The organism is Georgenia sp. EYE_87 (genome assembly GCF_023148685.1).
Taxonomy (GTDB): Bacteria; Actinomycetota; Actinomycetes; order Actinomycetales; family Actinomycetaceae; genus Georgenia.
Map to the genome: position 1 here is coordinate 109,449 of NZ_JAHXNL010000007.1, position 56,452 is coordinate 165,900.

General features: G+C 74.7%; 49 protein-coding genes and 2 pseudogenes (2 of these 51 only partly in view). 21 read left to right on the forward strand and 30 right to left on the reverse strand.

The genetic code is table 11. The features are described from left to right. The 5 genes from KZX45_RS11805 to KZX45_RS11825 all read right to left on the reverse strand — a co-directional run. Positions 1-574, reverse strand: the 5' portion of a protein-coding gene (locus KZX45_RS11805) for a response regulator transcription factor (protein ID WP_248257940.1). It extends 281 nt beyond the left edge of the window; 574 of the gene's 855 nt are visible here — the first part of the coding sequence; its start codon is at positions 572-574; its stop codon lies off the left edge, out of view. 63 nt (positions 575-637) lie between these two features. Further along, positions 638-1,276: a copper resistance protein CopC gene (locus KZX45_RS11810; protein WP_248257941.1), complete on the reverse strand. Its 639-nt coding sequence runs from the start codon at positions 1,274-1,276 to the stop codon at positions 638-640. 64 nt (positions 1,277-1,340) lie between these two features. After that, positions 1,341-2,783, reverse strand: coding sequence for a DUF2079 domain-containing protein (locus KZX45_RS11815; RefSeq protein ID WP_248257942.1), 1,443 nt, complete (start codon positions 2,781-2,783; stop codon positions 1,341-1,343). Between the two features lie 130 nt (positions 2,784-2,913). Further along, complete coding sequence (locus KZX45_RS20295; protein WP_308221734.1) at positions 2,914-4,311, reverse strand: DUF4352 domain-containing protein; 1,398 nt, start codon at positions 4,309-4,311, stop codon at positions 2,914-2,916. A 13-nt stretch (positions 4,312-4,324) separates the two neighbouring features. Beyond that, a complete protein-coding gene (locus KZX45_RS11825; protein ID WP_248257943.1) occupies positions 4,325-7,030 on the reverse strand; it encodes a lysylphosphatidylglycerol synthase transmembrane domain-containing protein in 2,706 nt (901 codons plus the stop codon). 162 nt (positions 7,031-7,192) lie between these two features. On the opposite strand from KZX45_RS11825, the gene KZX45_RS11830 reads away from it, so the two are divergent. Further along, a complete protein-coding gene (locus KZX45_RS11830; protein ID WP_248257944.1) occupies positions 7,193-7,783 on the forward strand; it encodes an HdeD family acid-resistance protein in 591 nt (196 codons plus the stop codon). Between the two features lie 179 nt (positions 7,784-7,962). Here the strand turns inward: KZX45_RS11830 and KZX45_RS11835 are convergent, their stop codons facing one another. Further along, entirely contained in the window at positions 7,963-8,730 is a 768-nt protein-coding gene (locus tag KZX45_RS11835) for a CPBP family intramembrane glutamic endopeptidase (RefSeq protein WP_248258039.1), read from the reverse strand. Between the two features lie 196 nt (positions 8,731-8,926). On the opposite strand from KZX45_RS11835, the gene KZX45_RS11840 reads away from it, so the two are divergent. After that, positions 8,927-9,601 (forward strand): HAD family phosphatase, encoded by a 675-nt coding sequence (locus tag KZX45_RS11840; RefSeq protein ID WP_248257945.1) that lies wholly within the window; start codon positions 8,927-8,929, stop codon positions 9,599-9,601. A gap of 72 nt (positions 9,602-9,673) precedes the next feature. Here the strand turns inward: KZX45_RS11840 and KZX45_RS11845 are convergent, their stop codons facing one another. The 4 genes from KZX45_RS11845 to KZX45_RS11860 all read right to left on the reverse strand — a co-directional run bounded on the left by KZX45_RS11845 (position 9,674) and on the right by KZX45_RS11860 (position 15,086). After that, positions 9,674-12,526, reverse strand: coding sequence for a heavy metal translocating P-type ATPase (locus KZX45_RS11845; RefSeq protein WP_374112588.1), 2,853 nt, complete (start codon positions 12,524-12,526; stop codon positions 9,674-9,676). Positions 12,527-12,622: 96 nt separating this feature from the next. Continuing rightward, complete coding sequence (locus tag KZX45_RS11850) at positions 12,623-12,871, reverse strand: heavy-metal-associated domain-containing protein (RefSeq protein ID WP_248257946.1); 249 nt, start codon at positions 12,869-12,871, stop codon at positions 12,623-12,625. A gap of 21 nt (positions 12,872-12,892) precedes the next feature. Then, positions 12,893-13,174, reverse strand: coding sequence for a metal-sensitive transcriptional regulator (locus KZX45_RS11855; RefSeq protein WP_248257947.1), 282 nt, complete (start codon positions 13,172-13,174; stop codon positions 12,893-12,895). Positions 13,175-13,556: 382 nt separating this feature from the next. Continuing rightward, the gene (locus KZX45_RS11860; RefSeq protein WP_248257948.1) at positions 13,557-15,086 is read right to left on the reverse strand and encodes a hypothetical protein; all 1,530 of its coding nucleotides are present in this window, start codon (positions 15,084-15,086) and stop codon (positions 13,557-13,559) included. An 83-nt stretch (positions 15,087-15,169) separates the two neighbouring features. Between KZX45_RS11860 and KZX45_RS11865 the strand changes: the two genes are divergently transcribed. Then, the gene (locus KZX45_RS11865; RefSeq protein ID WP_248257949.1) at positions 15,170-16,105 is read left to right on the forward strand and encodes a Ppx/GppA phosphatase family protein; all 936 of its coding nucleotides are present in this window, start codon (positions 15,170-15,172) and stop codon (positions 16,103-16,105) included. 165 nt (positions 16,106-16,270) lie between these two features. On the opposite strand, the gene KZX45_RS11870 is transcribed toward KZX45_RS11865, so the two are convergent. The 4 genes from KZX45_RS11870 to KZX45_RS11885 all read right to left on the reverse strand — a co-directional run bounded on the left by KZX45_RS11870 (position 16,271) and on the right by KZX45_RS11885 (position 20,650). Beyond that, positions 16,271-17,872: a Na+/H+ antiporter NhaC family protein gene (locus tag KZX45_RS11870; protein WP_248257950.1), complete on the reverse strand. Its 1,602-nt coding sequence runs from the start codon at positions 17,870-17,872 to the stop codon at positions 16,271-16,273. 178 nt (positions 17,873-18,050) lie between these two features. Then, on the reverse strand, positions 18,051-19,352 hold the full coding sequence (locus KZX45_RS11875; RefSeq protein WP_248257951.1) for an RNA polymerase sigma factor: 1,302 nt from the start codon (positions 19,350-19,352) through the stop codon (positions 18,051-18,053). Further along, positions 19,352-19,723, reverse strand: a complete 372-nt coding sequence (locus tag KZX45_RS11880) for a YciI family protein (protein WP_248257952.1) — start codon at positions 19,721-19,723, stop codon at positions 19,352-19,354. The genes KZX45_RS11875 and KZX45_RS11880 overlap by 1 nt, the downstream gene beginning before the upstream one ends. Before the next feature lie 222 nt (positions 19,724-19,945). Further along, complete coding sequence (locus KZX45_RS11885) at positions 19,946-20,650, reverse strand: DedA family protein (protein WP_374112589.1); 705 nt, start codon at positions 20,648-20,650, stop codon at positions 19,946-19,948. A 386-nt stretch (positions 20,651-21,036) separates the two neighbouring features. On the opposite strand from KZX45_RS11885, the pseudogene KZX45_RS20490 reads away from it, so the two are divergent. After that, positions 21,037-21,910, forward strand: a pseudogene (locus KZX45_RS20490) (aminoglycoside phosphotransferase family protein). A gap of 110 nt (positions 21,911-22,020) precedes the next feature. On the opposite strand, the gene purB reads toward KZX45_RS20490, so the two are convergent. Next, positions 22,021-23,457, reverse strand: a complete 1,437-nt coding sequence (gene purB, locus KZX45_RS11895) for an adenylosuccinate lyase (RefSeq protein ID WP_248257953.1) — start codon at positions 23,455-23,457, stop codon at positions 22,021-22,023. A 194-nt stretch (positions 23,458-23,651) separates the two neighbouring features. Here purB and KZX45_RS11900 point away from each other — a divergent pair, with 194 nt between their 5' ends. Next, the gene (locus KZX45_RS11900) at positions 23,652-24,245 is read left to right on the forward strand and encodes a histidine phosphatase family protein (RefSeq protein ID WP_248257954.1); all 594 of its coding nucleotides are present in this window, start codon (positions 23,652-23,654) and stop codon (positions 24,243-24,245) included. Between the two features lie 72 nt (positions 24,246-24,317). Here the strand turns inward: KZX45_RS11900 and KZX45_RS11905 are convergent, their stop codons facing one another. Continuing rightward, a complete protein-coding gene (locus KZX45_RS11905) occupies positions 24,318-26,159 on the reverse strand; it encodes an HNH endonuclease signature motif containing protein (RefSeq protein ID WP_248257955.1) in 1,842 nt (613 codons plus the stop codon). Between the two features lie 275 nt (positions 26,160-26,434). Here KZX45_RS11905 and KZX45_RS11910 point away from each other — a divergent pair, with 275 nt between their 5' ends. The 4 genes and pseudogenes from KZX45_RS11910 to ligD all read left to right on the forward strand — a co-directional run bounded on the left by KZX45_RS11910 (position 26,435) and on the right by ligD (position 28,734). After that, complete coding sequence (locus tag KZX45_RS11910; RefSeq protein WP_248257956.1) at positions 26,435-26,785, forward strand: PadR family transcriptional regulator; 351 nt, start codon at positions 26,435-26,437, stop codon at positions 26,783-26,785. Further along, positions 26,782-26,976: pseudogene (locus KZX45_RS20495) on the forward strand (hypothetical protein); the annotation flags it as partial. The gene KZX45_RS11910 and the pseudogene KZX45_RS20495, both read left to right, overlap by 4 nt. Before the next feature lie 166 nt (positions 26,977-27,142). Further along, positions 27,143-27,634 (forward strand): hypothetical protein, encoded by a 492-nt coding sequence (locus KZX45_RS11915; protein ID WP_248257957.1) that lies wholly within the window; start codon positions 27,143-27,145, stop codon positions 27,632-27,634. A gap of 137 nt (positions 27,635-27,771) precedes the next feature. Next, positions 27,772-28,734, forward strand: coding sequence for a non-homologous end-joining DNA ligase (ligD, locus tag KZX45_RS11920; RefSeq protein WP_248257958.1), 963 nt, complete (start codon positions 27,772-27,774; stop codon positions 28,732-28,734). A 204-nt stretch (positions 28,735-28,938) separates the two neighbouring features. Here the strand turns inward: ligD and hemL are convergent, their stop codons facing one another. The 6 genes from hemL to hemE all read right to left on the reverse strand — a co-directional run bounded on the left by hemL (position 28,939) and on the right by hemE (position 36,316). Then, positions 28,939-30,291 carry a glutamate-1-semialdehyde 2,1-aminomutase gene (gene hemL / locus KZX45_RS11925; protein ID WP_248257959.1) on the reverse strand — a complete coding sequence of 451 codons (1,353 nt, stop codon included), beginning with the start codon at positions 30,289-30,291 and terminating at the stop codon, positions 28,939-28,941. 315 nt (positions 30,292-30,606) lie between these two features. Then, positions 30,607-31,719, reverse strand: a complete 1,113-nt coding sequence (gene hemB, locus KZX45_RS11930) for a porphobilinogen synthase (RefSeq protein ID WP_248257960.1) — start codon at positions 31,717-31,719, stop codon at positions 30,607-30,609. Then, positions 31,716-32,501, reverse strand: coding sequence for a uroporphyrinogen-III synthase (locus KZX45_RS11935; RefSeq protein WP_248257961.1), 786 nt, complete (start codon positions 32,499-32,501; stop codon positions 31,716-31,718). The genes hemB and KZX45_RS11935 overlap by 4 nt, the downstream gene beginning before the upstream one ends. Next, positions 32,498-33,577, reverse strand: a complete 1,080-nt coding sequence (gene hemC / locus KZX45_RS11940) for a hydroxymethylbilane synthase (RefSeq protein WP_248257962.1) — start codon at positions 33,575-33,577, stop codon at positions 32,498-32,500. The genes KZX45_RS11935 and hemC overlap by 4 nt, the downstream gene beginning before the upstream one ends. 301 nt (positions 33,578-33,878) lie before the next feature. Beyond that, positions 33,879-35,300, reverse strand: a complete 1,422-nt coding sequence (locus KZX45_RS11945; protein ID WP_308221736.1) for an FAD-dependent oxidoreductase — start codon at positions 35,298-35,300, stop codon at positions 33,879-33,881. Continuing rightward, positions 35,297-36,316, reverse strand: coding sequence for a uroporphyrinogen decarboxylase (gene hemE, locus KZX45_RS11950; protein ID WP_248258043.1), 1,020 nt, complete (start codon positions 36,314-36,316; stop codon positions 35,297-35,299). Before hemE ends, KZX45_RS11945 begins: the two co-directional genes overlap by 4 nt. A gap of 99 nt (positions 36,317-36,415) precedes the next feature. On the opposite strand from hemE, the gene KZX45_RS11955 reads away from it, so the two are divergent. The 3 genes from KZX45_RS11955 (at position 36,416) to hemQ (ending at position 39,853) form a co-directional block, all read left to right on the forward strand. Next, on the forward strand, positions 36,416-37,855 hold the full coding sequence (locus KZX45_RS11955) for a glutamyl-tRNA reductase (RefSeq protein WP_248257963.1): 1,440 nt from the start codon (positions 36,416-36,418) through the stop codon (positions 37,853-37,855). Beyond that, positions 37,852-38,973: a ferrochelatase gene (locus KZX45_RS11960; RefSeq protein WP_248257964.1), complete on the forward strand. Its 1,122-nt coding sequence runs from the start codon at positions 37,852-37,854 to the stop codon at positions 38,971-38,973. Before KZX45_RS11955 ends, KZX45_RS11960 begins: the two co-directional genes overlap by 4 nt. A gap of 160 nt (positions 38,974-39,133) precedes the next feature. Then, positions 39,134-39,853 carry a hydrogen peroxide-dependent heme synthase gene (gene hemQ / locus KZX45_RS11965; protein WP_248257965.1) on the forward strand — a complete coding sequence of 240 codons (720 nt, stop codon included), beginning with the start codon at positions 39,134-39,136 and terminating at the stop codon, positions 39,851-39,853. Positions 39,854-39,899: 46 nt separating this feature from the next. Here hemQ and KZX45_RS11970 read toward each other — a convergent pair whose 3' ends face one another. After that, positions 39,900-40,700 (reverse strand): fructosamine kinase family protein, encoded by an 801-nt coding sequence (locus KZX45_RS11970; RefSeq protein ID WP_248257966.1) that lies wholly within the window; start codon positions 40,698-40,700, stop codon positions 39,900-39,902. 191 nt (positions 40,701-40,891) lie between these two features. On the opposite strand from KZX45_RS11970, the gene KZX45_RS11975 reads away from it, so the two are divergent. Then, positions 40,892-41,173, forward strand: a complete 282-nt coding sequence (locus KZX45_RS11975) for a hypothetical protein (protein WP_248257967.1) — start codon at positions 40,892-40,894, stop codon at positions 41,171-41,173. Next, positions 41,170-42,786: a hypothetical protein gene (locus KZX45_RS11980; RefSeq protein ID WP_248257968.1), complete on the forward strand. Its 1,617-nt coding sequence runs from the start codon at positions 41,170-41,172 to the stop codon at positions 42,784-42,786. Before KZX45_RS11975 ends, KZX45_RS11980 begins: the two co-directional genes overlap by 4 nt. Positions 42,787-42,795: 9 nt before the next feature. On the opposite strand, the gene KZX45_RS11985 is transcribed toward KZX45_RS11980, so the two are convergent. Both KZX45_RS11985 and KZX45_RS11990 read right to left on the reverse strand, forming a co-directional pair. After that, on the reverse strand, positions 42,796-43,521 hold the full coding sequence (locus KZX45_RS11985) for a PIG-L deacetylase family protein (RefSeq protein WP_248257969.1): 726 nt from the start codon (positions 43,519-43,521) through the stop codon (positions 42,796-42,798). A gap of 76 nt (positions 43,522-43,597) precedes the next feature. Next, positions 43,598-43,978, reverse strand: coding sequence for a phage holin family protein (locus tag KZX45_RS11990; RefSeq protein WP_248257970.1), 381 nt, complete (start codon positions 43,976-43,978; stop codon positions 43,598-43,600). A gap of 65 nt (positions 43,979-44,043) precedes the next feature. Here KZX45_RS11990 and KZX45_RS11995 point away from each other — a divergent pair, with 65 nt between their 5' ends. Next, on the forward strand, positions 44,044-44,643 hold the full coding sequence (locus KZX45_RS11995; protein ID WP_248257971.1) for a LysE/ArgO family amino acid transporter: 600 nt from the start codon (positions 44,044-44,046) through the stop codon (positions 44,641-44,643). Positions 44,644-44,816: 173 nt separating this feature from the next. Next, the gene (gene hisC / locus KZX45_RS12000; protein ID WP_248257972.1) at positions 44,817-45,917 is read left to right on the forward strand and encodes a histidinol-phosphate transaminase; all 1,101 of its coding nucleotides are present in this window, start codon (positions 44,817-44,819) and stop codon (positions 45,915-45,917) included. Between the two features lie 98 nt (positions 45,918-46,015). Here hisC and KZX45_RS12005 read toward each other — a convergent pair whose 3' ends face one another. Beyond that, a complete protein-coding gene (locus KZX45_RS12005; RefSeq protein WP_308221737.1) occupies positions 46,016-46,861 on the reverse strand; it encodes a YwiC-like family protein in 846 nt (281 codons plus the stop codon). Positions 46,862-47,302: 441 nt separating this feature from the next. Here KZX45_RS12005 and pdhA point away from each other — a divergent pair, with 441 nt between their 5' ends. Genes pdhA through KZX45_RS12020 form a run of 3 tightly spaced genes read left to right on the forward strand, consistent with a single transcriptional unit; the run spans position 47,303 to position 50,933 of the window. Next, positions 47,303-48,403, forward strand: coding sequence for a pyruvate dehydrogenase (acetyl-transferring) E1 component subunit alpha (gene pdhA / locus KZX45_RS12010; protein ID WP_248258044.1), 1,101 nt, complete (start codon positions 47,303-47,305; stop codon positions 48,401-48,403). Beyond that, positions 48,400-49,398 (forward strand): alpha-ketoacid dehydrogenase subunit beta, encoded by a 999-nt coding sequence (locus KZX45_RS12015; RefSeq protein ID WP_248257974.1) that lies wholly within the window; start codon positions 48,400-48,402, stop codon positions 49,396-49,398. The genes pdhA and KZX45_RS12015 overlap by 4 nt, the downstream gene beginning before the upstream one ends. Before the next feature lie 53 nt (positions 49,399-49,451). Beyond that, positions 49,452-50,933: a dihydrolipoamide acetyltransferase family protein gene (locus KZX45_RS12020; protein WP_248257975.1), complete on the forward strand. Its 1,482-nt coding sequence runs from the start codon at positions 49,452-49,454 to the stop codon at positions 50,931-50,933. Positions 50,934-51,138: 205 nt separating this feature from the next. On the opposite strand, the gene KZX45_RS12025 is transcribed toward KZX45_RS12020, so the two are convergent. Genes KZX45_RS12025 through KZX45_RS12035 form a run of 3 tightly spaced genes read right to left on the reverse strand, consistent with a single transcriptional unit; the run spans position 51,139 to position 53,742 of the window. Beyond that, entirely contained in the window at positions 51,139-52,158 is a 1,020-nt protein-coding gene (locus KZX45_RS12025) for an NAD(P)/FAD-dependent oxidoreductase (RefSeq protein WP_248257976.1), read from the reverse strand. Next, complete coding sequence (locus KZX45_RS12030) at positions 52,155-52,676, reverse strand: isoprenylcysteine carboxyl methyltransferase family protein (RefSeq protein ID WP_248257977.1); 522 nt, start codon at positions 52,674-52,676, stop codon at positions 52,155-52,157. Before KZX45_RS12030 ends, KZX45_RS12025 begins: the two co-directional genes overlap by 4 nt. 1 nt (position 52,677) lies before the next feature. Further along, positions 52,678-53,742 (reverse strand): type III polyketide synthase, encoded by a 1,065-nt coding sequence (locus KZX45_RS12035; RefSeq protein ID WP_248257978.1) that lies wholly within the window; start codon positions 53,740-53,742, stop codon positions 52,678-52,680. An 84-nt stretch (positions 53,743-53,826) separates the two neighbouring features. On the opposite strand from KZX45_RS12035, the gene KZX45_RS12040 reads away from it, so the two are divergent. Beyond that, positions 53,827-54,654 (forward strand): UbiA family prenyltransferase, encoded by an 828-nt coding sequence (locus KZX45_RS12040; RefSeq protein WP_248257979.1) that lies wholly within the window; start codon positions 53,827-53,829, stop codon positions 54,652-54,654. Between the two features lie 254 nt (positions 54,655-54,908). Beyond that, a complete protein-coding gene (locus KZX45_RS12045) occupies positions 54,909-56,045 on the forward strand; it encodes a lanthionine synthetase C family protein (protein WP_248257980.1) in 1,137 nt (378 codons plus the stop codon). An 83-nt stretch (positions 56,046-56,128) separates the two neighbouring features. Here the strand turns inward: KZX45_RS12045 and KZX45_RS12050 are convergent, their stop codons facing one another. Next, positions 56,129-56,452: the 3' portion of a LuxR family transcriptional regulator gene (locus tag KZX45_RS12050; RefSeq protein WP_248257981.1), read on the reverse strand. Its footprint extends 654 nt past the window's final position; only the last 324 of its 978 coding nucleotides appear in the window; its start codon lies beyond the right edge, outside the window; the stop codon is at positions 56,129-56,131.

Here is a 56,452-nt window from a genome sequence, read left to right on the forward strand (position 1 = left end):
TGAGCGCGGGCGCCGTGGTCACCGTGCGGGCCGTCGCCTCGACCCGCGCCAGCAGGGTGATGTGGCGGTCCAGGCCCCCGAGCATCGGCTGGAGCAGCCGGGCCGCCTCGCGCGCCTCGGGGCCGATCGGGTGGTCCGCGACGAGGGCGAACACCTCGCCGGGTCCACCAGGCATGGGTACGGCGAGCTGGTGGACGGTGAGGCCCAGGGCCTCGATCAGCTCGCGGGTGGCGCCCGAGAGCGGGCGGCCGGCGTCGACGGCGTCGGTGAGCGTCACCGGGACGGTCGGCCGGTCGTGGACGAGGTGGGCGACGAGCGGGTGCTCCTCGACCCGGGCGAGGGCCTCGGGCCAGGAACGCAGCGTGCCGGCGACGCCGGGTCGCGCGAGGGCGTCGGGCCCGTATCGGGCGACCGGGGTGCCGGTCGGGCCGGACAGGGTGCGGACGACGAAGAACGCGTCGAACTCCTCCGACAGCGCCCGCACGAGCCGGGCGTGCGCGGAGCGCGCGTCGGGTGCGGCGAGGACGTCCGCGCTGACGTCCATCCAGCGAAGCGCGCGGCTGCTCGCGCCCATCCTGCCTCCCAGGCCCCTTCAGGAGGCTCAGGCTAGCGACGGCCGGTCCGGTTTGGGACGGTTTCAGCCCTGGTCGCGCCACCGGCGGACCGCCAGGGCCACGACGGCGCCGGCCACCCCGGCGGCCACCAGGATCACGAGCCAGGCCGGCACGCCGGAGAGCATCCCGCCCTGGTCGGCGTCCGCTCCCGAGTCCCCGGTCGCCGTCTCGTCCGCGGCGGTCGCGTCGTCGGGAGTCGTGAGCTGGTCCGGCGTCGTCAGCTGGTCCGGCGAGGGTGCGTCCGCCGACGTCGGGGCGGCCGGCTCCGCCGTCGTCGGTCCCGCCGGCTGGGCCACCGAGAAGGCGAGCTCGCCGCCGATCCGGTGGCCGTCGGAGGAGACCACGGACCACGTCACCGCGTACTGCCCGCCGCCGAGCTCGGGGAGCGCGAGGGTAGCGGTGCTGCCGTCGACCTGCGGCGACCCCTCGGCCACGGTCGCGCCGGCGGCGTCGGTGACGACGACGGCCTGGGCGCTGTCGAGCAGCTCGTTGTTGAAGGTCAGGACCAGCTCGTCCGGGGCGGCCTCCAGCTGTGCGCCGTCCGCCGGCTCCGAACTGGTGAGGGCGTCGTGCGCGTGCGCGGGGGTGGCGAGCGCCGCGACGGCCATCAGGAGGGCGAGCAGGGGGAGCAGGAGGGCACGGCGGGCGGCGCGGGTTGACACCGGGCCACCATAGGCCGCGGCGGCGCGCCGCCGGAAAACCGGTGCCGGGCGGCCAGCCGGCTCGCTATCCGGTCCGGTCGGCCACCTGGAACCCGTCGACGTCGACAACCACCTCGTACGACGTCCCCGGGTGGCGGCTCTCGGCGAGCGCCGCGGCGTCGGTGACCAGGTCGGGCCAGGTCCGGCCCTGGGTGTCGAGCACCACATGGTCCGGGGCGGGGTTGCCGTCGTTCCCCACCCAGTACACCTGCGCCCGCGGCACGAGGTAGGCCATGAGGTAGATGTCGGCCTCCACCGTGGTGCCCGGCCCGACCGCCGCCAGCGCGGCGCGCGCGCCCTCAGCCCGGGCCGACGGCCGGTAGGTGGCCGGGTCGGCCAGCCGGGCGATCGGCGTCTGAAGAGTCATGGCGAGCGTCGTCGCCAGGGCCAGGACGACAGCGGCGCCCGCCCACCGCTCGTGGGACACTCCCCGTCGGGCGGGCGTGGCGCCGCGGCCCGGTGCGGCGCTGCGGCCGGGTGCCGGGCCGGTGACGGCGTCCAGCAGCGCGGCGGTCGCCACAGGCATGAGCACCGCCGAGTAGTGCCACTCCCAGCCCCAGTAGTGCTCGACGTTTCCGACGAAGCGCCACGCGAGGGTGGGCACCCACAGCCACACCAGCGGCGAGCGGACGCCGACCACGCCGGCGGCGAGGACGAGGAGCAGGAGCGTCACGTACTTCTCGCCGGGGACGAAGGCGCCCAGGAGCGCGCTCAGCAGCCCGGGCTGCTCCTCGGTGCCCACCCGGTCGTAGTAGTCGTACGTCCCGCGCGGGTTCAGCGCCGGCAGAACGACGACGATCGTCAGCACGAACCACGCCGCGCCCCACACGGCGAGACCGGCCCCGTCCCGCGCGGCGCCGCGCCACCACAGCACCAGCCCGAGCGCCGCGACCGTCAGGCCCAGGTCCTCCTTGACGAGAACCAGCGGCGCCGCCCAGAGCGCGCACGACCACCACCGGCCGCGCAGGAACGCGGCGAGGGACAGCGCGAGCAACGGGACCGCGAGGGCGATCTCGTGGAACTGTGCCGCCACCGCGCCCTGCAGCCCCCAGCTGAACGCGTACGCCACCCCGAGCGCCGTGCCGCGCCACGGGCCCAGCAGCTCGCGAGCCACGGCCGTGAGCGGGACGGCCGAGAGGGCGAGGAGCACCGCCTGGACCATCAGCAGCGTGAGCCCGGACGGGAAGAGCCGGTACACCGGGCCGAGCAGCGCGAGGAGAGGATGGAAGTGGTCTCCGAGGAGGTTGAAGCCTTCCCCCTTGATCGTGACGACCGGGGCCTCGAGGCGGGCGTACGCCTGGGCGAGCTGGGTGAAGATGCCGAGGTCCCAGGACGGCACCTCGAGCAGGCGCCACTGCGTCACGGCGAAGGTGACGTAGACGGCGGCGGCGACGGCGGAGACGAGCCAGGGGACCCACCCGGCGCGGGCGGGGCGCACCGTGGCGGACCGGCCCCGGACGCGCGCCATCCCCACTCCCACCGACCGCCTCCTCCGCCGCCGTATCGCCCCTCAGCGTCCGCGCCACAGTAACCCGAGCCGTCGGCGACGCCCGGGGAACGGCTCCCCGCCACGCTCCGCGTCCCGCGCGTCGGACCGGCTACGGGGTCGGCAGCTGCACCCGGGTGCCGGCACCCTCGTCCGAGGAGTGCACCACGAGCGTGGCGGGCACGGTCCCCGAAGGGACGTCGAAGACGACGACGCCCTCGGCGCTCTCGCCGCCGTCGAGCTCGGCGAACCACAGCCGGTTTCCGTCGACCGCCATCGCCGCAGCGGGGTCGGGTGCGTGCTCGCCGCCGGCGGGGTCGAGCAGCCGCTGGTCGATGTCGACGAAGTAGGCGGGCCCCGGCCGCGTGGCCGTCACGCGCAGGCGCACGACGACGAACTCGCCCTCCGCCGTCGCCGCGGCGGTCGCGCCCGCCAGCTTCTCCAGCCCGGCGGAGACGCCGAGCACCTCGACGTCGAACGGTCCCTCGGACACCGTCGTGCCCACCGCGACCTCGCCCGGCGGCGGCGTCACGACGGTCGGGGAGGGGAGCGGGTCGGGCGTCGGCCCGGGCGTCGCGGGCGCGGTGGGGGAGGCGGTCGGGGCCGGGTCCGCGGCGGGCGGGGCGGGGTCGCGTGCGACCAGCATCGCGACGACGACGCCGACGGCCACGGTGCCGACGACCACCAGCGCCGCGAGCCACGCGCCCGGTCGTTGCTGGGGGGAGGCGGAGCCGTCGCGGCCCGTGCGGCCGGTGGGGTCGTCCGGCTGGGAAGGGCCGTCCCTGCGGCCGGTGGCGTCGTCCGGCTGGGGAGGGCCGTCCCTGCGGTCGATGAGGCCGGCGAGGCGGCCACCGAGGGTGCTGAGGAAGCCGGCGACGGTGCTCGGCGACGTGTCGCGGTCCGCCTCGCTCGTGGCGCCTGCACCGCCCGCGGTACCACCCGGTACTACGGTGATGCGCCCAGGGGGGTCCGCGACCTGCGCGGCGTCCGCTGTGTCCGCGATATCCGACCCTGGGGTGCCCGAGCGCCGCGTCTTCCTCCCGGCGGTCTGCCCCCGAGGGCCGTGCCGACGCCCCGAGCGGCGTCGCCGCCCGGGCCGCCTCAGGTGGGACCGGGTCACGGTTCCCGGCTCGTAGAAGTCCTCGTAGCCGGTGGCCGGTCCGGGCGCCGTCCCGCGCCCGTCCTCTCCGGCTGTTGGCGCGGCTTCGTCGCCTCCGACCGCTCGCGCAGCTCCGGTGCCCATGGCGCCCCAGGCGGCTCCGCCGTCGACACCCCGGCCGGCTCCGCCGTCGGCGAGCCAGGATGCGGCGTCCGGTGCGGAGGGTGGTGGCGCGGGGACCTCGCCGTATGGGTCGGTGACCTGACCGGGCAGCGCCGCCGGGGCGTACGGCTCGGCCGCGGTGGGCTCGGCGTAGGGATCACCGGTGTAGGGGGCGCCGGCGCCAAGGGGCGCCCCGCTGTCGGGCCGTCCGAACTGCCCGGGGAACCAGGGCGGACTGGGCTCGCTCACCCGGCCGCCGGGGTCACAGGGCGTCCCTGTGCTGGAGGAAACGCAGCGCCGCCCAGCCCAGCGGGACGCGGCCCCAGAACGTGAGCACGCGGAAGAGGATCGCCACGGAGACGGCGGTCGCGGCCGGGATGCCGGCCAGCGTGAGGCCGGCGGTCAGCGCCGCCTCGACGGGGCCGATGCCGCCGGGGGAGGGGACGACCGCGCCGATGGAGTTCGACGCGAGGTAGGTGATCGCGAGGTTCGTGAGCGGGAGCGTGTGCCCGAACGCGGCCAGCGACGCCCCGAAGGCGGCGACGTACCCGGCGGTCATGATGAGGTTGCCGGCGATCCCCATGACCAGCCGCCGCGGGTTCGACACCACCCACACCACGCGGGGCCAGACCTGCTGCAGGGTCGGTGCGACCTTCTCCCACACCCAGGCGCGCACCGCCGGGACGATGAGGACGACGCCGATGGTCACCAGCACCATCGCGACGGCGAGGATCACCGACCCCGACGGCGCGCTCAGCGTGCCCGCCGAGCCCGTCAGCAGCGCGACCGCCACGAGCAGCAGCACCGTGGTGATGAACTGCGAGAGCTGGACCAGGCCGACGGTGGCGACGGCGAGCGGCGTGGAGATGCGCGCCTTGTTGAGGAAGCGGAGGTTCAGGGCGGCCGGCCCGATGCCCGCGGGAGCGACCAGCGACACCACCGAGGCGGCCACCTGCACGAGGGTCGTCCGCCACAGGCCGAGGCGCTTGGGGGCGAACGCCGCCAGGCCCATCGCGGACCCGACGTAGGTGAGCAGCCCCATGCCGAAGGCCACGAGTATCCAGACCGGGTTGGCCGCGGCGACGGCCGCCGTCACCTCCTCGATGTTCAGCCAGGACAGCAGCGCCCACACCGCCACCACCGCCACGGTCAGCGTGACGACCGTGCGCACGGAGAACCGGTTGAGCTGCAGCGGCGCGACGTCGGCGCGGGGGATGAGCTCGACCAGCTCCTCGCGCAGGGTGGCGAGGAGGTCCTTGAGGTTCGAGGCGGCGGCGCGCGTGGTGGCGGGCATGGCCACCGGCTGCAGGAGCGGGGCCATCGAGGCGAGCTGGTCGCGGGTGAGGACGCGCGCGGCGGACGCCAGCGCGCGCTCGGTGCCCACCAGGACCGCGAGCATCGCAAGCAGCTGCGCCAGGTCGATGCGGCGGGACAGCTCGGAGGAGACGATCTCGCCGTTCTCCCACGAGATGATCCGTACCTGGCCGGTCCCGTCCACCAGCACCGCCTCGGCGCTGAGGTCACGGTGGGCCAGCCCCTTGGCGTGGGCGGCGCGCAGCTGGGCCCAGATCTGCTCGAGCAGCTCGTCGTCGAGCTCGTCGGGGGAGAGCTCGTCGAGCCGGCGGGCGTGGATGTGCTCGTGGACGATGAGGACCGAGTCGCGGGACTCGGTGATGCCGACGAGCTCGGGCGTGCGGACCCCGGCCGCCCGGGTGGCGAACGCCATGAGCGCCGCCCGGTTGGCCGCCTCGCGCAGCGTCGTGGCGGGGCGCCGGTCGATGCCCCGCAGCCGGACGCTCTCCCACAGCGAGGCCAGCACGCCCACCACGTGCCGGTCGCCGTCGAGCACCGTGACGTCGTGGCGGCGGCCCTCGGTGTCCCAGATCGCGTAGAGCCGGTGCGCCGACTCCACGTCGAGGGTCAGCACCGCCGAGGAGGAGACCTCCTGCAGGACCTGCCCCGGGTCGGTGAGCGGGTCGGGGATGATCGTGTCGCCGGTCGCCCCCTCCTGGTCGACGGCGGCGAGCAGGTCCGCCGGCGTGGTCGGCTCCGGCGGTGCCGGCCGGTGGCGGTGCCGGGCCGCGTCGTCGTCCGCAGTGATCCCCGAGGGTTCGCGAAGCCGTTCGGTGTAGCCGATGGGCGAGGAGGTGGTCACCGTCCAGGCCTGCGCGTGGGTGCCGGTGAGCACCGGGTCCATGCGCACCACCTTCGCCGGGTCCAGCCCGGCCCGCCGCAGGCCGCGCACCAGGTGGACACCGGTGGCGCGCTCGTGCGCGACCCCCGAGGCGTACCGCATGCCCAGCCCGGCCACGCGGCCGAGAAGCACCGCGACCAGTGCGCCGGGCAGCGTCTGGTCGCCCTGCACCACCGAGAGGGCCAGCACGATCCACAGCAGGTTCCACGACCACTTCAGCATGCGGCTGTGGGAGCGGTCGCCCACGGCGGTGAGCACGCCGGCGATGCCCGCGGCGTAGACGTTCAGGCCGATGACGGTGTCGCCCTCGGAGGTGATCGTCAGGCCTCGGGTGAGGGAGGCGGGCGCGACGGTGTCGAGCAGCCAGAGCGCCCCGACGGCGAGCAGGACGGCCGCGGCGCCCGTGGCGAGGGCCTCGAGCGCGGAGCGCCAGCTGCGGCGCACCACCCGGTCCACGAGCACGACGAGCGGGACGAAGAAGGAGACGAGGCCCTCGAGCACGGTGACCGGGATCAGCAGCACCTGGCGCAGCACGTTCGCGACGGCGGACTGGACGTCCTCGGTCACGCCCTGCGTGGTGGCGTGGGCGTAGACGGCCAGCACGAGGACGAACCCGATGCCGAGCAGCGAGGCCACGAGGGCGAGAAGGTCGCCCGGGCGGCGCACGCGCGTCTGCGGGGCGTCGACGAGCAGCACCTCACGCCTCGGGGGCGCGTCCTCCACCGGGGCTGTCGCGGGCATCGTGGCGCCGCCGTCCCCCGGATGCAGGCTCATGGGGGCGAGTCTACGGCGGGCCCCCCGGGCCGACGGCGACCCTTCGACCGCGGTGCGCCGCGGATCTCAGGGCCTCGGGGTGAGGCGGAACCCGCGGTATAGTTGGTTGGGTAAAACCAAGAGCTGAGCGTCGTGCCCAGCCGGCCACCGTCGGGAGGTGCGATGTCCTGGACCGGTCCGCGCTCGCGGCTGCGTGACGAGCTCGCGCGGTACACCGCCCGCACCTGGCGGGTGCCGCTGGGCCGGGGCGTGGTGACGCTGCTGGTGGGCGTGGCGCTCCTGCTCGCCCCGCTGACCTCCCTGGCGGCGGTCGTCACGGTGCTCGGCGTCGGGGTGCTGGCCGACGGGGTCGTCTCGGTCGTGCAGGGAGTCCTGGCGCGCGGCCAGTGGGGGTCGTCCTGGCGGCTTGCGCGCGGCCTGATCGGCGTGCTCGCCGGTCTCTTCCTGGTCTGGCAGCCGTCGATCACCGCCAAGAGCCTCATCGTCCTGGCGGGGGGCGCCGCCCTCGTCAGTGGCGTCGTGATGGTGGCCGTCTCGGTGCAGACCCGGGCTCTCGCACCGCGCACGTGGTCGGGCGGCGCCGTGGCGGGCACGCTGCTCGCCCTGCTGGGTGTGCTCCTCATGCTCTTCCCGACGGCGGCGCTGCTGCTGGTCACGGTCGTCGTCGGGGCCGGCTCGCTGGTGACGGGAGCCGCGCTGGTCGCCCACGGCTGGCGGCTGCGCCGGGCGTGGCGGGAGCTCGAGCGGGTCTGACTTCGCGCGTGGTCGCTCCGCTCGGCTCACGCGGCGCGGCCCCGCGCGCCTCGCGCGCGTTCGGGCTTACGCCAGACCGGGGGCCTAGTGCGCGTTCGGGAGACTCAGGCCAGGCCCGGCGTCTCGTGCGCGTTCGGGAGACTCAGGCAGGCCGGGCGTCTCGTGCGCGTTCAGGAGACTCAGGCCAGGCCGAGCGCCGCGAGCGCCCCGGCTGGCAGGAGTGCGTAGCCCACGAAGGCGACCACGTCGATGAGCGTGTGGGCCACGACGAGCGGCATGGTGCGCCGTCGTCGCCGGTAGTACTCGCCGAAGATCAGGCCCATGACCAGGTTGCCGAGGAACGGCCCGAACCCCTGGTACAGGTGGTAGGCACCACGCATGACCGCGCTCGCGGCCAGGACGGCCGCCGGCCGCCAGCCCAGCTGCTCGAGGCGCTCGATGAGGTACCCGGCGACCACCACCTCCTCGAGCAGCGCGTTCTGCAGCGCGGCCAGGACGAGCACCGGCACGGTCCACCAGTGATCGTTCAGGGTGGCCGCCTGCACCTCGACCGTGATGCCCAGGGCGCGCCCGGCCAGGTACAGCCCCAGGCCCGGGACGCCGATCAACGCGGCGAGGCCCACGCCGGCGGCGAGGTTGCGCCAGGGCCGCCTCCAGTCCAGGCCGATGCGCGCCGTCGCCCGCCGGCCCGGCTCGGACAGCAGGTACAGGGCGAGCGCCACCGGCACCAGCGCGAACCCGATCGAGAGCAGCTGGTAGGTCAGATCGAGATACGGGCGCGGCGAGCGGGAGGGATTCATCGCCGTGCTCTGCTCGCCCAGCGGTGTGGTCAGGGTCAGTCGGGCGGCGATGTTGACCAGGGCGTAGACCGCTGACTGGCCCAGCGAGAGACCAAGAACGATGAGCACCTCGGCGCGCAGGCGGGACCGCAGCGGGCCCGGTGCCACAGTCGGTGCTGTGCCCGGACCGTCGGCGGCCGTCGGCGCGCCCGTGCCGGCCGCGGGCGGTGCCGCCCCGGCGCGGGTGCTCGGAGCCCCCACCCCGGAGGAGGCGACGCCGGTCGGTCTCGTGCTGTCGTTCACCGGCACAGTCTGCCTCAGGGCCGAGGCGGGGGTGGTGCGACCGGTACGGCACGATGGGGGCATGAGTGATTCCGCCGTCTCCGCCGTCGTCTTCGACATGGACGGGGTCCTGACAGACACCGAGACCATCTGGGACGAGGTCCGCCGGGGCCTCGCCGCGCGCGACGGCGTGCCGTGGCCGGAGGAGGCCACCCGCGCGATGATGGGCATGTCCACCCCCGAGTGGTCGGAGTACATGGCGACGACGGTCGGGGTGGAAGGTGACGCGGCGGCGGTCGCCGAGCGCACCATAGCCGCCATGGCGGCCCGCTACCACGAGCATCTCCCCACGCTGCCCGGCGCGGTCGAGGCGGTGCAGCGGCTCGCCGCACACTGGCCGCTCGGGCTCGCGTCGTCGTCGCCGCGGCGCCTCATCGACGCGGTGCTCAAGGAGCTGAACCTGACCCACCACTTCGGCGCCACCGTCTCCACCGAGGAGGTGGCGGCGGGCAAGCCAGCGCCGGACGGCTACGCGAAGGTCTGCGAGCTGCTCGGCGTGGACCCCGCGCGGGCGGTGGCCATCGAGGACTCCAGCAACGGGCTGCGGTCGGCGGCGGCCGCCGGCATGAAGGTCATCGCAGTGCCGCACGAGGCGTTCCCGCCCGCCGACGACGCCCTGGCGCTCGCCGCCGCGGTGGTCGGCAGCCTCGACGAGGTGACCGTCGAGCTCGTCGAGGGGCTGCTCCCCGCGCGCTGAGGGTCCCTCAGTCCCCGCGGCGCAGTGTCTCGCGGCGCAGTGTCACGCGGCCCCGAGCCGCCGCGACACTGCTCAGCCCGCGCGGCGCAGCCGCAGCGAGTTTCCGACGACGATGACCGAGCTGGCCGCCATCGCCGCCCCGGCGATCATCGGGTTGAGCAGCCCGAGCGCGGCCAGCGGGATCGCGGCCACGTTGTAGGCGAACGCCCAGAACAGGTTCTGCTTGATGATCCGCAGCGTCCCGCGCGAGATGCGGATCGCCGTCGGGGCCGACCGGAGGTCGCCGCGCACGAGCGTGATGTCGGAGGCCTCGATGGCCACGTCGGTGCCGGTGCCCATGGCGAGCCCGAGCCCGCGCTGACCGGCCTGGGCGAGCGCGGCGGCGTCGTTCACGCCGTCGCCGACCACCCCGACCACCCGGCCGCGGTCCTGCAACTCCTTGACGACGTCGAGCTTCTGGTCCGGCAGCACCTCGGCGATGACGTTCTCGGGCGCGATGCCCACCTGCGCGGCCACGCGCTCGGCGGCCGCGCGGTTGTCCCCGGTCAGCAGGTGCGGGGTGATGCCCAGCTCCTTCAGCTGCGCCACGGCCTCGGCCGAGGTCGGCTTGACCTCGTCCCGCAGCGCGAGCACCCCGCGGGCCTCGCCGTCCCAGGCGACGACAACGGCGGTCGCGCCGTCGGACTCCGCGTGACGGTGGGCCCGGGCGACCTCGTCGTCCTCCCCGACGCCGGCCACGCCCTGGGTGGCGAGCCACGACGGGCGGCCGACGAGCACCTCACGGGGTGTCCCGCCGTCGTCGACCGTGGCGGAGACGCCGCGGCCGGCGTGGTTGGAGAACCCCGTGGTGCGGGGGAGGGAGGCGCCGCCCGTGCGGGCCGCCTCGGTGATCGCGCGGGCGATGGGGTGCTCGCTGCCGGACTCGACGGCGCCCGCCAGGTGCAGGACCTGGGCGCGCAGGTCGTCGACGCCGGTGTCCGCGGCCGCGCCGACGACGTGTCGGGTGGGTGCCATCGAAGGGGCGAGCACCTCGGCCAGCTGCATGCGACCCTCGGTGACGGTGCCGGTCTTGTCCAGCACCATCGTGTCCACCCGGCGGGTGGACTCGAGGATCTCCGGGCCCTTGATGAGGATGCCGAGCTGTGCGGCCCGGCCGGTGCCGACGAGCAGCGCCGTCGGCGTGGCCAGCCCCAGCGCGCACGGGCAGGCGATGATCAGTACCGCGACGGCCGCGGTGAACGCCGCCTGCAGCGGGTTGTCGAGCAGCAGCCAGACGGCGAACGTGAGGACCGCGAGCGAGATCACGATCGGCACGAAGACCGCGGAGATCCGGTCCGCGAGCCGTTGCACCGGCGCCTTGCCCGTCTGCGCCTGGCTGACCAGGCGGCCGATCTGGGCGAGCGTGGTCTCCTCGCCCACGCGGGTGGCGCGCACGAGCAGGTTTCCGGACGTGTTGACCGTCGCGCCGACGACGTCGTCGCCCGGCCCGGCGTCGACCGGCACCGGCTCGCCGGTCAGCAGGGAGGTGTCCAGCGCCGAGGTGCCCTCGACGACGACGCCGTCGGTGGCCACCTTCTCGCCCGGCCGCACGACGAAGAGGTCCCCGACGGCGAGCGCGTCGATCGGGACGCGCTCCTCCGAGCGGCGGCCGTCGGCGTCGAGCGTGACCCGCGCGACGTCCTTCGCGCCCAGGGAGAGCAGCGAGCGCAGGGCGTCGCCGGCGCGGCGGCGGGAGCGGGACTCGGCGTAGCGGCCGGCGAGCAGGAACGTGGTGACCACCGCGGCCACCTCGAAGTACAGCTCGGGCATCATGCCGTGCCCGCCCTGGGCGGGGAACAGCGTGAACTGCATCCGCATGCCGATCTCGCCGGCGCCGCCGAGGGTGATCGCCCACAGCGACCACAGGGTCGCCGCGGTGACGCCGAGCGAGACGAGGGTGTCCATCGTCGAGGCGCCGTGGCGGGCCGCCCGGAACGCGGAGAGGTGGAACGGCCAGGCGCCCCAGGTGACCACGGGCAGCGCCAGCGCGAGCACCACCCACTGCCAGCCCGGGAACTGCAGCGCCGGGATCATCGACAGCAGGACTACCGGCAGGGTGAGGACGGCGGAGACCTTCAGCCGGCGCCTGAGGTCCTCGGCGCGGCGCTCGGCGGGGGAGGAGGTGTCGTGGGCCTCGGGTCGGCCGGCGCCGGAGGCAGGGGCGTCGTGGGGCGCGGTCGGGCCCACGGCCCCGCTGGCCGCGTTGCCCGCGGCGTCGGTCTGCGGGCGGTCAGCCGGTGAGGCGGTTCCGGACGGGGCGGTCGTCGACGTGCCCCGCGAGCCGGTCACGCGGCCCTTGTAGCCCGCCGCCTCGACGGCGGCGACCAGGGCGGCGACGTCGACGTCCTCGGTCAGCGTCACGTGCGCCGACTCGGTGGCGAGGTTGACCGTGGCGGCTGCCCCGGGGACCTTGTTGAGCTTCTTCTCCACCCGTGCCACGCAGGATGAGCAGGTCATGCCGTCGACGGCGAGGTCCACCTCGCGCAGGACGGCGGGGGTGGCGGGGTCCGTCGTCCCGGGGTCTGTCTTCCCGCGGGTCGTCCCCGTAGCCGGCGTCGTCCCGCGGGCGGTCGTCGTCCGGGGGTCCGCCGTCGTCGTCAGGGCCGGCGTCGTCCCGGGGACCGGCGCCGTGGCGCGGCGCCGCGTGACCGTCCCGGCGTACCCGGCGGCCTGGATCGCGCCGACGAGGTCGGCGTCGCTGACGTCCTGAGTGAGCTCGACGTGCGCCGACTCGGTCGCCAGGTTCACCGTCGCGACGACGCCGGGCACCTTGTTCAGCTTCTTCTCCACGCGCGCCACGCAGGACGAGCACGTCATGCCGTCGACGGCGAGATCGACCTCGGCGAGCGGTACGAGCGGTGCGTGGGGTTCGGTGGAGGTGGGCACGCCAGACCTTTCGAGGTGGGCGGCGGCCCGGCCGGCTGGTCGCCGGCCGGGACCGTCAGGGGGTGGGCGCCGGGGCGCCCCTACGGCTGTCGCGACTCAGGCGTCGCGGCGGATCCCGGCCACGGTGTAGCCGGCCTCGTCCACGGCCGCCTTGAGCGCGGCGTCGTCCAGGACGGTGTCGGAGACGACGGTGACCGGCGAGACGCCGCCGGCGTTGAGCTGGATGGAGACGTTCTTGACGGCGGGCAGGGCCTCGAGCTCGCTGGTGACGTGCTGCACGCAGTGGCCGCAGGTCATGCCCTCGACGTCGACGACGGTGGTGCGGTCAATCTCGGTGGTGCTCATGGTTTCTCCTCGCGCGGTGGGTCAGGAACGGACGAGTCGGGCGATCGCCGCGGCGGCCTCGGTGACCTTCTCGTGGCCCTCCTCGTCGGAGGACCGTGCGGCCTCGACGACGCAGTGGCCGAGGTGGTCCTCGACCAGGCCGATGCCGACCGCCTGCAACGCCTTGGTGACCGCGGAGATCTGGGTGAGCACGTCGATGCAGTACGTGTCCTCGTCGACCATGCGCGCGATGCCGCGCACCTGGCCCTCGATGCGACGCAGCCGCCGGGCGTAGTCGTCCTTCGTGCCGCTGTAGCCGGCCATGACGCCCCTCCCCGTCCGTTCACACCGACCCCTGTGGTCGGCGTCCGTCGCTAACGGTACCCCCAGGGGGTATCGGCGTCCAGAGGACAAAGGTCCTCCCCGGCCGTGGGTCCCGGTGGTCGTAGGTCTCCCGGTGGTCGTAGGTCTCCCGGTCGTCGGTCTACTGGTCGTCGGTTTGAGCGCCCCGTCGCACGCTGCCGGCCGGTCAGGCTGCCGGTGGACGGGACGGCAAAGTGCTCCTGGGCAGATGAAGTGGAGCCAGGTCCACTTCATCTGCTCAGGAGCACTTCAGCGGCCGAGGGAGACCACCCCCGGGACCTCGAAGGCCCACCTGAGCGAGGACGAATCCCCAGCGAGGACCACTCGCGCGAGCGAGGTACCCCTACGCTTCGGCGGGCGGCGTGGGCGTCCCGTCGGACCGGGTCCCGGACGCCTCGTCCTCCGCCAGGCGCTCGCGCAGCCAGTCGGGGATGTGCTCGTCGTCGCGCGGGTAGCGGCGCAGGTCCTCGGCGTACTGCCCGGGCTCGAGCGGCTTGGACCACTTCTGCTCGTGGGTGTAGTCCAGGTTCAGGGTCAGCTTGCCGGCCGGCTCGAGGGTGACCAGAGCGGCGAACCACGCGCCCTTGCCGGGCTCGAAGCTGGAGTGCCGCATCTCGGCCAGCGCCTTGCCGACGTCGCCGGGCAGACCGGGCAGACCGACCTCCTTGCCGTCGGGGCCGGTCGAGGCAGCGAGCAGCTCGCCACGCGTGCCGACCATCCGGCACAGCACCCGGGCGCGCGTCCACCCGGTCGGCGCGACGGAGACCAGGCCCTGGGCGACCCGCTGCAGGTAGGCCGCGTGCTTGGCCATGGGGCTCGCGGAGCCTTCCGCGCCGGCCCCGACGGTGACGACGGGCCGCCCCACCGTCGGTGTGGCACCGGCGGCCCCGCGCGCGGGCGCCGACGTCGCCGCCGGCTGCTGGGCGGCGGTCCTGAGCTGGCCCTCGCGCGCCCAGCCGCGCGGCACCCGCTGGGCGTAGACCACGTCGGTCAGCGCGGACAGCGCCACGGTCGTCTCGTAGACGCCCGCGTCGAGCTTGTCCATGTGGAGGCGCTCGGCGATGTCGGCGTCGTGCGCGAGAGAGGCGATGCGGCAGAACTGCTCGCCCTCCTTGTTCGGGCCCTGGTCGACGATCCGCACCGGGATCCCGTGCCAGCGCGCGCTCGCGTGGATCTCGAAGATCTCCAGCGCGTCGGCGGCCGGGACCTTGCGCGCCCACATGCCCGCCTCGGTGCGGCTGAACCCGTGCTGCTCGGCTTCGCGCGAGGGCGTGACCAGGGTCAGCACCGTGGGGTTGCCGGCCTCGTCGGTCGCGACGTCGGCTGCGAACGTGCCGACGTCGATCTTCGCCACATGACCGACGTACTTCGACGGCACGATCGCGTGGAAGCTGTCGCCGTCGAGGTGGTTCTGCCAGCCGAAGGCGACACCGTGGTAGGTGCCGATCAGCTCGGGCTCGGCCTCGCCGGGCGTGAAGCGCCACAGTCGCGCGCCGGGCGTGAGGCGGGTGTGCTCCACCCAGGACAGCGGGGCGACGACGTCGTCCGCCGACGTGAACCCCGTGCCGGTGAACGGCGCGCGCTCGAGGAACGGCCCGCCGGTCCGGCGTCGGCCCTCCTCGTCCTGCCCCCCGGTAGCGGGCAGGACGACCGCCGTCGGGGAGACGGGCAGGTGCAGGACGTCGATCGGGGCGTCGGGGGAGAAGGGAGAGCCGGGGAACCCGAGACCGTGGAGCTCGAAGAGCGCCGCCGTCGAGGTCACTCCGGCGACGTCGGCAGCGGGCACCACGTAGCCGGCGACGCGGTCGAGTCCTCGTTCGAGGTACGCGGCGGACATCGGGGGCGTGATCGCCTTCTGCAGGATGGTGGCCATGAGGTCTCCGGTCGGGTGCGAGGTCCACGTCGACAATAGGTGGTGCGGCGCTCGGCCGGGGACCGCGGCCGTACGGTAGGCCCATGCGACTGGGCGTCCTGGACATCGGCTCCAACACGGTGCACCTGCTGGCCGTCGACGCCGAGCCGGCCGCCCGCCCGGACCCGGCCGCCGACGTCGGCAGCACCGTGCGGCTCATGCGCTACCTCGACGACGACGGCGCGATCACCGACGAGGGGATCGCGACCCTCGGGATCGCCGTCCGGAAGGCCGTCAAGGCCGCGGGGAAACTCGGGGTCGAGGAGATGGTCGGCCTCGCGACGTCGGCGATCCGGGAGGCGGCGAACGGCCCGGAGGTGCTCGCGCACCTCTCGGAGCTGGCCGGCGTGGAGCTGCGGGTGCTCAGTGGGAAGCAGGAGGCCGAGCTGACGTTCCTGGCCGCCCGGCGCTGGCACGGCTGGGCCGCGGGGCGCCTCCTCGTCCTCGACATCGGCGGCGGTTCGCTGGAGATCGCCGCCGGGCTGGACGAGCGGCCCGAGTATGCGGTCTCCGTCCCGCTCGGAGCCGGCCGGCTCACGCGCAAGTTCCTGCACTCCGACCCGCCCAGCGAGAAGGAGGTCGACGCGCTGAAGGCCTACGTCAAGAAGACGCTCGCCGAGGTCGCCGACGACCTCGCCGAGCTGCCGCCGCCCGACCACGTGGTGGCCACGTCGAAGACGTTCCGTTCGCTCGCCCGGCTGGCTGGCCAGCAGGTCGCCGTCGTCGGCCCGGAGGAACGACGGCGGATGCGCCTGGCCGACCTGGCGGACTGGACCCCGCGGCTGGCGAAGATCCCCGCCGAGCAGCGCATGGAGCTGCCCGGCATCACCCCGGAGCGCACGTACCAGATCGTGGCCGGGGCGATCGTGGCGCAGCGCGCGATGAAGGCCCTCGGCGTCGAGGAGCTGGAGATCTGCCCCTGGGCGCTGCGTGAGGGCGTCCTCCTGCGCCGCCTGGACCAGCTGGCGCCGACGTCGTAGCGGCGGCCGGCGAGCCGCCTCCCTGACGTCGTGGGGGCCGCGGGTCGAGTCACCTCCCGACGTCGTAGGTGCCGCGGCCGGCGAGCCGCGCCGCCCACGTCGTGGCAGCTGCGGGTCGAGTCATCCCCGACGTCGGCAGGTGCCGGCGGGCGGGCGGACCGGCGGTCAGACGGCGGCGGCCTCGAACGCCGCAGCCTCCTCCTCGACCGGCCGCACCGTGCGCCGGACCCGCACCAGGACGCCCGCCAGCACCAGCGCGGTCACGGCCAGGCCCGCCCACGTGCTGGAGGTCAGCGCCAGGACGACGTACCCCGCCAGGGAGGCGCCGGCCGCGGTCAGGGCGTAGGGCAGCTGCGTCATGACGTGGTCGATGTGGTTGGCGCCGGCGCCGGTGGAGGACAGGATCGTCGTGTCGGAGATGGGGGAGCAGTGGTCGCCGAAGACCGCCCCGGCCAGCACGGCGGCCATCGCGGGGACGACCAGCCCGGGCTCGTCCACGCCGGACATGACCTGGCCGGCGATCGGCAGCAGGATACCGAAGGAGCCCCAGGAGGTTCCGGTCGCGAACGCCATGGCGGCGGCGACGACGAACATGATCGGCACGAGGAACTGCGGGTCCAGGGAGGTGGTCGCCACGAGGCCCGCCAGGTACTGCCCCGTCCCGAGCTGGTCGATGAGGCCGACGAGCATCCACGCCAGCACCAGGATGTAGATGGCGGGCAGCATCGAGGACATGCCCTGCGTCCACCCGTCGCGGAACGTGCCGAAGCCGAACCGCTCGTTGCTGCGGGTGTCCTTCAGGTAGAGCACCAGGGTCACGGCCAGCCCGAGCGCCCCGCCGACGATCAGGGACTCCGTCACCAGCGTGCTGGCGAAGATCTCCATGAGGTTCCAGGAGCCGGACTCGGTGTGCCCGGTCCAGACGATCGCGCCGACGACGCCGACCACGAGCGCGAGGAACGGCAGGACCAGCGCGCCGATCGAGCCCGGCCGGTGCTCCGGCAGCTCCTTGGCGAGCTCGCCCGCCACCTTCCGGCCCGGGGCGTACGGGCGGCCGTCGCGCAGCGTCCGGAGCTCCTCCTTGCGCATGGCACCGAGGTCGATGCGCAGCAGGACCGAGGCGAACACGAGCGCCAGGGTGGCCCAGGCGTAATAGTTCAGCGGGATAGTGCCCAGGAACGCCTCGAAGGCCGTGACCTCGACGAGCCCGGCGGCGGCGACGATCGGCGCCATGATGCCGATGATGCTGGCGCCCCAGCTGGAGAACGGGGCGATCACGCACACGGGGGCGGACGTGGAGTCGATGATGTAGCTCAGCTTGGCGCGCGAGACCCGGTGGCGGTCGGTCAGCGGCTTGGCCACCTGCCCGACGGCGAGGGCGTTGAAGTAGTCGTCGATGAAGATGACGACGCCGAGCACGGCCGCGAGCAGCTGCGATCCGCGGCGGCTGCCCACGCGCTCCATCGCCCACCGGCCGAAGGCCCGGCTGCCCCCGGCCATCATGATGAACGCCGCGACGACGCCGAGGATGAGCAGGAAGAGCAGGATGTAGATGTTCCAGGTGTTCACCGCGCCGTCGGCCCAGAAGATGCCCACGAACGCCTCCCACACGAGGCGCCCGGCGTCGAGCGGGTTGCCGCCCGCGACCACCAGCGCCGCGCTGACCACGCCCGTACCGAGGCTGAGCAGCACCTTCCTGGTGAGCACCACCATGAGGATCGCCAGCAGCGGCGGCACGACGGAGAGGAACGTCGGGGCTTCGGTCATGGGTGGGGTTCCCCCAGGGGATCAGGCGCGGGCCAGGGCGCGCGGCACGGCAGCGACAGGCCAGGGTAGGCGCGCCCTCGGTGCGGCCGGGAGGCCCGCCGGCGGAACGCGGGCGATCTCACACGAGTCCCGGCCGTGCACCGCCGGCCGCGGCGTCCCGACGGCGGACCGCGGGCGATCACACGAGTCCCGGCCGTGCACCGCCGGCCGCGGCGTCCCGACGGGCCAGGATGTGCCGCCGCTCGGCGTCGTTGGCGCACAGCGTCGCCGCCTCGTCCAGTGCGGTCACCGCCTCGGCCGCCCGGCCGAGCCGGAGCAGCAGCTCGCCGCGCACCAGCGCCACCCGGTGGTTTCCGGGCAGGGTGTCCTCGAGGCCCTCGACGAGGGCGAGTCCCGCCGTCGGGCCGGCAGTCTCGGCCACGGCCACCGCGCGGTTGAGCCTGACCACCGGCGAACCGGTCAGCGCCTCGAGCGTGGCGTAGGTCCGGGCGATCGCCTCCCAGTCGGTGTCCGAGGCGTGCGCCGCCCGGGCGTGCGCGGCGGCGACGAGCGCCTGCAGCCGGTACTCCTCGGCGAGGCCGGTCGACGTCGGCACCCGGGCCAGCAGGTCCAGGCCCTCCCGGATCTCGTCGTGGCGCCACCGGCTCCGGTCCTGGGCGGGCAGGACCACGAGGCTGCCGTCGGCGCCTGTGCGTGCGTCCCGGCGGGAGTGCTGGAGCAGCATGAGCGCGAGGAGTGCCCGCACGACGGCCTGGCCCGGCAGGAGCTTGTCGAGCAGCCGTCCCAGCCGGACCGCCTCCCCGGCGAGGGCGACGCGAACCACGTCCGGCCCGTCCCCCGGCGAGTACCCGGCCGTGAAGACGAGATAGACGACCGCGGCGACGACGTCGAGCCGCTCGCCCAGGCGGTCCGGACCCGGCACGGCGAACGGGATTCCCGCTGCGGCGACCTTCTTCTTCGCCCGGGTGAGGCGCGCGGCCATGGTCGCCTCCGGCACGAGGAACAGCCGGGCGATCTCCCGGGTCGGCACGCCGAGCACGAACCGCAGCGTGAGCGCGGCGCGGGTGTCCGCGGCGAGCGACGGGTGGCAGCAGGTGAACATGAGGCGCAGCCGCTCGTCGGGAATGTGCCCGCCGTCGTCCGGCTCAGTTATGGGGACCACCTCCGGCACCGCCAGGAGCGGCGCCCGTCGTGCGGCCACGGCCTCCGAGCGGAGCCGGTCGACGCACCGTCGTCGGGCTGTCGTGTGGAGCCAACCGGGCGGGTTGGCCGGGGCGCCGTCCTGCGGCCAGCGGCGGGCCGCCTCGGCGAAGGCGTCACCCAGGGCGTCCTCGACGATGTCCATGCGCCGGAACCTGGCGAGAAGCAGGGCGACCAGACGGCCCCAGTGCTCGCGCCAGGCGAGGGCGAGGACCTCCTCGGGACTGTCCGGGGCGCGGTCCCCGCCGGGTGGGGCCGGCGGCGAGGGCAGAACCGGCATCAGCGCTCCGCGGCGGGCCCGTCGTGCTCGGGGACGGTCGGGCGGACCTCCACGGGCTCGCCGTCGGAGATGATCCCGAGGAGCTGGAGGAGGTCAGGCAGGTCGTCGGTCTCGACGAGGTAGTACCCGCCGAGCTGCTCCACCGTCTCGGCGTAGGGGCCTTCGCTGATGCTGACCCCGTCGGCGGTGCCGCGCACGATCGTGGCCGTGGCGGCGGGCGAGAGCTCCGCGCCGCCCGTGATCCGGTGCCCGTGCTCGGCCGCCAGCCGGGAGAACTCGCCGTGCCGCGCGAAGGCGGCGCGCTGCGTGGCGGGGTCCGACTGCAGCCACCGCTCCTCGTCCCCGTGCAGCAGGACCATGTACTCGGTCATCGTCTCTCTCCTTCGTCGTGCGGCCGGTCCGGCCGGGAGGACCTCCCTCCGTCAGCATGACGGGCGAGAGCGTCCTGGATCGACACTGTCGTGGACGAAGTTTGGGGGGGATGCGCGGCGAGCGGTGCTCGAGCCAGCAGGTCGGACCGCCGTGTCGCTCGCGGTGAGGCGTGCTGGCTCTCGGTGAGGCGCAGCCCTCTCGGTCGGGGTGCTGGCTCTCGGTCAGGCGTGGTCGCTCTCGCCAGCGGGTTCGGTGGCCCCGTGGCCGGTGCGACGCTCCACACGCATGGCGCGCACCCGCGAGATGACGAACCATGCGAGGAGCAGGATCACGACCACGATGACGATCCGGGAGAACGTGCCCACGTACTGCTCGACGATGTGCCAGTTCTCGCCGAGGGTGTAGCCGGCGACGATGAGCACGGTGTTCCAGATCAGCGACCCGGCCAGCGTCAGCGCGGTGAACAGCAGCAGCGGCATGCGCGTGATGCCCGCCGGGATCGAGATCAGCGACCGGAAGATCGGGATCATGCGCCCGACGAACACCGTGCCCTTGCCGTGCTTGTGGAACCAGGCCTCGGTCTTGTCGACGTCCTCGATCTTGACCAGCGGGAGCCAGTTCATGATGGCGCGGGTGCGGTCGCGGCCCAGCAGGGCACCGATGCCGTAGAGCACCCACGCGCCCACCACCGAGCCGCCCGTGCACCACACAATGACCTCGACGAGGCCGAGGGTCCCCTGGGAGGCGGTGAACCCGGCGAGGGGGAGGATGACCTCGCTCGGCAGTGGCGGGAAGAGGTTCTCCAGGCCGATGAGCAGGGCGGCGCCGAGGCCGCCGAGGGTCTCCATGACGCCCACGGCCCACGCGGCGATACCGGTCAGGGGCGCGTCGGAGCCGGTCTGGGCGGACAGCAGCACGGGGATCACGAGAGTCCACGGTACGGGCGCAGCGAGCGGAGCGCCTCAGCCGCACGCTGTGAGCCTGCACATCCCGTGGTCGGAGCCGCGCCCGGGCGTGCCATCCCGCGGGCCGACGGCGGCTGTTGCCGTCGGTCCACGCGAACGAGCCCTCGGCGCGCAGGGCGAGGGCGAGGGCTGCGAACCAGCCCTCCGCGCGCAGGGCGAGGGCGAGGGCGGTACCGCCCGCGACGAGGACGAGGCCGACGATCACGGCCCGGCCGAGGGAGCGCATGCCCGCCACCGACTCCGTAGGGAACCCGCGCCGTGGGAGACTCGTGCGGACACGGGCCCCGATCCTCGGGCCAGGTGTCTCGAGGCATGAGCACCCGGGACCGGAGGAGAACATGGCGCGGATGCCCGCGGCCGAGGTGCGCGTGGACGAGGCGCTCGTCCGTCACCTGCTCTCCGAGCAGCACCCCGACCTCGCTGGGCTGCCGCTGCGGCTCGTCGCCAACGGGTGGGACAACGTCCTGTGGCGCCTGGGCACGGACCTGGCCGTCCGCGTCCCCCGGCGCCGGCGGGCCGCCGTGCTGGTCGAGCACGAGCAGCGCTGGCTGCCCGAGCTGGCGTCCCACCTGCCCGTGCCCGTCCCCGCCCCCGTCCGGACCGGGCGGCCGACCGCTGCCTACCCGTGGCACTGGTCCGTCGTGCCGTGGCTGACCGCGACCCCCGCCGCCCTCGTCCCCGCCGTGAGGCGTGCGGCGGCCGCGGTGCTGCTCGCCGAGTTCGTGGTCGCCCTCCACCGCCCGGCGCCGCCGGACGCCCCGCTCAACCCCATGCGCGGCGTCCCGCTGGTCACGCGCGACCCGGGCCGTGCGCGAGCGTCTCGCCAGCGGCGCGGTGCCGGAACCTCGCCGGGTCGGGGCGCTCTGGGCCGAGCTGGTGAGCACGCCGCTCTGGGAGGGGTCGCCGTCGTGGATCCACGGCGACCTTCACCCGGCCAACCTGCTTCTCCACGACGCCGGGGGCCTGGCCGCCGTCATCGACTTCGGCGACATGGCGGCGGGGGACCCCGCCACGGACCTGGCGGCGGCGTGGCTCACCTTCGAGACTTCCGGTCGCCGCCGGTTCGTGGCTGCCATGGCGGGCCGCTACGACGACGCGACCTGGCGGCGCGGGCGCGGCTGGGCGTTGTGCATGGCCACCGCCATGGTCGCCCACTCCGACGACGCGCCGGTGCTGGCCGCCGTGGGCCAGGAGGCGCTTCACCAGGTGCTCGAGGGCTGAGCCGGCAGCGAGCAAGAACCCTCGTGCCGAGCAACTGTGTTGGAACCTGGTTGCTCGGCACGAGGGTTCTTGATCGTGGTAGGCAGGGCGCGCCCGCTCAGGCTCGCTGGTCAGGCGTCCAGGTGCCGTACCAGGGACGCCGCCAGCCCGGTGTACGTGCCGGGCTCGAGCGCGAGAAGCCGGGCCTCGACGTCGTCCGGGAGCCCCAGGCCGGCGATGAACTCGCGCATGCCCGGCCCGTCCACGCGGCGGCCGCGGGTGAGCTCCTTGAGTCGCTCGTACGGGTCCTCCATGCCTGTCGCGCCCGCGATCGAGGCGGCCCGCATGGCCTGCTGGACGGCCTCGCCGAGGACCTCCCAGTTGGCGTCGAGGTCGCGGGCGAGGGCGTCGTGGTCGACGTCGAGGCCGGCGAGGCCGCGGCGGACGTTGTCGATCGCCAGCAGCGAGTGGCCGAAGCCGGTCCCGATGTTGCGCTGGGTCGAGGAGTCGGTGAGGTCGCGCTGGAGGCGCGAAGTCACCAGCGTCGACGCGAGGGTGTCCAGCAGGGCACAGGAGATCTCGAGGTTGGCCTCGGCGTTCTCGAAGCGGATCGGGTTGACCTTGTGCGGCATCGTCGACGAGCCGGTCGAACCCTGCGCGGAGAGGCGCTGGCGGAAGTAGCCGAGCGCGATGTACGTCCACACGTCCGTGGCGAGGTTGTGCAGCACGCGGTTGAAGCGGGCGACGTCGGCGTAGAGCTCGGCCTGCCAGTCGTGGGACTCGATCTGGGTGGTGAGGGGGTTCCAGGTCAGACCCAGGTGCTCGACGAAGGAGCGGGCCACCTCCTCCCAGTCGGCGCCCGGGACGGACACGGCGTGCGCGCCGTAGGTGCCCGTGGCGCCGTTGATCTTGCCCAGGTACTCGGCCCCGGCCACGCGCCGCAGCTGGCGGCGCAGGCGGTGCGCGAGGACGGCGAGCTCCTTGCCCAGGGTGGTCGGGGTGGCCGGCTGCCCGTGGGTGCGGGCGAGCATGGCGGCGCCGGCGTGCTCGCGGGCCAGGGTCACGACGTCGTCGGTCATCGCGGTGGCGGCCGGGAGCCACACCCGCTCGACGGCGTCCTTGACGGTGACGGCGTAGGAGAGGTTGTTGACGTCCTCGCTGGTGCAGAAGATGTGGACGATCTCGTGCACCCGCGGCAGCACGGTGTCCTCGCCGAGCGTGGCCGGTGCGGCGTCGAGGCGGCGCTTGAGGAAGTACTCGACGGCCTTGACGTCGTGAAGGGTCTCGCGCTCGATCTCGGCCAGCTCGTCGATCTCGTCAGCGCCGAAGGTGGCGACGACGCCGCGCAGGTAGTCCTTGTCGGCGCCGGTCAGCCGCGGGGCGCCGGGAAGCACCCCGTGGTCGGTGAGGTGGATCAGCCACTCGACCTCGACCAGGAGGCGGGCGCGGTTGAGCGCGGCCTCCGAGAGGTGGTCGACCAGCGGTGCGACGGTCCGGCGGTAGCGCCCGTCGAGCGCACCGAGGGCGACGGGCGGGGTCAGGGCGGCGAGGTCCACGCGAGAGGTCATGCCGCCATCATCCCAGCCGTGCGCCGGGCGGCGACGGCGGCGTCCGGGTGATGCGACGGCCGGATGTTCCGGCGGCGTCCTGGCGGCGTCCCGACGTCGCCCCGACGTCGCCCCGACGCCCGCCCCGCCCCTGCCGTGCGGGCTCCCGCCCGGGCGGGCATGCTCGGAGGGCGTCCGGCCCAGGGAGGAAACCGATGTCCGAGCTCGTCATCGTCCGTCACGGCGAGACGGAGTGGAGCCTGTCCGGGCAGCACACCGGCACCACCGACATCCCGCTCACTCCTCGCGGTGAGGAGCAGGGACGCAAACTTCTCGACAACATCGGCGAGCACGATTTCGCGAAGGTGCTCTCCAGCCCCCGGCAGCGCGCCCGGCGCACAGCGGAACTTGCCGGCATCGAGGACTTCGAGGTCGATGACGACCTCGTCGAGTGGAACTACGGCGACATCGAGGGGATGACCACCAAGGACTACGTCGCCCAGCGCGAGGCGGCCGGGCTCCCCGACTGGGACATGTGGGACGACGGTGCCCCCAACGGCGAGACGGCGGCCGAGGTCGGCGCGCGCGTCGACCGCGTGCTCGCCAGGCTCCGCCCCGTGCTCGACGACGGCGGTGACGTGCTCGTCGTCGCCCACAGCCACCTCTTGTGCGTGCTCGTCGCCCGGTGGCTGGGCCTGCCCGCCTCGGCAGGCCGCGGGTTCATCCTCGACGCGGCGCACCGCAGCGTGCTGACCTTCAAGCGGGAGACGCCCGTGGTGAAGTACTGGAACGTGCCGCCCACACACTGACCGGTAGGTCCAGCATCACGACGTCGACCGCGGTGCTGACCAGGCCCTCCGCGCGGGCGGCTGCCCGGCTTGTCAGAAAGGGGGCTCGGCCGGTTGGTCCAGCAACGACGCATCCCAGAGCGTCAGTGGCCACGTCGTTGTGGCCGCTGTGCTGCGCCTGCCGGGCGTGGCCAATCCGGGAACTGTCCCCTGAGCCCCGGGGCTGCCTGGTGGCCCGGCGTCGCCGGACAGCGCGCGCGCCGTCGCTCTCGCGTGCGCTTCGAGGACCGCGTCCGGAGGTCGACCGTTGCTGGAGGCGACCTGCTCGCGGGCGGCGAGCAGTTCCGCGTGGCCGTCTCCAGCCATGGGAGTTCGGTCGTCGCCCGGACGCAACTGCCCGTTGCCAGACACGGAGGTGGCTACCGCGCTACCGCGGCGGCTCCTTGGTTCTCTTCGGGTCGTGCCGATCAGCTGTCCGTCGGCGCGGTAGAACGCGAAACCGTCGGCCAGGGGGACGATCCGGACGCCGTCGCGGTGGATGACATGGTGGTGGTAGCTGCAGGCGCTGACGCCGTTCTCGACCGAGGTGGGTCCACCGCGGGAGTACCAGCGGATGTGGTGGACCTCCGACCAGGAAGCGCGTATCCGGCATCCAGGCCACTGGCATCGGCGGTCCCGCGTCGTCACGGCCCGCCGGAGCTCCTTGCTGTAGGTGCGCTGGGTCAGCCCGACATCGAGCACCTGGGAATCGGCGTCCATGACCACGCGGGTCATCTCGCAGTCGCACATCAGCCGGACCAGCGTGTTCAGCGGCACCACCGAGCCGTCCTCGAGCTCTGCGGGCGCCACCGCGGGCAGGTCCGGCGCCGGCAGGCCGGTCCCGACGTGCGAGTCGGGCCAGACGGGCGAGCGTGCACCGCCCGTCAGTCTGCAGCCGTCACCCGCGCGGCCTTCGGCACGGCCCGCCTCGACCTCTGCGGCGGTGCGGGGCCGACCGTCCGGCCCGAGGCCGAACGCGGCCCCACGACCGTGCAACGCGTCCACCGCAGTCTCACCAGCCGCGTCGACCGCCTCGCGATGGCGACGGGCCGCGGCCCACGTCTCCTCGTCGGCGATCAGTGCGATGTGAGGGCGAATCTGCGCGCCGTTCAGATCCGAGCCGACCTGCAACGTCCGCGAAGCCATCGTCACGAGGGCGTCGGCGCGACGCTGCTCACGGGTGCGGTCGTCATCCTGGGCCGGTGCACCGGCAATGGCGTCCAGGGCGGTCTCGATCAGTGTCCCCGAGACGGCGTCCACGACCCACGCGCCGGTCCGAGCGCCGCCGGCACGCCCGGTGATCACAGAACGACGACGCCACGTCGCCTCGAACGATTCCTGTGCCGCTCGGGCGTCGATCGTCGCTGCCACTTTCTTCGCGGCCTTGGCCAGCTCGGGAGCCGTGAGCTTCTTACCTTTCTCTACGAGCTCGGCTGCCATCCCGTTGGCCAGGGCCTCCTTGACCTCGTCGGAGGCACCGGCCCGAATGCGGGACAGCGCCTTCGCATGCTCGAGCGTCAGGGCACCCGCGGCTACCGCAGCGTCTACCTCGGGCATCGCCTCCAGGCCTTCGGCGACCTGCAGCTCACCGATCGCAGCACCGCGCCCGGCCCCGGTGGTCCGCGCTCGCCAGTCTGGGAAGTCGCGGTCCCGGGCGGTGCCCCATCGCCCGTCATCGCGATGGGCGAGCAGCACCTTGCTGCGGTAGAGCGTGAGTTCCTGGATGACGCCGTCCAGCGAGGTGATCACGCTCTCCCGGTCCGCGTGCGGCCATCCACGCGCGTCGGTCTCGGGTGCCACCGCCCGGAGCGCCCGGACCGCGGAGCGAACGCCGGCGAGCAGGGAGACTGGCGTCGGCTCGTCGCTCAACGTTCGATCGGCGTGCTGCGCGACCATCCCGCTCACCTCCCCACCCGTCGTGAACTGATGTTCGAAACACTACGGGCACGGTCCGACATCGGGCCAGAGGTTGGCGTTGGTGCAGGTCAGGGCTGTGGATAGGCGGTGGCGGCGCTTCGGAGAGTTCGCCTCCGCGACGAGAGCACTCCCGGAGCGCTGAGTGAACTGGCGCGGCTGGGTGCTTGCGACGGCGGGGCCGCACGTGCGGACGCGACTCGATGCCGTTGTCGGATCGATGGTTGTCGGAGCTTCGTCAGGGTACCTTGTGACGCATGGTACCCGGTGAGGAAAGCATCCTCTCCAATCTGCGCCGCGGGGCGCTCGAGTACTGCGTGCTCGCGCTCCTGCGTCCCGGCGCCCGGTACGGCCTCGACATCGCCCGTGCGCTCGGCGCGAACGGCATCCTCATGAGCGGCGAGGGCACTCTCTACCCGCTCCTCGCCCGGCTGCGGAAGGCAGGTCTCGTCGAGACCACCTGGCAGGAGTCCAGCGCCGGGCCGCCCCGCCGCTACTACGCCCTCACCCAGGACGGTGAGCGCGCACTCGCCACCTTCACCCGGGCTTGGCACCCGTTCCGGGACGCGGTCGACGCGGCCCTCGAGCAGAGAGCAGAACCGACATGAGCGCCGACGACGCCCGCGTCCACGCCTACCTCGACGACGTCGCCCGGATGCTGGGGAGCATCGACCCGGCCGACCGCGCCGAGATCCTCGCTGGGCTGCGTGAGCACATCGACGCCGCGGTCGCGGACCAGCCGCGCCCCGCCGACGACGAGGCCGTGCAGCGGGTCCTCGCCCAGCTCGGCCCGCCCGACCGGGTCGTCGCCGCCGCCCTCTCCGACCTCAGCCCGTCCATGCTGGGGACCGCGGCGCCTGTCGCGACGACGGTTCAGGCCGCGCCCCGGCCGGCCCTCACGCAGCCCTGGGTGCCCGTCACCGTCGGGGCTCCTCACGGTCCTGTCGGCCGGGCTGTACTTGGTGGTGCTTGCTGCGTCCGTCGCGCTGGCGCTGACGCAGCAGCCGGAGGTGGTCCCCCCGGCGGTGGCGGCTCCGTACGGCACGGCCGCCTACGGTGCGACGTCCTTCCACGGACCCGCGCAGGTCGATCTCGTGCAGGCCGAGGTGACGCAGAACCCGATGCTGCCGGCGTCGTACGACATCGTGTGGCGGATGTTCGTCCCGCTCGGCGTGGTTGGTCTGCCCTGGCTCGTGTCCACCATCCTCCTGGCTTCGTCGCCGTTGTGGACGACGCGGCAGAAGTGGGCCGGCGCCCTTCTGATGCCTGCGCTCGCGGTGGCCTGCGGTGCTGTGGCCCTGTCCGGGTCCGTGATCCCGCAGGGCCCGGTGCGGTCGGTGCTCGTCGTCGCGTCCGGCGTGGTTTTCAGCGCGGCGGCGGTGTGGCTGATCGTCAGGCTGTGGCGGGACGGGGCGCGCCGGGCCCGCGCCTGGGGGCGGGCGGAGGTCAGCGTCTGAGCAGTCCGAGACCCTGGCCGGGTGTGACGGCAGGTGTCTGAGCGGCCCGAGACCCGTGCCGGTGTGACGGCAGGCGTCTGAGCGGCCCGAGACCCTTGCCGGGTGTGACGGCAGGTGTCCTGTGGTGAAGTAGCCCCATGGCCAAGGCGAAGGCGCCCGCGACCGAGCTCGAGGTGGGCGGGCGTACTGTGCGCATCTCCAACCCCGACCGCGTCTACTTCCCCGGCCCCGGCCACACCAAGCTCGACCTGGCCAACTACTACATCGCCGTCGGCGACGGAGTGGTCAACGCCCTGCGGGGGCGGCCCTGCATGCTCCACCGCTTCCCCGAGGGCATCGAGGGGGAGAAGGTCCACCAGAAGCGGCTCCCCCACGGGGCACCCGACTGGGTGCAGACCGTGCGCGTGCACTTCCCGCGCTACGACCGCGACGCCGACGAGCTGTGCGTCACCGAGGTCGCCCAGGTGGTCTGGGCGGTGCAGATGTCCACCGTCGAGTTCCATCCGTGGAACAGCCGGCGCGCGGACGTCGAGAAGCCGGACGAGTGGCGCATCGACCTCGACCCGGGCGACACCACGGACTTCGCGACCGTCCGCCGCGTGGCCGGGGTGGCCCGCGAGGTGCTCGACGAGCTGGGGGCCACCGGCTTCCCCAAGACCACCGGGGGCGACGGCTTGCACGTGTACGTGCGCATCCGGCCGGAGCACGGATTCCACGACGTGCGCCGCGCCGCGCTCGCCTTCGCCCGCGAGGTCGAGCGGCGCATCCCCGAGGACGCGACCACCACGTGGTGGCGCAAGGACCGGGACCCGTCGAAGGTGTTCGTCGACTTCAACCAGAACGCCCGCGACCACACGATCGCCTGCGCCTACTCGGTGCGGGGCACGCCGCAGGCGACCGTGTCGGCGCCGCTGACCTGGGAGGAGGTGCCGGACTGCGAGCCCGCCGACTTCACGCTCGCCACGATGCCCGCCCGGTACGCGAAGCTGGGCGACCTCCACGCAGGCATCGACGACGCCGTCTTCGACCTCGCGCCGCTGCTCGAGTGGGCCGAGCGGGACGAGGCTGAGGGGGAGGCCGCTCCGCCCGAGCCGGACTGACCGGCCGGACTGAGCAAACCCGGACGTTGCGACCCGACTGGCTGGCCGGGACTCGGCGGCCTGACTCGCCCGGCTTGGCGGTCCGACTGGCTAGTCGGGACTCGGCGGCCCGCCTGCCGGGCGCGTCGGCGGGTGCCCGCCTCAGCTCGGCTCGGGCCGTGCCGGGCCGGAGCCGTTTGGCCGGCTACGCCGCCACTGCGGCCATCAGGCCGGCTGCGCCGCAGCCGCCGCCCGTGCCGCTCTCGGCAGCGCCGCGAGGATCGCCTCGACGGCGGCGTCGTCGTGCGCGGAGGAGAGGAACCACGCCTCGAAGACCGACGGCGGCAGCGCCACCCCGGCGTCGAGCATCGCGTGGAAGAACGGCGGGTGGCGGAACGTGTCCTGCGCCTGGGCGTCCGCGTAGCTGCGCACGCCGTCGCGCGCCGCGGCCTCGCCGAAGAAGACGGAGAAGAGGTTGCCCGCCCGCTGCACCCGGTGCGCCACCCCGGCGGCGTCGAGCGCGGCCCCGACGGCGTCCGCCACGGTGGTGGCGACGCGGTCGACGTGGCGGTATACGGCGTCGTCGGCCAGGCGCAGGGTGGCCAGCCCGGCCGCCGTCGCCAGCGGGTTCCCGGACAGCGTGCCGGCCTGGTAGACGGGGCCGGACGGCGCGAGCAGGTCCATGAGCTCCGCGCGACCGCCCAGCCCGGCGAGCGGCATCCCGCCGCCGACCACCTTGCCGAAGGTGAACAGGTCCGGGGTCCAGGGCTCCGAGCCGGTCGCGGTGACCTCCCCGGCGGCTGCGCCGTCGAGACCCCACCAGCCGGAGGGGCCGACGCGGAAGCCGGTGAGCACCTCGTCGAGGATCAGCAGGGCGCCGTGGTCGGCGGTGAGGCGGCGCAGCGCGGCGTTGAAACCCGCCTCGGGCGGGACCACGCCCATGTTCGCGGGGGCGGCCTCGGTGATGACGGCGGCGATCTCCTCGCCCCGCTCGGCGAAGACCGCCTCGAGCGCGGCGACGTCGTTGTAGCGCACCACGATGGTCTCGGCGGTGGTGGCGGGCGTGACGCCCGCAGAACCGGGCAGCCCGAACGTGGCGACGCCGGAGCCCGCCTCCGCGAGGAGGGCGTCGACGTGCCCGTGGTAGCAGCCGGAGAACTTCACGACGACGTCGCGGCCGGTGGCGCCGCGGGCGAGCCGGATGGCCGTCATGGTGGCCTCGGTGCCGGTGGAGACGAAGCGGACCTTCTGCGCGGCGGGCACGCGCTCGCGCACGGCCTCCGCCAGCTCGACCTCTGCCTCGGTGGGGGCGCCGAACGAGAGCCCCCGCCGCGCGGCGGCGGTGACCGCCTCGACGACCTCGGGGTGCGCGTGGCCCAGCAGCGCCGGGCCCCAGCTCATCACCAGGTCGACGTACTGGCGTCCGGTGGTGTCCGTGATGTACGGGCCGGACGCCGAGGCGATGAAGCGCGGGTCGCCGCCGACGGAGCCGTACGCTCGCACGGGCGAGTTGACCCCGCCAGGGATGACCGCGCGGGCGCGGGTGAAGAGGTCGTGCATGGGGTCGACGCCGGTCATCGGTCTCCTCGTTCTCGGTGTGCTGGCTGTCCGTGGGCGGGGACTCGTGTGGTCCTGCCGTGGGCGCCTGTGGCGGGGCTTCTGCCCGGGCGTGGCCGTCGCCCGGGCAGGATCGGGGAAGTTAGCTGCTCTCAGGGAACAGTAATGTTCCCCGATCCGCGCCGGGGGGCCCGACGTCCCGGGCGGGCCGGCGCGCCGGGGGGCCCGACGTCCCGGGCGGGCCGGGCGTGCCGGGGGGCCCGACGTCCCGGGCGGGCCGGGCGCGCCGGGGGGCCCGACGTCCCGCGCGGGCGGTCGTCCCGGGTCGGCCGGTGCTCAGCGCAGCCAGCCAGCCAGCTCGGTGGCCCAGTAGGTCAGGACGAAGTCGGCGCCCGCCCGGCGGATGCCGAGGACCGACTCCTCGATCGCGCGGCGCCGGTCGATCCAGCCGTGGGCGGCGGCCGCCTCGATCATCGCGTACTCGCCGGAGACCTGGTAGGCGGCCACGGGGACGGGGGAGACCTCGGCGACGTCGGCGAGCACGTCGAGGTAGCTCATCGCGGGCTTGACCATGACGACGTCGGCGCCCTCGGCGAGGTCGAGCGTCGCCTCGCGCAGCCCCTCGCGCCGGTTTGCCGGGTCCATCTGGTACGTGCGGCGGTCGCCCTGCAGCTGGGACTCGACGGCGTCGCGGAACGGCCCGTAGAACGCCGAGGCGTACTTGGCGGAGTAGGCGAGCACGGAGGTGTCGGTGTGCCCTTCGCGGTCGAGGACCTCGCGCACCGCGGCGACCTGCCCGTCCATCATGCCGCTGAGCCCGAGCATGTGGGCGCCGGTCGCGGCCTGCGCGAGCGCCATGTCCTGGTACCGCACGAGAGTGGCGTCGTTGTCCACGCGGCCCGCGCCGTCGAGCACGCCGCAGTGGCCGTGGTCGGTGAACTCGTCGAGGCACAGGTCCGACATGACGACGAGCTCGTCCCCGACCTCCTCCACGAGCGCACGCAGGCCGGCGTTGAGGATCCCGTCCGGGTCGGTGGCGGCCGTGCCGACGGCGTCGCGCACCGTGGGCACGCCGAAGAGCATGAGCCCGCCGATCCCGGCCTCGGCCGCCTCGGCGGCGGCGCGGCGCAGCGAGTCCATCGTGTGCTGGACGACGCCGGGCATCGAGCCGAGCGCGACGGGCTCGCTCGCACCCTCCTTGACGAACATCGGCAGCACGAGCTCGCGCGGGTGAATGCGGTGCTCGCTGACGAGGCTGCGGAGCGCGGGGGTCGAACGGAGGCGGCGCGGCCGCTCGACGGGGCGCACGGCCGGGCGGCCGGCGGCCGGGTGACCCGCGGCGGCAGTGGTGCCGCCGCGACCGGCGGAGGCGCCGGCGGTACGCGCGGTGCCGCCCGGACGGGTGGCGGCGCCTGGCGCGCTACCGCTCACGGTGGGGGGAGTGGTCATCGGTGCTGCTCCGATCGGTGTGCGAGTGCGCGGTCGAGTGCGGTGACGAGCCCGGCGGGCGTCTGCTCGGGGGCGACGGCGTGGACGGCCAGGCCCGCCCGGGCGGCGGCCTCCGCCGTCGAGGGCCCGATGGCGACGACCGCCAGCCCGGGGACGGGGCCGTACAGGTCGACGAGCGCCCGCGCCGTCGAGCCCGAGGTCAGCAGGACGGCGTCGACGCGCCCGGCGTCCAGCTCGGCGGCCACCGCGGGGTCGGCCGTGCGCGCCGCCACGGTGCGGTAGGCGACGACGTCGTCGACCAGCCAGCCGCGCTCACGCAGGCCGGTGGCAAGGGTGGGCGCCGCGATGGCCGAGCGGGGAAGCAGGACGATTCCGCCGCGCGGCGAGACGGGCCAGGCGGCGACAAGGTCCGCGGCGGAGGAGGTGGGGCCGGGCGGCACGAGGGCGACGTCGAGGCCGGCCTCGTGCAGCGCGGCGGCGGTCGCCGGGCCGACGGCGGCCACCGGCGTCGTCCCGACCAGCGCGGCGAGGGTCGTGCCGAGCGCCTCGGCGCGGCCGACCAGCACCCCGACGGTGGTGGCGCTGGTGACCGCGAGCCAGGAGTGCGCCCCCTCGCCCAGGGCGCGGAGCGAGCGGTCGAGCTCGTCCGGCGGGTCGACGACGACGGTGGTCACCAGGGCCGTCGGGAGCGGGACGGCGCCGGCGTCTCGCACAGCGGCGACGACGGGGTCGTCCGGATGGGTGCGCGGGACGATCACCCGGGCGGCGTCGATCGCCGTCATGCCACCGGTCCGGCGGACCCGGCGGTGCGGCCGGCGCCGTCGGGCTCCTCGACGTCCAGGGCTGGGCCTCGCGGCCGCAGGCCGGCGACCTCGGCGGCGCCGTCGTCCAGCAGCTGCTCGGCCGCGGAGACGCCCAGCTCGACGGCGAGGCTGAAGAAGACGTCCTGCTGGATCGCCACGCCGCGGGCCTCCACCACGTCGGGCAGCCCGTCCATCTCCTCGACGGCGGTGCCCACCACGCTGCGGGTGCCTGCCGGGTCGAAGACGCCGGTGTGCAGCTCGAGCCGGGTCGGGGTGCTGCCCTCGCCCGGGACGATCTCGGCGTGGGCGGCGACGGGCGCGGTGCAGCCGGCCTCGAGCGTGCGCAGCACGGCCCGCTCGGCGAGGACCGTCAGCCGGGTGGGGACGTCGTCGATACGCCGCATCCACGTGCCCAGCTCGCCGTCGTGGAGGTCGTCGGTGCGGCACTCCACGGCGAGGGCGCCCTGGCCGGGGGCGGGGATCATCACGTCCACCTCGAGGGTGTCCGTCACGTGCTCGAGCAGGCCCAGCCGGGTCAGCCCGGCGGCGGCGAGCACGACGGCGTCGAGGTCCGCCCCGACGCGGCCCAGGCGGGTGCCCACGTTGCCGCGGATGTCCACGACCTCGATGTCCGGCCGCGCCAGCCGCAGCTGGGCGGCGCGGCGCGGCGAGCCGGTCCCCACCCGGGCGCCGGGCGGCAGGTCGACGAGCGTCCAGCCCTCGCGCGCGCACAGGACGTCGCGGTGGTCCTCGCGGGAGGGGAACGCGCCGATGCTCAGCCCGGCGACCGGTGCGGTGGGCAGGTCCTTGAGGGAGTGCACGGCCACGTCGCACTCGCCGGCCAGCAGCGCCTCACGCAGGGCCGCCGCGAAGACGCCGGTGCCGCCGAGGGTGGAGAGGGAGGCGGTCGACCGGTCTCCCTCGGTGCGGATCCGGACGAGCTCGACCTCGCGGCCGGACGCGGCGCCGAGGGCCGCGGCGACCGTCCGCGTCTGGGTCAGCGCAAGGTCGCTGGCCCGGGTGCCGATGCGCAGGGGAGGGGTCGACGAGCTCACCGGGCCAGTGTCGCACGCAGCGGAGAAATGTCTGAGACGGCTTTCTGACATCGCGTCAGCACCGTTTGTGTCGGCGCGTCAGATGACATTTTCGGACGGTTCCGACAATGCGGCGGTCTCCTCGGTGCCGGAATTGTCCCGGCCATTTTCGTGACGCATTGTCATCACATTTGTGGTCGGTCTCACGCGCAGGTGCCCGTCGCTCGGCCGACGGTGCGTGCCGCTCCGGCGACGGCGCGTCCCGCCACTTTCGGCGCGTCCCGCCAGTGTCGGCGCGACCCGCTCGGGTGACAGTGCCCGCTCAGACAGTGCGCCCCGCGAGCGCCTCGGCCGCGGCGTCCGCGTGCGGCACCACCGCGGCGAGACCGGTGCCGGCCACCCAGGTGCCGGTGACGGCCAGCCCGGGCAGCGCCGCGACGCGGGTCTGCAGGGCGGCGACCGCCTCCCGGTGGGCCGGCGTGCTCGGTGCCAGCGCGCCCTCCCGCGCGACGACGACGGCGTCGGTGACCTCCTCGAGCCGCACGCCCAGGAGCAGCTCCGCGTCGGCGCGCGCCACGGCGGCGTCGACCCCGGTGGGCGGCTCACCGGGGCGTCCGTACGACAGGCGGAGCACGTGCTCGCCGGGCGCCGTGGCGGCGGCCAGCCACTGCCACTTCGCCGACGCGTGGGTCAGGGCCTTGGCCCGCACGGGCCCCGGTCCGGGGGTGACCAGCAGGCCCGAGCCGCGCGGCGCCGCGTCGAGGGCGGGGGCCCGGACGGCGAGGGTGACGTGCGTGATGGCGGCGCCGGCGGGCAGGTCGGGGAGCGGCCCGTCGAGCACGCCCGCGAGCAGGTCCAGCGCCTGGCGTCCCGGCGTGGCCAGGACCACGCGGTGCGCGCGGAGCGCGGCGGGTGCGCCGTCGTCCAGGACGAGCTCCCACACGCCGGCGGTGCGGCGCAGGGCCCGCACCGCGGTGCTCGTGCGGATCTCGCCGCCGACGGCGGTGACCGCGGCGGCGAGCGCGCGCGGCAGGCGGAACAGACCCCCCGTGGTGGTGGCGACGGCGGAGCCCGGGGGCGCCGCGGCGCGCAGCGCGCGGACCGCAGCGGCGAGGGAGCCGTGGGCGGCGAGCGCCGCCCGCAGCCCGGGGACGACGGCGTCGGCCGCCAGGTCCGCAGGGTCGGCCGCGTGGATCCCGCCGGCGACCGGGCGCACGAGCCGGTCCAGCACCGCCTCGCCCATCCGGAGCCGCACGAGGCTCGCGAGGTCTTCGGCGTCCACCCCCACGGAGGGGTCGAGCCCGGCGTCCGCCGCGGCGCGCGCGGCGCCCTCCGGGCCCAGCACGCCGGCGACGTCCGGGGCCGCCGGGTCCGCCGGGATGCCGAGGATGCTCTCGGCCGGGATGGGGAAGGCGTGGCCGTCGGAGTACACCCACGACCCGCCCGCCGGCACCTCCACCGCCAGGCCCAGGGCGTCCGCGAGCGCGCGCACCTCGGGCCGGCGCAGCGCGAACGCCTCGGCGCCCAGGTCCACCTCCCTGCCGCCCACCACGCCGCCGGTCACCAGGCCGCCGACCCTCGGGCCGGCCTCCAGGACCAGCGGGCGCAGCCCGCGCCCGGCGAGCGTTCGGGCCGCGACGAGCCCGCCCATGCCCGCCCCGACCACGACGACGTCGCAGGTCGCGCCGTCGTCGCTCCCGCCGGTCGCGGCGCCCGCGGGCACGCCGTCGTCCGCAGCGGTCACAGGGAGTGCACGAGCTCGACGACGCGGGTCAGGACCGTGGGGTCGGTCGACGGCGGCACGCCGTGCCCGAGGTTCACCACGTGGCCCGGGGCGGCGCGTCCCCGCTCGACGACGTCGCGCACGTGCGCCTCGAGCACGGGCCAGGGGGCGTCGAGCAGGGCGGGGTCGATGTTGCCCTGCAGCGGGGTCCGGCCGCCCAGCCGGCGGTTCGCCTCGTCCAGCGGGATCCGGTAGTCCACGCCGACGACGTCCGCACCGGCGTCGCGCATGGCCCCGAGCAGCTCGCCCGTGCCGGTGCCGAAGTGCACGCGGGGGACGCCGAGGTCCTCGATCCGGGCCAGGGCGCGGGCGCTGTACGGCGCGGCGTGGGCCTCGTAGTCGGCGAGGGAGAGCGAGCCGGCCCAGGAGTCGAACAGCTGGGCGGCGCGCGCGCCTGCCTCGACCTGCGCGCGGAGGAACTCCCCGCTGAGGTCCGCGGTCCAGCGCATGAGGCGCCGCCACGTGGCCGGGTCGGCGTGCATGAGTGTCCGGGCGGCCAGGTGGTCGCGGGAGGGACGGCCCTCGACGAGGTACGCGGCGAGGGTGAAGGGCGCCCCGGCGAAGCCGATCAGCGGCGTCGCCGTGCCGAGCTCGTCGAGGATGATCCGGATCGCCTCGACGACGGCGGACGGGTCGCCGGGACGGTGGGCGACCAGGCGGTCCACGTCGCTCGCGGTGCGCACCGGGTCGGCCACCACGGGGCCCACGCCGGGGGCGATCTCCACGTCCACCCCGGCCAGCCGCAGCGGCACGACGATGTCCGAGAAGAGGATCGCAGCGTCCACGCCGTGGCGGCGCACGGGCTGGAGGGTGATCTCCGCGGCGAGCTCGGGGCGCAGGCAGGCGTCGAGCATGGCGACCCCCTCGCGCAGCTCGCGGTACTCCGGGAGGGAGCGGCCGGCCTGTCGCATGAACCACACCGGGAGGGTGTCGGGTCGGTCACCCCGAAATGCCCGGATCAGCGCGGGGGCTGGCATTTCCACTGACACGTCGGGGGCTGTCGTCGAATTCGTCACGCGGGCCATTGTGCCTGCCCGTCCTGGAAATGGTTGACTATGGGCCTTGTGGTGCTCGTGATGCTCTCTGCCAACCACCACGACCTGGATCTCGTCGACATCGACCGGCTCAGCGCCGGCGCGCACGACCTCGGCCGCCAGGTCGTGGCGGAACACCCTGCCGTCAACGGGGCCGTCGTGCTGGCCACCTGCAACCGCTTCGAGGTCTACCTCGACGCCGACGAGTGCGAGGGCGCCGAGGCCGACGCCACCGCGGCCGCCTACCGCGCCGTCTCGCGCATGTCCGGCGCCGACGTCGACGAGGTGGCCCGCCTGATGCGCCCCGCGAGCGGCGAGCAGGCGGTGGCCCACCTCTTCGAGGTCGCGGCCGGCCTGGACTCGATGGTGGTCGGCGAGCGCGAGATCACCGGCCAGGTGCGCCGCGCCCTCTCGGCCGCCCGCGCGGAGGGCACCACCTCGCCGCTGCTGGAGCAGACCCTCCAGCACGCCACCCGCACCTCCCGGCAGGTCGCCGTCGCCACCGACCTGGCCCGTGCGGGCCGCTCGGTCGTCTCCGTCGCCCTGGACCTGGCCGCCGCCCGGCTGGCCTCGATCGGCTGCGAGCGCGACATGGCCGCGCCGCCCGCCGACCCCCACGAGAGCCCCGTCCCGCGCGGCAGCTGGGCCGGGCACCGGACGCTGCTCGTGGGCACCGGCTCCTACGCCGGGGCGTCCCTGGCCGCGCTGCGCGAGCGGGGCGCCGAGGACGTCGCCGTGTGGTCCGCCTCCGGCCGCGCCGAGGCGTTCGCGGCCACGCACGACGTGACGGTCGCCGACGCAGACCTGGCGACGGCGCTCGCGGCCGCGGACCTGGTGGTGACCTGCCGCGGCACCGGCACCCCCGTCCTCGACGTCGCGACCGTCTCCGCGGCCGCTGCCTGCCGCCCGGAGGCCGCCGGCCCGCTCGTGCTCGTCGACCTCGCGCTGCACAACGACGTCGAGCCCGCCGTGGCCGAGCTGCCGCGCGTGATCCTGGTCGACCTGGCCACCGTGCGCGAGCACGCCCCGGCCACCACCGCCGCCGAGGTGCTGCGGGCCCGCACGATCGTGGCCGAGGGGGTGCGCACCCTCGCCGAGACGACGGCGGAGCGACGGATGGACGCCGCCGTCGTCGCCCTGCGGAGCAAGGTGGCCGACGCCGTCGCCGCCGAGCTCGACCGGCTCCCTGCCGACGGTGCGATCTCCGCGGAGCGTGCCGCCCAGGCGCTGCGGCGGCTCGCGGCGCGCCTGGTGCACGAGCCCACCGTCCTGGCCCGCTCCGCCGGGCGCGAGGGGCGCACCGAGGAGCACCTGCGGGCCCTTGAGATCGCGCTCGGCGTGCGGGTGGCCACGCCCGACGAGGCCGACGAGGCCGACGAGACGACCCCCGCGCCGGCCGTGCCGGCCCCAGCCCCGACCCCCGCCTCCGCGGAGGCGCCGCACCCGGCCACGGTGCCGGCCGAGCCAGAGCGAGACCGATGACCAGCCTCACCCCGTACGACGCCGTCCTCCTCCTGTCCTTCGGCGGGCCCGAGAAGCCCGAGGACGTCGTGCCCTTCCTGCGCAACGTCACCGCCGGCCGGGGCATCCCTGACTCGCGCCTGGAGGAGGTGGGGGAGCACTACTACGCGTTCGGCGGCAAGAGCCCCATCAACGACCAGAACAAGGCCCTGCTCGCCGAGCTGCGCACCGAGCTGGCCGCCCGCGGCGTCGACGCCCCGGTCGTGTGGGGCAACCGCAACTGGGACCCCTACCTCACGGACGTCCTGCGCGACCTCCACGAGTCCGGCGCGCGCCGCGTGCTGACCCTGGTCACCAGCGCGTACGCCTCCTACTCCGGCTGCCGCCAGTACCGCGAGAACCTCGCCGCGGCGCTGACGACGCTCGCCGGCGAGGGCCGCGAGCTCGAGATCGACAAGATCCGCGCGTACTTCAACAACCCCGGGTTCGTGGCGGCCAACGTCGACGCGGTCGTCGCCGCCTACGAGCGGCTCGGTGCGGCGCCGTCGCCGCAGGCCCCGCTGGTCTTCGTCACCCACTCCATCCCCACGCCGATGGAGGTGGCCTCCGGCACGGAGACGCGCGCCAGCTACTCGGCCCAGCACCACGACGTCGCCGCGGTCGTCGCGGAGCGCGCCGGCGAGCGCCTCGGCCACAAGATCCCGTGGGAGCTCGCGTACTGCTCGCGCTCCGGCACGCCCTTCACCCCGTGGCTCGAGCCCGACGTGAACCGGACGCTCGCGGCGCTGCACGCCGACGGCGCCCAGCAGGTCGTGCTGGCTCCCATCGGGTTCGTCTCCGACCACATGGAGGTCATCTACGACCTCGACACCGAGGCGCGGGAGACGGCCGACGAGCTCGGCCTGCGGATGGAGCGCGCCGCCACGGCCGGCACCGCGCCGGAGTTCGTGGGCGGCCTGGTCGACCTGCTGCTCGAGCGCGCCGCCACCGAGCGTGGCGAGCACCCCGAGAAGGTCACCACCGGCGCCCTCGGCCCCTGGCGCGACGTGTGCGCCCCCGGGTGCTGCCGCCTGCGCGCCGGTGTCGACTCGGGCGTCCCCGCCGCCTGCGAGCAGCCCGCGGTCTCCGCCCGCGCCTGACCGCCCTCGCCCGCCGTCGGTGAGATGTCGCAAGGTCGCTGAGACTCACGAGCGCGGTGAGACCTCACGTGCTCGCCCGAGGCGATGAGCTGGTGATCTCACCGCGTGTCGGATCGTGCCAGTACCGTCCGCGTCCTGCGGAAGAGATGAAGGAGAGTCCATGAGCCAGCCCGTCCCGCGCATCGGCGAGGGTGCCGACGTCGAGAGCATCAACGCCACGATCAACTACACGATGTGGTCGGTGTTCGCCACGGCCGCACCGCTGCCCGCGGACCCCGCCGCGCGCGCCGCCCTCGCCGCGGCGGCCCAGGAGGCCGTGGCCGGCTCCGGCGTCGTGGTGCGCGGCTGGTACGACGTCGCCGGCCTGCGCGCCGACGCCGACCTCATGGTGTGGTGGCACGCGGCCACCGTCGAGGAGGTCCAGGACGCCTACCACCGACTCCTCGCCTCGGACCTCGGCGCGCACCTCGAGCCGGTCTGGTCCGTCGTGGGCCTCCACCGCCAGGCCGAGTTCAACAAGCGGCACGTCCCCGCGTACCTCGCCGGGGAGGAGCCGGGCGACTACCTGTGCGTGTACCCGTTCGTGCGCTCCTACGAGTGGTACCTGCTCCCTGCCGACGAGCGCAGCGCCATGCTGCGTGAGCACGGCCTGGCCGCGAAGGACTACCCGGACGTGCGCGCCAACACCGTCTCCGCCTTCGCGCTCGGCGACTACGAGTGGATCCTCGCCTTCGAGGCGGGCGAGCTGCACCGCATCGTCGACGTGATGCGCGAGCTGCGCGCCGTGGGTGCCCGCCGCCACGTGCGCGAGGAGATCCCGTTCTTCACCGGGCCGCGCGTGGAGCTGGCCGACTGGGCGGAGCGTCAGCCCCGCGCCTGAGCGCGAGCGGCGACGGGGCGACGCGGGGCGCCCCGTCGCCGGCGGCCTACGCGTACCGCGCCGCGACGGCCACCGTCTGGGGGCCGTAGGAACCGCCGAACAGCGCCGCGTGCACGATGAGCATGTGCAGCTGGTGCAGCCCGACCCGTTCCCGCCAGCCCTCCGCCAGCGGTGAGTGCTCGTCGTAGGCGGCGACGATCCGCTCCAGGTGCGGGGCGCCGAAGACGGCCAGCTGCGCCAGGTCGGACTCGGCGTGCCCGCCCTGGGCCGCCGGGTCGATGAGCGTCGCGACCGGCCCGGCGTCGGTGCGCGCCCAGAGCACGTTGCCGGACCACAGGTCGCCGTGCAGCCGTGCGACCCCGTCCACGGCGGCGGGCTGCGGCGCGTCGAAGACCCCCGCCGCCACCCGGGCGGCGCAGCGCTCCACCTTGCGCGGCCCCACGCCGTCGATCGAGCCGTTCGCGACGGCGTCGGCCAGGTAGGGCAGGATCCGGTCGGCCGCGTAGAACTCGCCCCACGAGTCGCCTCCCGACGGCGAAGCCGCCCGTAGCGGCAGGGCCGCCCGGCCCATGAACCCGTCGCCCGTGAAACCCGGCGGCGGGCAGCCGTGGTGCGAGGCGCCGGCGGCATGGGTGAGGGCCAGCGCCCGGCCGAACGCCTCGGCCGACGCCGCGTCCGCCGCGCCGTGCGCGACGGACCGGGTCTCCAGCACCCCGGGCTCCTCGGCCACGATCTCCACGACGGCGGCCCCGCCGGCCGCGGAGGCCTCCGACAGCCAGCGCAGCCCGGCGGCCTCGTAGAGGAGCGCGCGCGGGTCGCCGTGGTCTCCCTTGCGGTGGGTCGCCATGGGGCCATCCTCACGGCCCGTCGCCCGCCGTGCACGCGCTCCACAGCCGGCCGCGGTGCGGGTCCGTCCACACCGACGCGGACCGGAGCGACCGCCGTCACCGCCAGATTCCTAGCGTGCGGGGCAGGGCGGTCGACCGACCGCCGTGCGGGGCAGGACGGTCGACCGGACCGGCGAGGGAGGGAGCCCGGATGAGTGATCCGCCGATCTGCTACCCGGCCCAGGAGCCCGGCTTGTCGGTCTCCCGGATCAACATCCTCACCGCGATCGACCTCCTGGGGGACGCGCAGGCGCAGCTGCGCACTGCGTTCCCGGCCGGGTGGACAGGTCCGGGAGCGAACGCCTGCACGACCGCGGTCCTGGGACTTCTTCACCACGCACAGGGGATCGACCGGGCGCTACGGGCGGCGGAGCGCACGGTCGTGCGCCTGGACGCCGAGCTCGCCGCCTACCGGGCGGGAGGGACGGGATGAGCACGCCGACGAGGGAGCCGGACGTCGGGTGGACCTTCGCCGGCCTCCCCGGGCGTGCGCTGCGCGTGATGGTCACCGGCGGCCGCACGCCCATGTCCGTGGACACGGCGGAGCTCGGGGCACTGGTGGAGCGGCTCCGGGCGGCGGCGGACGTGGTGTCGGCCGCGGACGCGAGCACGGTGATCAACCCTCTCGACTACCTGCCGGGCGTCCCCTGGGCGTGGGCCGCGTTCGAGGAGATCCAGGGCATCCGGGTCCGGGCCGCCGGGCTGCAGCACCTCGTCCGGCGCGTCCAGGACCTCGCCGCCGACCTCGAGCTCCAGCGCCTCTGGTACGAGGAGGCGGAGGGGCGGGCCAGCGCCGTCTTCCGGCCGCCCGTGTGGCGCACCGTCGTCGCCCACGCCCCCAAGATGCTGCTGCCGGCCCGGGCCCGCCAGGCCGTCACCCTCGCCAGGGCCTCGGACGCCCTGCGCGTGGGCGGCCACCTGGCCGCCACCTACGACGGCCTGAACAGCTCGCCCCTGCCGGACGCGATCGTCGTGCAGCGCCACGTCGCCGCCCTCGGCGAGGAGATGCAGTACATGGGCAAGGACATCCTTGACGGCTCGGTGGAGGTGGACGGCGAGCAGGTCGACGTGCGGGGGATGACCCCGGTGCAGCGGTCGGCCCTCGTGGCGCTGCCCTGGCTGGCGCGAGGCTCCGTGGTCGCCAACCGGGGGCGGCCGCTCACCGGCCTGGCGATCTCGATGCGGCGCGGGCCCACGACGGCGGTGGACCCGACGACGCTCCCGGTGCCGGGCGGGCTGAGTCGTCGCGGCGTGGTCTCGCCGGTGCCGCGGGGCGGCTCCGCCGCGCGCGCACCGGGGGTGGCCAGCGCGCTCGCCACCACGATCGGCCGGAGGGTGCCGACGCCCCGCTCGGAGTCCGAGGTGCTGGGCCGCATCCCGGCGCTCGAGGAGGAGATCGGCCGCCGCGGGACGGGCGCGGTGGAGATCCTTCGCACCACCACGGCGGAGGGCGGCCGGCACTGGACGGTCGTGATCCCGGGCACGCAGGACGCCTGCGCCGACGGTGAGAACCCGATGGACAACGAGACGAACCTGCTCGCCGTCGCGGGCCTGCGCAGCGACATGACGATCGGTGTGGCGGCCGCGATGCACCAGGCGGGCGTCGCCCGGGGCGAGCCGGTCGCCCTTGTCGGGCACAGCCAGGGCGGGCTCGTCGCGACCCAGCTGGCCGCCGACCCCGTGCTGAGGACGGAGTTCCGGATCTCCACCGTGCTGACGGCGGGCAGCCCGGTAGGCACGATGACCATCCCGCCGGGGGTGGAGGTGCTCAGCCTCGAGCATGTCCAGGACCCTGTCGTCGGTCTCGACGGGGCGCCCAACACCGCCGCCCCCAACCACCTGACCGTCGCCGTGGGCGGAGGCGCGGAACCGACCTCGCTCGGCGAGCGGCACCGGCTGCCCACCTACCGGGACGCCGCCGACCTGCTGCCGGACCTGGAGGACTCCTCCGTCCAGCAGTGGGTCGCGCGCAACCGCGAGGCCATGGGCGCGCCCGCGGAGGGGGTGCGGACGGACTCGATGGTGTTCGAGATCCGGCGCCGATGAGCCCCGGCCCTAGAGGTGGAGGACCTCGACGGCGACCGCGTGGCGCACCCCCACCAGCCGCCCGGTGGTCCCGAGCATCTCCTCGAGCATGTCCGCGGGCACCGGTGCCGAGGGGCCCAGGCCCGCCAGGTACTCCGCGTGCGCCTCCAGGGAGGCCACGCCCGCCGCGAACCCGTCAGTGACGTCGACGGCGTGCTCGGCCAGCGGGGAGCCGAACGCCAGCACCGTCCGCACGCCGCCCCACGGCTGAAGCCCACCCTCGGCCAGCTCCGGGAACACCCACCGGTTGCCGGCGTCGCGGGCCGCGTCCACGACCGCCCGGCCCACCGCCACGTGGTCGGCCTGGTTGAGCACCCCGCCGGGCCAGGTCTCGCGGAAGCCGCCGGTGACCACCGCGTCAGGCCGGAACCGGCGGATCTCCCGGGCGATCGCGCGCCGCAGGTCGAGCGAGTACTCGACGGTGCCGTCCGGGAAGCCGAGGAACCGCAGGTCCGTCACGCCGACCCGGGCGCACGCCTCGCGCTGCTCGCCCTCGCGCAGGGGCCGGGCCCGCTCAGGCGGCACGGAGTCGATCCCGGCCTCGCCGCTGGTCGCTATCGCGTACCCCACGTCGACCCCGCGGGCCGTCCAGCGGGCGACCGCCGCGGCGCCGCCGTACTCCATATCGTCCGGGTGCGCCACGACGGCCAGGACCCTGGCGAGGTCTCCGTCGTCGAAGAGGCTGAGGAAGCTCATGACGGCAGCGTGCCCGGTGAACTGGGCCGACGCAGGCAGGCGGCGCTGCGGCGGACCCTGGCCATCGGCGGGCGCCTCACTTGCGCTCGCCGGGAATCACCAGGTGCAGGATCCAGCTCGCGATCGCGATGACCAGACCGCCCAGGACGGCGGTCCAGAAGCCCTCCACCCGCAGCCCGTAGTCGGTGAAGGACGTGATCCATCCGGTCAGCATCAGCATGAGCGCGTTGACGACCAGGAAGAACAGCCCGAGCGTGAGGATGTAGAACGGCAGCGAGAGCAGCGCGACGACGGGTCGCACGATCAGGTTCACCAGAGTGAACACCGTGGCGACGACGGCGAGCTCGAGCAGCGTCGCGCCCGTGCTCGAGGTCGGGGCGAGCGAGATGCCGTCGAGCAACCAGGCTGCGACCCAGATGGCCGCGGCGTTGACGAGAAGCTGCACCAGGAACTTCATGGCACCGATCCTGCCACCGACCTCCCGCCTCGACCGCGGCTTTTCCTGGCGTACGCTCGGCGACCGTGTCTTCCGCCGTCAGCGGCCTGCTCACGGGGCTGTCGCTCATCGTGGCCATCGGCGCGCAGAACGCCTTCGTGCTGCGCCAGGGGCTGGCCCGCCGGTACCTCGGCGTGGTCGTCGCCATCTGCGCCGTCTCCGACGCGCTGCTCATTCTCGCGGGCGTCAGCGGGATCGGCGCCGTCGTGCGGGACCACCCCACGGCCCTGACCGCGCTGCGCTGGGTGGGGGCCGCCTACCTCATGGGCTACGGCGTGCTCTCACTGCTGCGGCTGCGCCGGCCGCAGGCGCTGGACGCCGCGGAGGCCCGCGCCGGGAGCCTGCGCTCCGCCGTCGTCACCACCCTCGCGCTGACGTACCTCAACCCGCACGTCTACCTCGACACGGTCCTGATGCTCGGCTCGATCGCGAACCAGCACGGGGACCCGGGCCGGTGGTGGTTCGCCGCCGGTGCCGCGGCCGGCAGCATCGTGTGGTTCACCGCCCTGGGCTACGGCGCCCGCGCGGCCTCGCCCGTGCTCGCGCGGCCGGTGACGTGGCGGATCCTGGACCTGCTCATCGGCGTCGTCATGATCGCCCTGGCAGTCCGCCTGATCCTCGGCTGAAGGGTGTGCCGACGGTGCGGCGGGCGGGCCCGCGCCGGCGGTGCGGCGGGCGGGCCCGCGCCGGCGGTGTGGTCGGCGGGCTGCACACGCACCAGGCCGCGCGCCTCGGGCGGGCCCGCCCACCGGGCGGACGCCCTGACGGCGCACCGTCCGAGCGGGTGGATCATGGAGCCATGGCCACCTTGCGCACCGCCGTCAGCCTGCGGCCCGACATCGCCTCGCTGCCCGCCTACGTCCCCGGGGAGCGGCCGTCGAGAGGCCGTCAGGTCTACAAGCTCTCCAGCAACGAGGTGCCCTTCCCGCTGCTGCCGACCGTCGCCGCGGCCCTGGCGGACGTCGGACCGGACCTCAACCGCTACCCCGACATGTACGCCACGCAGCTGGTCGAGGCGCTCGCCGACCACCACGGCATCAAGCCCGAGCGGGTGACCGTCGGCAACGGCTCGGTGGCCGTCCTCGCCCACGTGCTCACCGCGGTGTGCGAGCCGGGCGACGAGGTCGTGATGCCTTGGCGCTCCTTCGAGGCCTACCCGATCGCCGTGCAGGTGGCCGGCGCCCGGGCGGTCCAGGTGCCCGTCGACGCCGCCGGGCGGCACGACCTCGACGCCATGGCCGCAGCCGTCACCGACCGCACCCGCGCGGTCCTGCTGTGCAGCCCGAACAACCCCACCGGGCCGGCGCTCACCCAGAGCGAGGTCCGCCGCTTCCTCGAGACCGTGCCGCCCGGCGTGCTGGTCGTCCTCGACGAGGCCTACCTGGAGTTCGTCCGCCAGGACGACCCCACGGACGGCATCGCCCTGGTCGACGAGCACAAGAACCTCGTGGTGCTGCGGACCTTCTCCAAGGCCTACGGCCTCGCCGGGCTCCGCGTCGGCTACGCCGTCGCCCGCCGCCGCCTCACCGCCGGCTTCCGCGCCACCTCCACCCCGTTCGGGGTCAACGCGATGGGGCTCGCCGGCGCCGTCGCCGCCCTCGGCTGCCAGGACCAGGTCCGTGACCGCGTCGAGCAGGTGGTCGCCGAGCGCACCCGCGTGACCGCCACGCTCGCCGAGCAGGGCTGGGACGTCCCCGACGCGCAGGGCAACTTCGTCTGGCTCGACCTGGGCAGGCGCGCCACCTCCTTCGCGGAGACCGCCAAGGCCCGCGGGGTCCTGGTCCGGGCCTTCGCCGGGGAGGGCGTGCGCGTCTCCTTCGGCGAGCGCGAGGGCAACGACCTCTTCCTCGACGTCGCGGCCGACTGGCTGCGCGACCGTTCCGGGCTCGCGCTCTCGTAGTCGGCCCGGAGCCCGGCCCCGGCCCAGAGCCCGGCCCAGAGCCCGGCCCCGGCCCCGGACCCGCCGGCGGCAACCGGCCGGACGGGGCGGGTGTGGGCCTACCGGATCAGCAGCGTCACTGCCACGAGCACCGAGAAGACGGTCTCGCCGACGCCGAGCGCCAGCGGACGCACCGGGCGACCGCGCCGCGCGGCCACCAGCGGGACCGCCGCCGCCCGCGCCGCGAGGGCGCCCCAGACGAGCGCGTGCGCCGGGGTCACCAGGCCTGCGGAGGCGAGCGCCGCCGTCGCCGCGGCCCCGGCGGCATGGAACGCCACCGAGGCGACGAGGTAGGCCAGGTTGCCGCGCTCGCGGATGTTGGTCTTGACGTACAGCACGGTGCCCAGGAAGTACGCCGTCACGAGCGCCGTCACCAGCCACGTCCACGCCCACCCGCTCAGCGCGCCGTCCGGGGAGCTCCCGGGCAGCCCGACGGCGGAGCCGGGATCGCCCCACCAGCCGGGGGTCCCGGCGTCGTACGCGACGGCGGTCATCAGCCCGGCGGCGACGACGGTGACGGTGTCGTTCAGGAGCGAGCGGTCCTTCCTATGGGCCGAGCACCACATCGTCACGATGACCAGCGGCGCGTAGGGCAGCGCCCACACCGCCAGCGCCGGAGCGCCGACGAGCAGCACGAGCGCGACCGCCGCCGTCACCAGCGTGTACGTCCGGGCCGCGGGCAGGTAGCGCGGCCTGCGCCGGGAGCGCAGCCAGAGTCCGACGGCGAAGAAGGCGAGGTAGCCGGCCCACCACAGCCCCAGCAACGGAAGGTGGACGGAGGCCGGACCGGACAGGGCGATCCCCACGAGCGGCGGAATCGTGATCATGGCCCACGCGCCGTGCTGGTCGGGCACCCAGCCGGGACCCCGACGCCGGCGCCCGCGGGATGCGGCTACGGATCTCACTCTCCACCCCTATCAGGGCCCGTGACGGCCGGACCCGGGCGAAGGTCCCGGGAGGGGCCCGAGAACGCGCGCAGGTCGGGTGGACGACCGCCGAGATGCCCGGGACCTCGGCCGTTGACCCGCCGATACCGCGACCGGTGAGATGCGTCGCAGGCTGTGGAATCCTCCAGTGAACTGGCCGGTCGCCCCAAGGGTCCACAGGCATTCTTTGGAGGAATCCACGAAGCAGAACTTACGGTGCCGTAGCCTACGCTGGCGTAGGTTCCGGATCGCCGCCACCCCTGGCGACCCGGCCTCCCCGCCGCGCTCGCCACGCACCAAGTGACGAGCGCGGCGGGAGCACGTGAGGTACCGTGCGGCGCACGAGGCGCCGATGCCGAGGAGGAACGCTTGACCGAGCCGCTCACCGCCCCGCCGGGAACTGCGTCCGATCCCACGACGATGGTCCAGCTCCTCGACGCCGAAGGTCGCCGTCACCACCACCCCGAGTACGGTCCCTTCGCCGAAAGTCTCGATGCCGACGCGCTCCGCGCGATGTACCGGGACATGGTTCTCACGCGCGCCTTCGACACCCAGGCCACCTCCCTGCAGCGGCAGGGCGAGCTGGGCCTGTGGCCGCCGTGCCTGGGGCAGGAGGGCGCCCAGATCGGCTCCGCCTACGCCCTGGCCCCGCGGGACTTCGTCTTCCCCTCCTACCGCGAGCACGGCGTCGCCCTCGTGCGCGGCGTGGACCTGCGTGACCTGCTCCCGCTCTTCCGCGGCACGCGTCACGGAGGCTGGGACCCGCACGCCCACAACTTCCACCTGTACTCGATCGTCATCGGCTCCCACACCCTGCACGCCGTCGGCTACGCCATGGGCGCCCAGCGCGACGGCGACGTCGGGACCGGGGACCCGGAGCGTGACCGTGCCGTCGTCGCCTACTTCGGCGACGGCGCCACCTCCCAGGGCGACGTCAGCGAGGCGCTCGTCTTCGCGGCCTCCGCGAACGCACCGGTGGTCTTCTTCGTCCAGAACAACCACTGGGCGATCTCCGTCCCGACCACCACGCAGTCCCGCGTCCCCCTCGTGCGGCGCGGCTCCGGCTTCGGCGTGCCGTCGGTGCGGGTGGACGGCAACGACCCGCTGGCCTGCTACGCCGTCACGAAGGCCGCCCTCGAGCGGGCACGCTCCGGCTCCGGCCCCACGTTCGTCGAGGCGGTCACCTACCGCATGGGTGCGCACACCACCTCGGACGACCCCACGCGCTACCGCGACCGCGCCGAGGAGGACCTCTGGCGTACCAAGGACCCGATCCTGCGGATGCGCACCTACCTCGCCGCCGAGTCCCTCGCCGACGACGCGTTCCTCGCCCGGGTCGACGAGGAGGCCGACGAGCTCGCCGCGGCGGCGCGCGACCACTGCCGCACGCTGGAGGCCGGGCCGCCCGAGACGCTCTTCGACCACGTCTACGCCGCCCCCCATCCGCTGGTGGCCGAGGAACGCGCGGAGATGACCGCCTTCGAGGCCGGATTCGCCGACGACGAGGGGGAGGCACGATGACCGCGACCCCTCTGGCCCGCGCCATCAACGCCGGGCTGCGCGCCGCCATGGAGCGCGACGACAAGGTCCTGCTCATGGGCGAGGACATCGGCCCGCTCGGCGGGGTGTTCCGGGTGACCGACGGCCTGCACAAGGACTTCGGGCCCGACCGGGTGGTCGACACCCCGCTGGCGGAGTCCGGCATCATCGGCACCGCCATCGGGCTCGCCATGGCCGGCTACCGGCCGGTGTGCGAGATCCAGTTCGACGGCTTCATCTTCCCGGCCTTCGACCAGATCACCACCCAGCTCGCCAAGCTCACCTACCGCTCCCTGGGTGACCTGCAGATGCCCGTCGTCATCCGGGTGCCCTACGGCGGCGGTATCGGCGCCATCGAGCATCACAGCGAGTCGCCGGAGGCGCTCTTCGCCCACACCCCGGGGCTGCGCGTCGTCACGCCGGCGACCGCGTCGGACGGCTACACGATGATCCAGCAGGCGATCGCGTCGCCCGACCCGGTGCTCTTCCTCGAGCCGAAGTCGCGCTACTGGGACAAGGCCGAGGTCGACCTGGGCGCGGAGGTGGACCTGTCCGAGACGGGCGTGACCACCGGCCTGCACGCCGCGCGCACCGTCCGCCCGGGCAGGGACGTGACGGTCGTCGGCTACGGCCCGACGGTCAAGACGCTGCTCGCCGCCGCCGAGGTCGCCGCCGGGGAGGGCACCGAGGTCGAGGTCATCGACCTGCGCTCGGTCTCCCCGATCGACTTCGACGCCGTCACCGCGTCCGTCCGGCGCACCGGCCGGCTCGTCGTCGCGCACGAGGCACCCGTGTTCTTCGGCCCCGGCGCCGAGATCGCGGCCCGCATCACCGAGCGCTGCTTCTACGAGCTGGAGGCCCCGGTGCTGCGCGTGGGCGGGTTCCACACCCCCTACCCGACGGCGAAGCACGAGGAGCACTACCTGCCCTCGCTCGACCGCGTGCTCGACGCCGTCGACCGCGCCCTCGCGTACTGACCGCACCACACCCGGCCGCCCCGCGGCCCGCACCATACGAAGGAGCCGCACCCGTGCCGAGCTACCAGCAGTTCCGTCTGCCGGACGTGGGCGAGGGCCTGACCGAGGCCGACATCGTCACCTGGTCCGTCGCGGTCGGTGACACGGTGGCCGTCAACCAGCAGCTGTGCGAGATCGAGACGGCCAAGTCCGTCGTCGAGCTGCCCAGCCCCTACGCCGGGCAGGTGCACGAGCTGCTCGTCCCCGAGGGCGCGACCGTCGAGGTCGGCGCCCCGATCGTGGTCATCGACGTCGACCCGGGCGGCCCGGAGGCGCCGGGCGGCGACTCCGCGCAGGCCCCCGAGGTCATGGACGGGAAGGCCGGGGTCGGCAGGGCGGGCGACGACGGTGCCGGCGCCTCCGCCGAGTCGTCCGGCAGCGTCCTGGTCGGGTACGGCACGAGGCCCGCCACCACGGGTCGACGACCTCGACGCGGCGTGGCCACCGGCGCCGGGAGTCCGGCCGCCGGTGGACCTGCCGCCGGGCCGACCCCGCCCGCGCCGACTGCGCCCGCGCCGACTGCGCCCGCACGGACGACCCAGGCGGCGCCGTCGCCCTCCGCGAGCAGCCCGGCCGCGCCGGGAGGCAGCGTGCGGGTCCTGGCCAAGCCGCCGGTCCGCAAGCTGGCCAAGGATCTCGGCGTCGACCTCACCACGGTGGGCGGCAGCGGCCCCGGCGGGATCATCACCCGTGAGGACGTGCTCGCACAGCAGCAGAAGACCGAGGCGCAGCCGCTCGCGACGTACGCCGGCGACGAGGAGCCCTGGCTCGAGGGCGGCACCGTCTCGGAGGACGGCCGGCAGACGCGGGTGCCCGCCCGGTCGGTGCGCAAGCGCACCGCCGAGGCGATGGTGGCCTCGGCGTTCACCGCCCCGCACGTGACGGTCTTCCACACGGTCGACGTCACGAAGACCATGAAGCTCGTCGAGCGGCTCAAGGCTGACAAGGAGTTCGCGGACGTCCACGTCACGCCGCTGCTCATCGTGATGAAGGCGTTCATCCACGCCGTTCGCCGCCACCCCGAGGTCAACGCCTCCTGGGACAACGAGACCAACGAGATCGTCTACAAGCACTACATGAACCTGGGCATCGCGGCCGCCACGCCACGGGGCCTCGTGGTGCCCAACATCAAGAACGCCAACCGGATGAAGCTCCACGAGCTCGCGGTGGCGCTCGGCGACCTCACCGCCCGGGCACGTGCCGGGAGGACGACGCCGCAGGACATGTCCGACGGCACCATCTCGATCACCAACGTCGGGGTGTTCGGCATCGACACCGGTACCCCGATCCTGAACCCTGGAGAGTCGGTCATCCTCGCCTTCGGGGCGGTCCGCCGGCAGCCGTGGGTGCACAAGGACCAGATCAAGCCGCGCTGGGTCACCCAGCTGGCGCTGTCCATGGACCACCGGCTCGTCGACGGCGGGCTCGGCGCCAGGGTGCTCGCCGACGTCGCCAAGGTGCTCGAGGACCCGGCGCAGGCGCTCGTCTGGAGCTAGGCCGAGCGGCTGGCGGCGCCTTGAGGTGATGCGCCCGAGGTGCCCTCTGCCCAGATTGCCCTGGATGCCCGTTCCTGCGCGCAGACGGGCACCCAGGGCGTTCTCGGCCATCGGGTGGGACGCCGTGCAGACGCTCCCGGGGAGACGCGCGCCCGGGGAGACGCGCCGGGGGACGCGAGCCGGCAGGCACGCCGGGAGCCGGCGCTCACCGGCCGATCTGCTGCACCGCGGCGTCGAACACGCCCGGCAGCGCGCGGGCGGCCGGCACGAGCGCCCGGCGCAGCGGCGGGACCGACGCGGCCACCACCAGCGCCTCGGTGAGCAGCTGGTAGCGGCGCACGATCCGGCGCCACCGCTCCTCGTAGTCGTCCGGCCGGCCGGCGACGATCGCGGCGACGGCGGCCTCCGCCTGCGCCAGGGCCAGCGAGACCCCCTCGCCGGTGAGGGCGTCGATGTAGCCGCCCGCGTCCCCGACCAGCAGGACCCGCCCGGACACCCGGCGGCGGGCGCGCTGCCGCAGCGGGCCCGCCCCGCGCACGGTCGAGGTCGCGGGGGCGCCGGCGATCCGCCCGAGCAGGGCGGGGAACGCGGCGAGGTGGTCGGCGTAGGGCCGCCGGTCCGAGGTCAGCAGGGCCACGCCGACCTCCTCGGGCCCCACCGGGGTCACGTACGCCTCGGCGTGGTCGGCCCAGTGCACCTCCACGAGGTCGGTCCACGGCGCCACCCGCACGTGCCGCCGCAGCCCGAACCGGCGCGGCCCGCGGGCCGGGAGGCCCAGGCCGAGGCGGTGGCGCAGCGGGGAGTGCAGGCCGTCCGCGACCACCAGGTGCCCCGCCGGCGTGCCGTCCACCTCCACGCCCGAGGCGTGCTGGACGACGTCGACCACCTTGGCCGCCTCGACCCGCACCCCGGCCGCGTCGACCGCCTCGCGCAGCGCGGCCTGCAGCACGGTGCGCCGCACCCCGCGGCCGGGCCCGACGGCGAAGCGGGCCTCGGCGACGCCACCGGGGGAGAGGTAGCGGATGCCACGCAGGTCCCGCCCGGCCGGGTCCACGCCCAGCGCGGCCAGCCGGGCGACGGCGGCCGGCATGAGCCCCTCGCCGCACGCCTTGTCGATCGGTGCGGACCGCGGCTCGCGGACCACCACGGACAGCCCCGCCCGTGCGGCGTGGAGCGCGGTCGCCAGTCCGGCGGGCCCGCCGCCCGCCACCACCAGGTCCGTCATGGCCGCGCGGCGGCCAGCGCCCGGTTCTCGGTGCGGATCCGCAGTCGCATCAGGAACGCGTTGGCCACCGTGAACACCGCCGCGGTGACCCACGCGGTGTGCACGAGCGGGAGCGCGAGACCCTCGACGACGACGGCCACGTAGTTGGGGTGGCGGAACCACCGGTAGGGGCCGCCGCCCACCAGGGGCAGGCCCGGCACCACGATCACCCGGGTGTTCCACCGCGGCCCGAGCGTGCGGATGCACCACCAGCGCAGCGCCTGCGATCCCAGGGCGAGCGCGAGCATCGGCCAGCCCAGCGCCGGCAGGAAGACGCGCCCGAGCAGCCACACCTCGGCCAGCGCGCCGACCAGCAGCCCCGTGTGCAGCACGACCATGACCGGGTAGTGACCGGCCCCCGACTCCACGCCCCCGCGGGCGAAGCTCCAGGCCGCGTTGTGGCGCGCGACCACCAGCTCCGCGAGCCGCTCGAGGCCGACGGTGAGCACCAGCACCGTGAAGAGCACCTCGGACGTCATCTCAGCCCCTCAGCAGCACGAGCTCGAGGCTGAAGCCGGGACCCATCGCCATCATGACGCCGTGGGAGCCGGGCTCCGGGGGCCGCCGGTCGAGGGTGTCGCGCAGGATGTGCAGCACCGACGCCGAGGAGAGGTTGCCGACCGTCCGCAGGGACTCGGCGGTCAGCGCGAGGTCCGCCGCGTCGAGCCCGATCGCGTCGACCATCGAGTCGATCACCTTGGGCCCGCCCGGGTGGCACACCCACCACCCGACGTCGTCCACCTCGAGCCCGTGCTCGGCGAGGAACGCGGCGACGTCACGGCCCACGTGGTCGCGGACGAGCTCGGGCACCTCCACGCCCAGGACGATACGCAGGCCCGTTGAGCGCACGTCCCAGCCCATGGTCGACTCCGTGCCCGGGTAGGTGCGGCTGCGGCTCGCCACCACGGCGGGGGAGCCGGGCGACCCGGCCGAGGGATGGTCCGGCCCGACCGCGACGACGGCGGCGGCGCCGTCGCCGAAGAGGCCGGAGGCGACCAGGTTCGCCGTCGAGTCGTCGCCGGGCTGGACCGTCAGCGAGCAGAGCTCGGCGGCCACGAGCACGCCGACGGCGTCCGGCCGGCCGGCGAGCAGGTCGTGCAGGCGGGCGGTGCCGGCCGCCCCGGCCATGCAGCCCAGGCCCATCAGCGGGACCCGCACCACGTCCTCGCGCATCCCGAGCCGGGCGGCGATCCGGGCCTCGAGCGAGGGCACGGCGAGGCCCGTGACGGTGGTGGAGACGAAGACGTCGACCTCCTGCGGCGTCAGGCCCGCCCGCTCCAGCGCGCCGGCGACGGCGACCGCGCCCAGCTCCACCGCCCCGCCGATGAACTCGTCGTTCGCGGCGCCGAAGTCGGAGAGGGCGCCGTAGCGCTCCAGCGGGAGGACGAGGTGGCGATGGTCGACGCCGGCGCTGGCGTGGATCCGCCGCAGCAGGAGCTCGGTCCGACGGTCGGCGCGCAGCACGCCGACGAGCGCGTCGGTGACCTCACGCTGGCCGTACCGGTGCGGGGGGAGCACGGCCTCCACGCCGACGAGGTGCGTCATCCGGCGAGCGTACGGTCTCCCTCCCGAGGTCGGCACCCGATCCGAAGCCGCCTGGGCCCGGCCTGGGCGCCCTAGGCTCGTCGCGTGCCGCCTCGTTCCGTCGTGCCCGCCCGTGCCGGCGCCCTGGTGCGTGCCTGCCACCCCGCGCCGACGGCGGCAGTCACGGTGCTCGCGACGCTCGCCGCCGTCGTCGCCGGGCACGCGCCGGGCGGTGTGGCGCTGGTCGCGCTCGCGGTGCTCGCCGGGCAGCTGACGATCGGGTGGTCCAACGACCTCGTGGACGCCGCCCGCGACCGCGCCGTGGGCCGTGCTGACAAGCCCGTCGCGACCGGCGAGCTTCCCGTGCACGTGCTGCGCGGCGCGCTGGTCGCGGCCTCGGTGGCGTGCGTCCTCGCCTCGGCGCTGCTGGGGCCGGCTGCCGGCCTGACGCACCTGGTGCTGCTGGTCGCGTCCGGCTGGGCGTACAACCTGTGGCTCAAGCGGACGGTGCTGTCGTGGCTGCCGTACGTCGTCGCCTTCGGGTCCCTGCCCGCCGTGGTGTGGCTGGCGCTCGACGCGCCCGCCCGTCCACCGGCCTGGATGGTCGCCGTCGGGGCCCTGCTCGGGCTCGGCGCGCACCTGGTGAACGTCCTCCCCGACCTGGCCGACGACGCCGCCACCGGGGTCCGGGGCCTCCCGCACCGCCTCGGCGCCCGGGCCACCGGGATCCTTGCCGTCGCGGCGCTGACCGCCGGCTCCGCCGTCGCCCTGCTCGCCCCGGCGGGCCGCGCCGGACCCTGGCCCTGGGCGCTGCTGGCGGCCGTTGCGGCCCTCGCCGTCTGGGCCCTGCTCCGCGGCGGCCGCGCACCGTTCCGGGCCGCGCTGGTCATCGCCGTCGTGGACGTGGTCGTGCTGCTGGTGCGAGCGGGATGACCTGCGGTTGCGCGCCAGAAGTTGCGTAGTTGGCACGTTGTTGCCATGGCAGAGAGTGCACCCGCTGTGAGGTCGTATCCCGGTCGTGGGCCCGACTACCGTCTTGAGTGTGCCCACGGTGGGTGCGCTGGGTACTGGGAAAAATCCCGGGGGGTGTCATGTCTGAGGCGTCGATGCTGCTGCCGTTCGAAGCGCGAACGGCAGTGCACGTGATGTCTGCGGTGCGTCCGGCACGCGAGGCGCTGGGGGGCGCCGTGCCTGCTCGGGTGCTGGTGGACATGGCGGCCCGCGGTGCGGTGGACCTGTCCGCGCTCGAGTCGACCGACTACCCGGGCCTCCTCGCGGAGGTCGGGCAGGCGATTCTCGCTACGGCGACTCCGGAGCGGCAGGACCGTCTCTTCCCGGACAGCGTGGCACTGATGGCCGGCGGCCCTGGGGGTGCCGCCGGCCCGGTGTCCTTCGGGCACGGTGCGGCCGGAGTTCTCTGGTCGCTCGCCGAGGTGGTCGAGGTGCCGGACGAGCTCGTCGACTGGCTCGTACGGCGAGTCGAGGAGACGGACGGGCTCGGACCCGGACTCTTCGACGGCGCCAGCGGCATCGCCCTGGCGCTCGACCGGCTCGGGCGTACGGAGGCGGCAGCTCGCCTGTGGGGGCAGGTCGAGCAGGTGCCTCTCACGGAGCTGGGGACCCGGCTCGCCGACGGCCTGCCCGGCGTCGGACTCGCCCTGCTGGAGCGGTCTCCCGTGCGCGACGTCGAGGCGCTGATCGCTCGTGCCTCCGCCATCGGCGCGGAGCTGCTGGACCGCCTCGCCGTCGAGGACCCGTGGTTGGAGGGCCCGGGCCTGCTCCACGGCGGCTCCGGCACGGCGCTGTACCTGCTCCACCTGTACGGGCTGACGGAGGACGAGTCGCTGCTCGTGGGAGTGGAGCGATCGCTCCAGCGTGACCTCGCGGGGCTCGGCCTCGGCCCGGACGGGCGGCGCTGGTCCACGACCACCGAGGACTCCTCCGTGTGGACCGGGACGGACGGCATCGTCATGGTGCTGCACGAGGCGGTCAAGCACCTCGACGTGCCCTGGCTCCACGAGATCCACCGGTCGGCCGCCATGCTCTCCGGACGCCGCCTCGATCACCTGCCCGCCCTGTTCCGCGCCCGCGCCGGGGCCCTGCTGGCGTACCAGACCATGCACTCCGAGCCCTGGACCCCCGCGCCCGAGCGTGTGGCGCTGGTCCGGCTCCACCTGGGTCGCCTGGACCTCTGCGGCGGGCGCCGGCACCTCCACCTCACCAACCAGATCTCGAGAGACACGGGCACCGGCGCGGCCGGGCATCTCGTGGCGCTGTCCGGGCTGCTCGGCTCGGGCGACCGCCGGGTGCCGTTCTTCTGGTGAGGTGACCAGCGGGCTCACTTGGTGAGCCCCTCGTGCTTCGGGGTCGCGCGTCCAGGGCCGCGCGGCCCCGAGTCGTCTCTCGGCTACAGCCAGCCGCGCTCGACGGCGCGGGCGCCGAGCTCGAAGCGGCTCGTGGCGTCCACCCGGTTGCTGAGCACGTTGATCATGCGCCGCACCGTACGGATCGAGATGCCGAGCGAGCGGGAGATCGCCTCGTCCTTGAGCCCGCGCGACAGCAGCTGGAGGAGCTCACGCTCCTCGGCCCGGAGCGTGTTCTCGCTGGCTGCCGGAGAAGGGAGGTCGGCACCCGACTCCCACAGCAGGTCGAACAGCGCCTGAAGGGCGGTGATGGCTCCTGGTGTGTTGAGCACGACGGCACCGCGGGAGAAGTCTTGAGGGTCCGAGGT

Bases quoted from the DNA above. Each gene is read 5' to 3' on its own strand.
- KZX45_RS11815 (WP_248257942.1), bottom strand. From the start codon at position 2,783: ATGGCGCGCGTCCGGGGCCGGTCCGCCACGGTGCGCCCCGCCCGCGCC.
- KZX45_RS11825 (WP_248257943.1), bottom strand. From the start codon at position 7,030: ATGAGCCTGCATCCGGGGGACGGCGGCGCCACGATGCCCGCGACAGCC.
- KZX45_RS11830 (WP_248257944.1), top strand. From the start codon at position 7,193: ATGTCCTGGACCGGTCCGCGCTCGCGGCTGCGTGACGAGCTCGCGCGG.
- KZX45_RS11840 (WP_248257945.1), top strand. From the start codon at position 8,927: ATGAGTGATTCCGCCGTCTCCGCCGTCGTCTTCGACATGGACGGGGTC.
- KZX45_RS11850 (WP_248257946.1), bottom strand. From the start codon at position 12,871: ATGAGCACCACCGAGATTGACCGCACCACCGTCGTCGACGTCGAGGGC.
- KZX45_RS11855 (WP_248257947.1), bottom strand. From the start codon at position 13,174: ATGGCCGGCTACAGCGGCACGAAGGACGACTACGCCCGGCGGCTGCGT.
- KZX45_RS11860 (WP_248257948.1), bottom strand. From the start codon at position 15,086: ATGGCCACCATCCTGCAGAAGGCGATCACGCCCCCGATGTCCGCCGCG.
- KZX45_RS11865 (WP_248257949.1), top strand. From the start codon at position 15,170: ATGCGACTGGGCGTCCTGGACATCGGCTCCAACACGGTGCACCTGCTG.
- KZX45_RS11870 (WP_248257950.1), bottom strand. From the start codon at position 17,872: ATGACCGAAGCCCCGACGTTCCTCTCCGTCGTGCCGCCGCTGCTGGCG.
- KZX45_RS11875 (WP_248257951.1), bottom strand. From the start codon at position 19,352: ATGCCGGTTCTGCCCTCGCCGCCGGCCCCACCCGGCGGGGACCGCGCC.
- KZX45_RS11880 (WP_248257952.1), bottom strand. From the start codon at position 19,723: ATGACCGAGTACATGGTCCTGCTGCACGGGGACGAGGAGCGGTGGCTG.
- purB (WP_248257953.1), bottom strand. From the start codon at position 23,457: ATGACCTCTCGCGTGGACCTCGCCGCCCTGACCCCGCCCGTCGCCCTC.
- KZX45_RS11900 (WP_248257954.1), top strand. From the start codon at position 23,652: ATGTCCGAGCTCGTCATCGTCCGTCACGGCGAGACGGAGTGGAGCCTG.
- KZX45_RS11905 (WP_248257955.1), bottom strand. From the start codon at position 26,159: ATGGTCGCGCAGCACGCCGATCGAACGTTGAGCGACGAGCCGACGCCA.
- KZX45_RS11910 (WP_248257956.1), top strand. From the start codon at position 26,435: ATGGTACCCGGTGAGGAAAGCATCCTCTCCAATCTGCGCCGCGGGGCG.
- ligD (WP_248257958.1), top strand. From the start codon at position 27,772: ATGGCCAAGGCGAAGGCGCCCGCGACCGAGCTCGAGGTGGGCGGGCGT.
- hemL (WP_248257959.1), bottom strand. From the start codon at position 30,291: ATGACCGGCGTCGACCCCATGCACGACCTCTTCACCCGCGCCCGCGCG.
- hemB (WP_248257960.1), bottom strand. From the start codon at position 31,719: ATGACCACTCCCCCCACCGTGAGCGGTAGCGCGCCAGGCGCCGCCACC.
- KZX45_RS11935 (WP_248257961.1), bottom strand. From the start codon at position 32,501: ATGACGGCGATCGACGCCGCCCGGGTGATCGTCCCGCGCACCCATCCG.
- hemE (WP_248258043.1), bottom strand. From the start codon at position 36,316: ATGCCAGCCCCCGCGCTGATCCGGGCATTTCGGGGTGACCGACCCGAC.
- KZX45_RS11955 (WP_248257963.1), top strand. From the start codon at position 36,416: ATGCTCTCTGCCAACCACCACGACCTGGATCTCGTCGACATCGACCGG.
- KZX45_RS11960 (WP_248257964.1), top strand. From the start codon at position 37,852: ATGACCAGCCTCACCCCGTACGACGCCGTCCTCCTCCTGTCCTTCGGC.
- hemQ (WP_248257965.1), top strand. From the start codon at position 39,134: ATGAGCCAGCCCGTCCCGCGCATCGGCGAGGGTGCCGACGTCGAGAGC.
- KZX45_RS11970 (WP_248257966.1), bottom strand. From the start codon at position 40,700: ATGGCGACCCACCGCAAGGGAGACCACGGCGACCCGCGCGCGCTCCTC.
- KZX45_RS11975 (WP_248257967.1), top strand. From the start codon at position 40,892: ATGAGTGATCCGCCGATCTGCTACCCGGCCCAGGAGCCCGGCTTGTCG.
- KZX45_RS11980 (WP_248257968.1), top strand. From the start codon at position 41,170: ATGAGCACGCCGACGAGGGAGCCGGACGTCGGGTGGACCTTCGCCGGC.
- KZX45_RS11985 (WP_248257969.1), bottom strand. From the start codon at position 43,521: ATGAGCTTCCTCAGCCTCTTCGACGACGGAGACCTCGCCAGGGTCCTG.
- KZX45_RS11990 (WP_248257970.1), bottom strand. From the start codon at position 43,978: ATGAAGTTCCTGGTGCAGCTTCTCGTCAACGCCGCGGCCATCTGGGTC.
- hisC (WP_248257972.1), top strand. From the start codon at position 44,817: ATGGCCACCTTGCGCACCGCCGTCAGCCTGCGGCCCGACATCGCCTCG.
- pdhA (WP_248258044.1), top strand. From the start codon at position 47,303: ATGGTCCAGCTCCTCGACGCCGAAGGTCGCCGTCACCACCACCCCGAG.
- KZX45_RS12015 (WP_248257974.1), top strand. From the start codon at position 48,400: ATGACCGCGACCCCTCTGGCCCGCGCCATCAACGCCGGGCTGCGCGCC.
- KZX45_RS12025 (WP_248257976.1), bottom strand. From the start codon at position 52,158: ATGACGGACCTGGTGGTGGCGGGCGGCGGGCCCGCCGGACTGGCGACC.
- KZX45_RS12030 (WP_248257977.1), bottom strand. From the start codon at position 52,676: ATGACGTCCGAGGTGCTCTTCACGGTGCTGGTGCTCACCGTCGGCCTC.
- KZX45_RS12035 (WP_248257978.1), bottom strand. From the start codon at position 53,742: ATGACGCACCTCGTCGGCGTGGAGGCCGTGCTCCCCCCGCACCGGTAC.